The organism is Marinospirillum sp., assembly GCF_035271045.1.
GTDB lineage: Bacteria > Pseudomonadota > Gammaproteobacteria > Pseudomonadales > Halomonadaceae > Marinospirillum.
The window spans coordinates 1-49,571 of record NZ_DATESC010000022.1; the positions used below are offsets into that span (position 1 = coordinate 1).

48 protein-coding genes, 1 rRNA gene and 1 pseudogene are annotated in these 49,571 nt (G+C 42.4%); 15 read left to right on the forward strand and 35 right to left on the reverse strand.

Annotated elements, in window-relative coordinates; translation table 11 throughout:
• Positions 1-221: 221 nt before the first annotated feature.
• From recJ to ffh, 10 genes are all read right to left on the reverse strand, one after another.
• Positions 222-2,018: a single-stranded-DNA-specific exonuclease RecJ gene (gene recJ, locus VJY63_RS08765; RefSeq protein WP_324050015.1), complete on the reverse strand. Its 1,797-nt coding sequence runs from the start codon at positions 2,016-2,018 to the stop codon at positions 222-224.
• The gene (locus VJY63_RS08770; protein WP_324050016.1) at positions 2,011-4,281 is read right to left on the reverse strand and encodes a methyl-accepting chemotaxis protein; all 2,271 of its coding nucleotides are present in this window, start codon (positions 4,279-4,281) and stop codon (positions 2,011-2,013) included. Before VJY63_RS08770 ends, recJ begins: the two co-directional genes overlap by 8 nt.
• A gap of 80 nt (positions 4,282-4,361) precedes the next feature.
• Positions 4,362-5,756, reverse strand: coding sequence for a threonine synthase (gene thrC, locus VJY63_RS08775; RefSeq protein WP_324050018.1), 1,395 nt, complete (start codon positions 5,754-5,756; stop codon positions 4,362-4,364).
• Between the two features lie 24 nt (positions 5,757-5,780).
• Positions 5,781-7,085: a homoserine dehydrogenase gene (locus tag VJY63_RS08780; RefSeq protein WP_324050020.1), complete on the reverse strand. Its 1,305-nt coding sequence runs from the start codon at positions 7,083-7,085 to the stop codon at positions 5,781-5,783.
• Positions 7,086-7,139: 54 nt separating this feature from the next.
• A complete protein-coding gene (locus VJY63_RS08785; RefSeq protein WP_324050021.1) occupies positions 7,140-7,856 on the reverse strand; it encodes a DsbC family protein in 717 nt (238 codons plus the stop codon).
• A gap of 149 nt (positions 7,857-8,005) precedes the next feature.
• Positions 8,006-8,362, reverse strand: coding sequence for a 50S ribosomal protein L19 (gene rplS, locus VJY63_RS08790; RefSeq protein WP_324050023.1), 357 nt, complete (start codon positions 8,360-8,362; stop codon positions 8,006-8,008).
• 17 nt (positions 8,363-8,379) lie between these two features.
• On the reverse strand, positions 8,380-9,189 hold the full coding sequence (gene trmD / locus VJY63_RS08795) for a tRNA (guanosine(37)-N1)-methyltransferase TrmD (RefSeq protein WP_324050024.1): 810 nt from the start codon (positions 9,187-9,189) through the stop codon (positions 8,380-8,382).
• Positions 9,176-9,733 (reverse strand): ribosome maturation factor RimM, encoded by a 558-nt coding sequence (rimM, locus tag VJY63_RS08800; protein ID WP_324050026.1) that lies wholly within the window; start codon positions 9,731-9,733, stop codon positions 9,176-9,178. Before rimM ends, trmD begins: the two co-directional genes overlap by 14 nt.
• A gap of 47 nt (positions 9,734-9,780) precedes the next feature.
• Positions 9,781-10,026 (reverse strand): 30S ribosomal protein S16, encoded by a 246-nt coding sequence (rpsP, locus tag VJY63_RS08805; RefSeq protein ID WP_324050028.1) that lies wholly within the window; start codon positions 10,024-10,026, stop codon positions 9,781-9,783.
• Between the two features lie 302 nt (positions 10,027-10,328).
• A complete protein-coding gene (ffh, locus tag VJY63_RS08810) occupies positions 10,329-11,708 on the reverse strand; it encodes a signal recognition particle protein (RefSeq protein ID WP_324050030.1) in 1,380 nt (459 codons plus the stop codon).
• A gap of 126 nt (positions 11,709-11,834) precedes the next feature.
• Between ffh and VJY63_RS08815 the strand changes: the two genes are divergently transcribed.
• Together VJY63_RS08815 and VJY63_RS08820 are read left to right on the forward strand one after the other, a co-directional pair.
• Positions 11,835-12,632, forward strand: coding sequence for a cytochrome C assembly family protein (locus tag VJY63_RS08815; RefSeq protein WP_324050032.1), 798 nt, complete (start codon positions 11,835-11,837; stop codon positions 12,630-12,632).
• A gap of 12 nt (positions 12,633-12,644) precedes the next feature.
• Positions 12,645-13,952, forward strand: coding sequence for an HlyC/CorC family transporter (locus tag VJY63_RS08820; RefSeq protein ID WP_324050033.1), 1,308 nt, complete (start codon positions 12,645-12,647; stop codon positions 13,950-13,952).
• A 7-nt stretch (positions 13,953-13,959) separates the two neighbouring features.
• On the opposite strand, the gene VJY63_RS08825 is transcribed toward VJY63_RS08820, so the two are convergent.
• The 5 genes from VJY63_RS08825 to VJY63_RS08845 are packed head-to-tail and all read right to left on the reverse strand — an operon-like array spanning position 13,960 to position 18,742.
• A complete protein-coding gene (locus VJY63_RS08825) occupies positions 13,960-14,970 on the reverse strand; it encodes a tryptophan--tRNA ligase (protein WP_324050036.1) in 1,011 nt (336 codons plus the stop codon).
• A gap of 41 nt (positions 14,971-15,011) precedes the next feature.
• On the reverse strand, positions 15,012-15,659 hold the full coding sequence (locus VJY63_RS08830) for a CoA pyrophosphatase (RefSeq protein WP_324050038.1): 648 nt from the start codon (positions 15,657-15,659) through the stop codon (positions 15,012-15,014).
• Positions 15,660-15,677: 18 nt separating this feature from the next.
• Positions 15,678-16,505 carry an ion transporter gene (locus tag VJY63_RS08835; RefSeq protein WP_324050039.1) on the reverse strand — a complete coding sequence of 276 codons (828 nt, stop codon included), beginning with the start codon at positions 16,503-16,505 and terminating at the stop codon, positions 15,678-15,680.
• Positions 16,506-16,535: 30 nt separating this feature from the next.
• Positions 16,536-17,666, reverse strand: a complete 1,131-nt coding sequence (locus VJY63_RS08840; protein ID WP_324050041.1) for a GNAT family N-acetyltransferase/peptidase C39 family protein — start codon at positions 17,664-17,666, stop codon at positions 16,536-16,538.
• Positions 17,663-18,742: a DUF2817 domain-containing protein gene (locus tag VJY63_RS08845; RefSeq protein WP_324050043.1), complete on the reverse strand. Its 1,080-nt coding sequence runs from the start codon at positions 18,740-18,742 to the stop codon at positions 17,663-17,665. The genes VJY63_RS08840 and VJY63_RS08845 overlap by 4 nt, the downstream gene beginning before the upstream one ends.
• A 142-nt stretch (positions 18,743-18,884) precedes the next feature.
• On the opposite strand from VJY63_RS08845, the gene VJY63_RS08850 reads away from it, so the two are divergent.
• On the forward strand, positions 18,885-20,381 hold the full coding sequence (locus VJY63_RS08850) for a RimK family protein (protein ID WP_324050045.1): 1,497 nt from the start codon (positions 18,885-18,887) through the stop codon (positions 20,379-20,381).
• A gap of 136 nt (positions 20,382-20,517) precedes the next feature.
• Here VJY63_RS08850 and rfaD read toward each other — a convergent pair whose 3' ends face one another.
• From rfaD to VJY63_RS08895, 9 genes are all read right to left on the reverse strand, one after another.
• Positions 20,518-21,471 (reverse strand): ADP-glyceromanno-heptose 6-epimerase, encoded by a 954-nt coding sequence (rfaD, locus tag VJY63_RS08855; RefSeq protein WP_324050047.1) that lies wholly within the window; start codon positions 21,469-21,471, stop codon positions 20,518-20,520.
• An 89-nt stretch (positions 21,472-21,560) separates the two neighbouring features.
• Complete coding sequence (locus tag VJY63_RS08860; protein ID WP_324050049.1) at positions 21,561-23,369, reverse strand: DEAD/DEAH box helicase; 1,809 nt, start codon at positions 23,367-23,369, stop codon at positions 21,561-21,563.
• On the reverse strand, positions 23,344-24,159 hold the full coding sequence (locus VJY63_RS08865; protein ID WP_324050051.1) for a crotonase/enoyl-CoA hydratase family protein: 816 nt from the start codon (positions 24,157-24,159) through the stop codon (positions 23,344-23,346). Before VJY63_RS08865 ends, VJY63_RS08860 begins: the two co-directional genes overlap by 26 nt.
• A 44-nt stretch (positions 24,160-24,203) precedes the next feature.
• Entirely contained in the window at positions 24,204-25,733 is a 1,530-nt protein-coding gene (dgt, locus tag VJY63_RS08870) for a dGTPase (RefSeq protein WP_324050053.1), read from the reverse strand.
• A 5-nt stretch (positions 25,734-25,738) separates the two neighbouring features.
• Positions 25,739-26,575 carry a shikimate dehydrogenase gene (gene aroE / locus VJY63_RS08875; protein WP_324050055.1) on the reverse strand — a complete coding sequence of 279 codons (837 nt, stop codon included), beginning with the start codon at positions 26,573-26,575 and terminating at the stop codon, positions 25,739-25,741.
• A 4-nt stretch (positions 26,576-26,579) separates the two neighbouring features.
• Positions 26,580-27,500 carry an oxygen-dependent coproporphyrinogen oxidase gene (gene hemF / locus VJY63_RS08880; protein WP_324050057.1) on the reverse strand — a complete coding sequence of 307 codons (921 nt, stop codon included), beginning with the start codon at positions 27,498-27,500 and terminating at the stop codon, positions 26,580-26,582.
• Positions 27,501-27,523: 23 nt separating this feature from the next.
• Complete coding sequence (locus tag VJY63_RS08885; protein ID WP_324050059.1) at positions 27,524-28,096, reverse strand: L-threonylcarbamoyladenylate synthase; 573 nt, start codon at positions 28,094-28,096, stop codon at positions 27,524-27,526.
• Between the two features lie 103 nt (positions 28,097-28,199).
• Positions 28,200-29,408, reverse strand: coding sequence for a DNA-processing protein DprA (dprA, locus tag VJY63_RS08890; protein WP_324050061.1), 1,209 nt, complete (start codon positions 29,406-29,408; stop codon positions 28,200-28,202).
• A 13-nt stretch (positions 29,409-29,421) separates the two neighbouring features.
• The gene (locus tag VJY63_RS08895; RefSeq protein WP_324050063.1) at positions 29,422-30,432 is read right to left on the reverse strand and encodes a LysM domain-containing protein; all 1,011 of its coding nucleotides are present in this window, start codon (positions 30,430-30,432) and stop codon (positions 29,422-29,424) included.
• 92 nt (positions 30,433-30,524) lie between these two features.
• On the opposite strand from VJY63_RS08895, the gene def reads away from it, so the two are divergent.
• The 4 genes from def to fic are packed head-to-tail and all read left to right on the forward strand — an operon-like array spanning position 30,525 to position 33,923.
• Positions 30,525-31,031, forward strand: coding sequence for a peptide deformylase (gene def, locus VJY63_RS08900; protein ID WP_324050065.1), 507 nt, complete (start codon positions 30,525-30,527; stop codon positions 31,029-31,031).
• 5 nt (positions 31,032-31,036) lie between these two features.
• The gene (fmt, locus tag VJY63_RS08905) at positions 31,037-32,017 is read left to right on the forward strand and encodes a methionyl-tRNA formyltransferase (protein ID WP_324050067.1); all 981 of its coding nucleotides are present in this window, start codon (positions 31,037-31,039) and stop codon (positions 32,015-32,017) included.
• The gene (rsmB, locus tag VJY63_RS08910) at positions 32,014-33,321 is read left to right on the forward strand and encodes a 16S rRNA (cytosine(967)-C(5))-methyltransferase RsmB (protein WP_324050069.1); all 1,308 of its coding nucleotides are present in this window, start codon (positions 32,014-32,016) and stop codon (positions 33,319-33,321) included. Before fmt ends, rsmB begins: the two co-directional genes overlap by 4 nt.
• Entirely contained in the window at positions 33,318-33,923 is a 606-nt protein-coding gene (fic, locus tag VJY63_RS08915) for a protein adenylyltransferase Fic (protein WP_324050071.1), read from the forward strand. The genes rsmB and fic overlap by 4 nt, the downstream gene beginning before the upstream one ends.
• 12 nt (positions 33,924-33,935) lie before the next feature.
• On the opposite strand, the gene VJY63_RS08920 is transcribed toward fic, so the two are convergent.
• Positions 33,936-34,244: a helix-turn-helix domain-containing protein gene (locus tag VJY63_RS08920; RefSeq protein ID WP_324050073.1), complete on the reverse strand. Its 309-nt coding sequence runs from the start codon at positions 34,242-34,244 to the stop codon at positions 33,936-33,938.
• 108 nt (positions 34,245-34,352) lie between these two features.
• On the opposite strand from VJY63_RS08920, the gene VJY63_RS08925 reads away from it, so the two are divergent.
• The 3 genes and pseudogenes from VJY63_RS08925 to VJY63_RS08935 form a co-directional block, all read left to right on the forward strand.
• Positions 34,353-34,619: a type II toxin-antitoxin system RelE/ParE family toxin gene (locus tag VJY63_RS08925; RefSeq protein WP_324050105.1), complete on the forward strand. Its 267-nt coding sequence runs from the start codon at positions 34,353-34,355 to the stop codon at positions 34,617-34,619.
• Between the two features lie 53 nt (positions 34,620-34,672).
• Positions 34,673-34,960: a HigA family addiction module antitoxin gene (locus VJY63_RS08930; RefSeq protein WP_324050075.1), complete on the forward strand. Its 288-nt coding sequence runs from the start codon at positions 34,673-34,675 to the stop codon at positions 34,958-34,960.
• Positions 34,961-34,990: 30 nt separating this feature from the next.
• Positions 34,991-35,074, forward strand: a pseudogene (locus VJY63_RS08935) (cell filamentation protein Fic); the annotation flags it as partial.
• Positions 35,075-35,123: 49 nt separating this feature from the next.
• On the opposite strand, the gene VJY63_RS08940 reads toward VJY63_RS08935, so the two are convergent.
• Positions 35,124-36,872, reverse strand: coding sequence for a hypothetical protein (locus VJY63_RS08940; protein WP_324050077.1), 1,749 nt, complete (start codon positions 36,870-36,872; stop codon positions 35,124-35,126).
• Between the two features lie 85 nt (positions 36,873-36,957).
• Between VJY63_RS08940 and VJY63_RS08945 the strand changes: the two genes are divergently transcribed.
• Positions 36,958-38,226, forward strand: a complete 1,269-nt coding sequence (locus tag VJY63_RS08945) for a DNA (cytosine-5-)-methyltransferase (RefSeq protein WP_324050079.1) — start codon at positions 36,958-36,960, stop codon at positions 38,224-38,226.
• Between the two features lie 81 nt (positions 38,227-38,307).
• A complete protein-coding gene (locus VJY63_RS08950) occupies positions 38,308-39,507 on the forward strand; it encodes an ISL3 family transposase (RefSeq protein WP_324050081.1) in 1,200 nt (399 codons plus the stop codon).
• A gap of 76 nt (positions 39,508-39,583) precedes the next feature.
• Here VJY63_RS08950 and VJY63_RS08955 read toward each other — a convergent pair whose 3' ends face one another.
• The 5 genes from VJY63_RS08955 to VJY63_RS08975 form a co-directional block, all read right to left on the reverse strand.
• The gene (locus VJY63_RS08955; protein ID WP_324050083.1) at positions 39,584-40,027 is read right to left on the reverse strand and encodes a hypothetical protein; all 444 of its coding nucleotides are present in this window, start codon (positions 40,025-40,027) and stop codon (positions 39,584-39,586) included.
• 21 nt (positions 40,028-40,048) lie between these two features.
• A complete protein-coding gene (locus VJY63_RS08960; protein WP_324050085.1) occupies positions 40,049-40,384 on the reverse strand; it encodes a type II toxin-antitoxin system PemK/MazF family toxin in 336 nt (111 codons plus the stop codon).
• A complete protein-coding gene (locus VJY63_RS08965) occupies positions 40,381-40,611 on the reverse strand; it encodes an AbrB/MazE/SpoVT family DNA-binding domain-containing protein (protein WP_324050087.1) in 231 nt (76 codons plus the stop codon). Before VJY63_RS08965 ends, VJY63_RS08960 begins: the two co-directional genes overlap by 4 nt.
• A 208-nt stretch (positions 40,612-40,819) precedes the next feature.
• Complete coding sequence (locus VJY63_RS08970) at positions 40,820-41,725, reverse strand: lysophospholipid acyltransferase family protein (protein WP_324050089.1); 906 nt, start codon at positions 41,723-41,725, stop codon at positions 40,820-40,822.
• A 31-nt stretch (positions 41,726-41,756) separates the two neighbouring features.
• Complete coding sequence (locus VJY63_RS08975) at positions 41,757-42,038, reverse strand: DUF2782 domain-containing protein (RefSeq protein ID WP_324050091.1); 282 nt, start codon at positions 42,036-42,038, stop codon at positions 41,757-41,759.
• 113 nt (positions 42,039-42,151) lie between these two features.
• Between VJY63_RS08975 and polA the strand changes: the two genes are divergently transcribed.
• Positions 42,152-44,923, forward strand: a complete 2,772-nt coding sequence (gene polA, locus VJY63_RS08980; RefSeq protein WP_324050093.1) for a DNA polymerase I — start codon at positions 42,152-42,154, stop codon at positions 44,921-44,923.
• A 170-nt stretch (positions 44,924-45,093) separates the two neighbouring features.
• A complete protein-coding gene (locus tag VJY63_RS08985; RefSeq protein WP_324050095.1) occupies positions 45,094-45,819 on the forward strand; it encodes a hypothetical protein in 726 nt (241 codons plus the stop codon).
• A gap of 94 nt (positions 45,820-45,913) precedes the next feature.
• On the opposite strand, the gene fabV is transcribed toward VJY63_RS08985, so the two are convergent.
• On the reverse strand, positions 45,914-47,125 hold the full coding sequence (gene fabV, locus VJY63_RS08990; protein ID WP_324050097.1) for an enoyl-ACP reductase FabV: 1,212 nt from the start codon (positions 47,123-47,125) through the stop codon (positions 45,914-45,916).
• 186 nt (positions 47,126-47,311) lie between these two features.
• Between fabV and VJY63_RS08995 the strand changes: the two genes are divergently transcribed.
• Positions 47,312-47,752: a hypothetical protein gene (locus VJY63_RS08995; RefSeq protein WP_324050099.1), complete on the forward strand. Its 441-nt coding sequence runs from the start codon at positions 47,312-47,314 to the stop codon at positions 47,750-47,752.
• 21 nt (positions 47,753-47,773) lie between these two features.
• Here the strand turns inward: VJY63_RS08995 and VJY63_RS09000 are convergent, their stop codons facing one another.
• The 3 genes from VJY63_RS09000 to rrf all read right to left on the reverse strand — a co-directional run bounded on the left by VJY63_RS09000 (position 47,774) and on the right by rrf (position 49,568).
• Positions 47,774-48,649: an AEC family transporter gene (locus tag VJY63_RS09000; protein WP_324050101.1), complete on the reverse strand. Its 876-nt coding sequence runs from the start codon at positions 48,647-48,649 to the stop codon at positions 47,774-47,776.
• A gap of 74 nt (positions 48,650-48,723) precedes the next feature.
• The gene (locus VJY63_RS09005; protein ID WP_324050103.1) at positions 48,724-49,284 is read right to left on the reverse strand and encodes a carbonate dehydratase; all 561 of its coding nucleotides are present in this window, start codon (positions 49,282-49,284) and stop codon (positions 48,724-48,726) included.
• Positions 49,285-49,452: 168 nt separating this feature from the next.
• A 5S ribosomal RNA gene (gene rrf, locus VJY63_RS09010) occupies positions 49,453-49,568 on the reverse strand.
• Positions 49,569-49,571 lie beyond the last annotated feature (3 nt).

A 49,571-nucleotide genomic window follows, 5' to 3' on the forward strand; every position in this document is an offset into this window, starting at 1 on the left:
CTTAATTCATTAACGTAGTTCCAGACGAAATTAACATGCCTAGCCATGCTGTTAAGCAAAGCTTTATGTTTATCGCGTACTCGGACTTTTAATGTCTTGGTGTGTTTTATCATGCTGTATAAACTACCAGTGTTAATCTATACTGCAAAGACTTTAGCGACCTATTAAGGGGCTGCTTACGCAACCCTCGCTATCCATCCTCGCACTCAAAGTACGAGGTCTTACGCGATTTTGATAAGTTCTGCATAACTAACCATTAACTGTAAGCTAGTTTTCCCTCTAAACACCTGTGCTTCTAAACGGTAAACCAAACGGACTTGGTCATCTTCTTGAAAAGGTAGCTGAGCACCCGCTTGAGGTAAAGCGCGAAACCAAATGGCTTTTATACGACTAACCACATTAGGTAAGGTTAAATCTAACTGTAAATGCACAGGATCAGCACCAACAACTTTTAAACCAGCAACCTGAAACACCCCTTCAAAAACCGGCGCTTCAAATTCACGACCATAAGGCTCTAGTTTTTTTAACAGGGCAACCGTCTCTAAGCTAATTAAACTAGGCTCTAACTCACCATCGGTTAATAAATAAGGTGCTAACTTGCGTTCACCTAGCTGATAAAGAATAGCTTTTTCAAAAGCTTGCTGAAAATCAATCAAGCGCTCCTTCCACAGGGTTAAACCAGCTGCAGCTTGATGCCCACCAAATTTAACAAATAAACCTGGGTATAGTTCGTCAATTCTTTGCAAAGCAGCATGAACATTCACCCCTAGCACACTACGCGCTGAAGCAACCAAATGCTTAGCATCAGCAGCAGGCGTTAAAACCACTGTAGGGCGACCATGCTTTTCTACTAGCCGAGAAGCAACAATGCCTTGCACACCGGCATGACCTTTTTCTAAATAAGCCACCAAACTTTGCATACCAGCGGCTACCTGCTGCTCAGCACCTTGCAGTGCGGCTTGTACCATTTCTGCTTCAACCGTTCGCCGCTGCTGATTGTCGCTGTCTAATAAGGCTAAATGCTGCTCTGCTGTTGTTAAATCAGTGGCTAATAAATAGCGCAACGCATCGTAAGGGTCTGCCATACGTGAACTGGCGTTAATTCTTGGCCCTAGCTGAAAACCTAACGTTGATGCAGTAAACGTTTGTTGATGAACACCCATTAACTGGCGAAAAGCCTGCCAGCAAGCATCATTAGAAGCATTCATAATTTGCAAGCCAGCACGTACCAAAGCACGGTTAATGGCGCTACCACCTAAAGAAACGCAATCAGCCACTGTACCCAAGGCAACAAAAGGCAATAAAAAGCTTAATTTGGGTGTTTTTTCAGGAATTAGCCCTTCTGTGACCAAGCTACTACGCAAAGCCGACATCAACAGCCAAGCCACGCCAACACCCGCCAAAGCTTTATCGGGGTAATGACAATTTTGGCGTGTGGGGTTTATCACCGCATAAGCAGAAGTGGGTAAGCCAGTACTAGGAATCGTATGGTGATCGGTAACAATTACATCAATACCAGCGGCTTTTAAACGTGCAATGCGTAACTCGTCAGACGAACCACAGTCCGCAGTAATAATCACATCAGGTAACTTATCCGCAGCCAGTATACGATCTACTAAAGAATCACTCACACCATAACCATCTTCGATGCGATGCCCAATTAAGCTTTGAATTCGCGCAGCAGGCACGCCTAACAACTCGGTTAGCGTTCGATAAACAACCACATGAGAAGTAATACCATCAACGTCATAGTCGGTGAGTAAGCCAAAGGTTTCGCCTTGCAGCCAAGCTTGTTTTAGGCGTTGAAGGGCAAGTGGCAAATCGGCCAAAGAATCCGGCGCAGCCAGTTGATTTAAACTCGACTCTATTAGGGTGCTAATCAAAGGTGAAGATTGATTTAAGCGTCCAGCAAAAATGGTTGCTAAAAGCGGATGTACACCTTCGGCCAGTGCTTGCTGATAAATGACTTTATCCACTGACCGACGGCGTAACTCAAGTTTTAAAGCTAGATTAGGCACGGTCAATTTTCGCTAAAATCTCATTTAAAAGCATGATAATTTGATCTGAATAGTCACCCACTTTAAGGTACATATCTTCAGCTTCAGCCGTATGACCTTGTTGTTTAGCTTTGATAATACTATGAATTAAATCATGCATTTGTTTATGTGGCGCTACCAAAGCTTTCATCTCTGGAAAATCACCAAACTTTTTCATGCCGTCACCATCATACCAAATGCCTAAATCACATTGTGTATGGCTAACCGCTTGATCGAGACTTAGGCTAGATTGACCATCAAGAAAACTACGCACACGAACTTTCCAAGCACGGTGGGCACTTTTAGCCAAAGCTAATTCAACACGCGGTTCAATATTAACCCTAAAGCCACGTAACTGCTTCATCAATGCCGATATCTCACTGCCAATACCACTGGTTGCCGCAATAATGTTAGCCGTTTGCCCGACTGTTTCTACCGCGCCTTCACTAATAATAACTATGTGACGGTTAATATCATCGGAAACAGCCGTTTGCTCTTCTGCTGCTGAAGCAATTTGCGCGCTCATATCGCTGATGCGGCGCATGGCTTCAGTAATTTCTTCTAAAGCAAGACGAGCAGTTTCAGTTTGCTCAACAGTTTTCTCTGCTTCTTTATGGCTTCTTTCAATCACTTCAACCGACTGCTCAACACCTTGTTGCAACTGCTCAATCATGCCATGAATTTGCCCTGTCGCTTCTTGTGAACGCTGTGCTAATTGACGTACTTCATCAGCAACTACCGCAAAGCCACGGCCATGCTCACCCGCACGCGCTGCTTCAATGGCTGCGTTAAGTGCCAGCAGGTTTGTTTGTTCAGAAATACTGCTAATCACATCTAAAATACTGCCGATGTTTTCACTGTATTCATTTAACTTACGAATCACTTGGGCTGCTTGGTCTACTTCAGCCGCTAAACGTGAAATACTTTCACTGGTTAAATGCACCACTTCATTACCATGACTAGAACTTTGATCGGCCTGATCGGTTGCTATTGCTGTTTCAGCTGCATGACTAGCAATTTCAACCGCAGTCACTGACATTTCATTCATCGCAGTAGAAACTTCTTCGGTACTCATTTGCTGACGCTTCATTGAATCAGCCGTTTCACTGGTAATGCGAAAAGTGTATTCAGCTTTTGAACCCAATTCCCCCATGCGATCCAACACAGCTAAGACAGTAGATTCAACTTTAGCAACAAAATCATTAAATGATTTAGCTACTTCAGATAATTCGTTATTGCCTTCAATGGGTAAACGCTGACGTAAGTCTTGATCGCCTTGCGAAATGTTTTGTAAGGCTAAATTTAAACGCTTAATGGGTGAAATAATGCCTTTTGCTAACAACCAAGAAACCAGTAAACCACCGAACAGAATAAGTATCGCCACTAAAAAAGTAGTAGTAATTGCGTTATTAAATACTGCAACATTTGCAGAGCGATTAGCATAAATAGCCATAACGCCAATAGTATTACCGCTATAGTCTTTTAAAGGTGCTGCTAACACCGCAATATCATGACCTTTCTGCTTGGCTCTGGTTGTTAAAACCATTCCTTGCCTTACTTTATCCAAGTCATTTGTTTTAATCAGCTCTTCACCTTGCCAAGTGCTGACTAGTTTTTCAAAGCCATTACCTTTTATTTGATAAATAATTATATCGGCTTCTTGGCTAGCTTTGAAAGCATCAGCATAGGCTTGGCGCAAAGATAAGCCTAATTCTAAACTACCATAATGCTGACCTTGCCAACTTACAGGTACAACACCACGAATACCAAGACCAGCAACGCCACTTTCAATCCCTGAAACGGGTGCTTTACTGCGGTTGGTTTCAACAACAGTATGGCGAAAAGACGAAAGGTCATCCCCAAACTTAGCCGGTTGATGCAAACGTAAAAATGAAACCGCTGGCGGCAGGTGGAACTGCATTTGTTCAATGCCTGCCATTTGCTGCAAGCTATTAAAAACAGGTAGTAGCTGACGACTAAGCGCTGCTCGGTTTTGCTGTGCAAAAACCCTTTGGATATCTGGCTGATTAGCAATCGCAGTTGCTAGATGTAATGCTTGTGATTGCTGGTTTTCAATATTATCCAAAGCAGCCTGATGCAATCGAGTCAAAGCGTTTTGCTCTGCTTGCAACATTAAACGATCCATATTATGCAGCTGTAAAGGCAGCAACACACCTATACCAATAGTCAGCACCAGTGCAAAACCTAACTGAATTTTCAAGCCTATACTTAACTTATTCAACATTAAAGAATCTCCTTGAGGCTGACCTCAGCTTTTATTATTTAATAGTTAGCGTTTTTTTATAAACCTAACTAATGATTACGTTAACTTTTTTGTACGCTTGCTAGGTGTGCTTGTACCACTTTTATATCAGCAGGCAAGACTGTGTAGCGCTCTTCACGTTGCAGCAAATCACGCATATGCTCAGGCAAACTAGCACCTGCTGCAAAACCAGCTTTAATAATGGCATCTTCAAATTTTGCAGGGTGTGCTGTTGCTAGCGTTACCACTGGAACAGCCGTGTCTTTGGCACATTTTTGTGCTGCTAAATAACCTGTTGCTGTGTGCGGGTCTAAAAGTTCACCAGTGCGCTTAAAAGCATCAGCGATTACTTTTAAAATGGTTTCATCATCAACCGCCAAACTAGCAAATAAAGCCTGCGCTTTGGCCCAAGCTTTAGGGTCTAGCTGCGTGGCTTGGTTTTGGAAGTTTTCTAGTAACGCTGCAACGGCTTTGCCATCTTGATCGTAAAGATCAAACAACAAGCGTTCAAAGTTAGACGAAACCACAATATCCATTGAAGGTGCTAAAGTAGGTTCTAGCTTTTTCTTACTAAAATCATTGTCATGCAAAGTACGGTGCAAAATATCGTTGGCATTGGTTGCAACAATCAGCTGCTTAATAGGCAAACCCATTTTTCGCGCAACATAACCAGCAAACACATCACCAAAGTTAGCTGAAGGCACGCTAAAAGTTACTTCGCGGTGCGGTGCGCCCAAGGCAACAGCAGTGGTAAAGTAATACACGATTTGCGCCATAATTCGCGCCCAGTTAATCGAGTTAACGGCAATTAAACGCTGGCCGTTTAAGAAGCTTTGATCACCAAAACTGGCTTTAACCATCGCCTGACAATCATCAAAATCACCTTCAATGGCTAGGTTATGTACATTAGGCGCAAGCACACAGGTCATTTGGCGACGCTGCACTTCAGAAACACGGTTATGTGGGTGCAAAATAAAAATATCCACTTGTTCACAAGGCTTACAGCCTTCAATAGCTGCTGAACCCGTGTCGCCGGAAGTAGCACCCATAATAACGCCACGCTCACCACGTTTAACCAAAAAGTGGTCAAGTAAACGGCCTAGCAGTTGCAGTGCAATGTCTTTAAAAGCCAGTGTTGGGCCATGAAACAACTCTAATAAAAAGTGATTGGCATCTAGCTGTTTTAACGGCGCAACCGCATCATGCTTAAAACTGGCATAGGTGACTTTAAGCATTTCACGAAACGTACTTTCGTCGATGCAATCACCAATATACGGACGCATTACTCGAAACGCGACTTCGTGGTAAGGCAAACCCGCTAAATCAGCAATTTCTTGCTTGCTCATTTGTGGGTAAGCTTCAGGTACATAAAGACCACCATCAGGGGCAAGTCCAGTAAGAACTACTTCTTCAAAACTAAGTGCAGGCGCTTGCCCACGAGTGCTGATATAACGCACGGCATTATCTCGCTATAAAATGAATTATTGATCGTTTAAGTTTTCAACACGAATACGCATTACACCGCCTGCTATATCGGCTAAAGACTCTAGCTGGCGAATAACCTCATTCATATTGGCTTCTTTAGTTACATGCGTTAATAAAATAATGGGGACTAGCTCGCCTTCTGTTGAATCTTTTTGCACGATGGCTTCAATGCTGATGCCTTGTTCACTTAAAATAGTGGCAACGCGTGCTAATACACCAGGGCGATCAACCGCTAATAAGCGTAAATAATAGGCTGTTTCAATTGCTTCCATCGGCAATACAGGTAAATCATACGACTGGTCAGCAAACGCTAAATAAGGCACGCGTGATTCTTGATCCGCACCCATTGCACGCGCCACATCAACCAAGTCAGCGATTACTGAAGAAGCTGTGGGTTCAGCACCGGCACCGGCACCGTAATAAAGCGTAGGGCCAACAGCATCACCACAGACCATCACCGCATTTTTAACACCATTAACATTAGCCAATAAACGCTGCTTAGGAATAAGGGTTGGATGCACACGCAACTCTAAGCCTTCTTCAGTACGGCGAGTAATGCCTAAATGCTTAATAACATAGCCTAGTGCATCGGCTTGCTTAATGTCTTCAATTTCAATGCGGCTAATACCTTCAGTATAAACTTTGTCAAAGCTTAGCGGCACACCAAAAGCAATCGCAGAAAGAATAGTTAGCTTGTGTGCAGCATCAATACCTTCAACATCAAAGGTGGGGTCAGCTTCGGCATAACCTAGCGCCTGTGCTTCAGCTAAAGCATCTTCAAAAGTCTTACCTTCTTGCTGCATACTGCTTAAAATGTAGTTGCCTGTGCCATTAATAATGCCAGCAACCCACTGAATTTTATTGGCAGTTAAGCCTTCACGGATGGATTTAATAATGGGAATACCACCAGCCACAGCTGCTTCAAAGGCAACCACAACACCCGCTTCACGCGCAGCTTGAAAAATTTCATTACCATGTACAGCAATTAAAGCCTTGTTAGCAGTAACAACGTGCTTACCTGCTTTAATGGCTTTCATAACCAAATCATAAGCAACGTCATAACCACCGATTAGTTCAACAACAACATCAATTTCTGGATTGTTCACAACATCAAACACATCCTGCGAAACATAAACACTAGCGGTATCACAATCAAGATTAGGAGTACGCGTGGCAACCTGCTCAATAACAATCGGTCGACCTGCGCGACGCGCAATTTCACTCGCATTACGCAGCAATACGTTAAAGACACCACCACCCACTGTACCTAGTCCACATATAGCCACTTTTACAGGTTTCAAAATACTCTCCTACATTAAAAGATATCTTTATTAGTTAATAAATTCTAACTTAAATTACAAACCTAACTCACTAATTAAACGCTCAGCTGACACAAATCCAGGAATAAGTCGACCATCAGGTAAAAATATGGCTGGCGTACCCTGTACGCCCAACTTTTGCCCCAAAGCATATTGCTCAGCAATAGGGTGATCGCACTGTTTATTAGCCAAAGGCTTACCTTTTTTAGCAGCAGTCATCGCTTGTTGACGATTATCAGCACACCACACATTCACTAAATCATTAAAACCTTTACCTTGTAAACCTTGGCGAGGAAAAGCCAAATAGCGTACTTCAACGCCTTGTTTGTTTAACTCTGGTACTTGTTCATGTAAACGCGAACAGTAAGGGCAGGTTGAATCTGTGAAAACTTGCACTATAGCCTTAGTTTTACCTTTAGCAGCAAAAACAACTTGATCCGCTTCAGGTACAGCTTGAATGGCTTGAATACGCACTGCAGAGCGCGCAATTTCTGTTAAATCAACAAGACCACTATCAGTAATTTCTAACAAATTACCCGCTAAAATATGATTACTTTGCTTACTAACATAAAGTATATCGCCAGAACTAAGCTGCACTTCATAAAAATCATTAATGGGCGCATCTTTTAATGCGACAACTTCTATTCGTGCATCAATTTCTTGTAAGCGTTCTTGAATAACATCTTTGGGTGCTGCAACCAAGCTGCTAGTAAAAAACAATAAAGATAAACCTTTTATTATCTGCTTAAACATTTTTATCTCCTAGCGATTACATATCAGTAAGTATGCCTGCCAGTTAAGTAAATGGCTAACATTGCCAAATTTAAAATGCAAAAACGGGCACCCTAAGGTGCCCGTTTTTAACTGATTTACTTTTGCTGTATAAAACAAACAAAAATAACTTAAACCAGCTTCTCTTTAATACGTGCAGACTTACCTGAACGATCACGTAGGTAGTAAATCTTAGCCTGACGTACAGCACCACGGCGCTTCACTTGAATAGATTCAACTAAAGGGCTGTAAGTTTGGAAAGTACGCTCAACACCAACACCACTTGAAATTTTACGCACGGTGAAAGCTGAGTTTAAGCCACGGTTACGCTTACCTAGCACTACACCTTCGTAGGCTTGTAGACGCTCACGCGTACCTTCCTTTACTTTAACCTGAACGACAACAGTGTCACCCGGTGCAAAGCTAGGAATTTCTTTGGTCATTTGTTCGGCTTCAATAGCCTGAATAATAAGGTTTCTGCTGCTCATTGCTGCTCACTCCTGGACTAAGGCCGCTCGACTTGCGCCCTGGCAAGCGGGGCATCGTATTCGCGGATAAATTCTGTCAATAATACCTGCTGCTCCTGATCTAACTGACGTCCTTTCAGTAAATCGGGGCGCCGCAACCAGGTTCGACCTAGCGCCTGTTTAAGACGCCAACGACGGATGGCTTCATGGTTACCACTGAGTAATACCTCAGGAACCTTTTCACCGTTGATCACTTCAGGCCGTGTGTAATGCGGACAATCCAACAAACCATCAACAAAAGAATCCTCTTCTGCTGACGCCTTATGCCCAAGCACACCTGGAACAAGACGCGACACTGCATCAATCAGTGTCATAGCTGCTAACTCACCGCCACTGAGAACATAGTCACCAACAGACCACTCCTCATCAATTTCAGAGGCCACAAGGCGCTCATCAATTCCTTCATAGCGACCAGCAACAAGAATCAAGTTTTTGTTACAAGCGGCTAATTCTTCAACACCGGCTTGATCTAGCTTTCGGCCTTGTGGTGAAAGATAAATCACTTTAGCGTTAAAACCTGCCGTTGCACGCGCGGCTTGTATTGCTGCTTGCAATGGCTCTACTTTCATTAGCATACCAGGACCACCGCCGTAAGGACGATCATCAACTGTGTGATGCTTATCAGTAGTAAAATCTCGCGGGTTCCAGAATTCAAAATTCAGTATACCCTGCTTAACTGCCCTAGCTATAACGCCTTGCTGGGTAATAGCATCAAACATCGGTGGAAACAACGAGATAACACCAAACCACTTGCTACCTTGCTGTGCTGCTAACTTAGAAGTCTGCATCCCAATCCACGTCTATTTGGGCAGTTTCAAGGTTGACCTGACGAACAACATTAGGTATCAACCAAGGTATTAATCGCTCTTGTTGGTCAAAACTGCCTTGGCAAGCTTTAACCACCAGTACGTCGTTTGCGCCAGTTTCTAATAAGCTACTGACTTTACCCAATAACTGACCTTGCAGATTACTTACCTTTAAACCAATTAATTGGCTCCAGTAATAATCCCCTTCAGACAGTGTAGGTAGCTCGGTTTTATTAAGCAGAATTTCTGCACCAGAGAGTAAACGCGCATCTTCTGGTGTATCAATGCCTTCTAACTTAACAACTAAACCTTTACCGTGCTTACGACCATCTAGCTTACGGATAAACTTACTTTGCCCTTGAAGCCTAAGCTGCCAAGTAGGGTAAGCCAGTAAGTTTTCCATAGGATCGGTATAAGAATAAACCTTTACCCAACCTTTTATACCAAAAACACTGGTTATTTTACCCAGTACAATTAGTTCAGCTTGACTTTCTTGCGCTGTTTGCTGACTTTCAGTTCCGCTCATGCATACCTCGCTCATGTGCGAAAGATCAACTAGCGCTACAGCAGTAATTACTGCTTAGCAGCTTCTTTAACTAAACTTGCAACACGCTCAGATAACTGTGCGCCTTGAGCAACCCAGTGCTGCAGACGTTCAGAATCAATGCGAATACGCTCTGCATTACCTTGTGCGATAGGGTTAAAGAAACCTAAACGCTCAATATAACGACCGTCACGCGCATTGCGTGAATCAGTTACGTGTACGTGATAAAAGGGACGCTTCTTTGCGCCGCCACGAGCTAGACGAATGGTTACCATTACAAGTCTTTCCTTTAAAATATCCGGAAAACACAACGTAGAAAGTATTCCTACTGTTGCAATAAAATTTGCGACTGGGTTGTCACCCTAATTCGGGCAGCCAACCCAGCACTAAAATCTGCTCAAAAGGCAAGCCACCTGAAAGGCGAAGTATTCTAATAGATAACACCTGCCTTTGGAAGCTTTGACTTAGATTTAGCCTAGATTTAAGCCAATAGCTTCAGAGTTGTGCCATTGTAAAGACCTAATCAACAAACGCAAGTCTGAAGCGAAATTTTCTTAAAGCCCTTGTTCAAAACGACTTAAAAACGAGGAAAACCACCACCGCCACCCATACCTGGCGGCAATTGACCTTGCATACCACGCATCATATTAGCAACAGCACCTTTATTGGTCATTTTTTTCATCATTTTTTGCATTTGTTTGTGTTGCTTAATTAATCGGTTCAAATCTTGTAGCTGTGTACCTGAACCTTCACAAATACGACGCTTGCGTGATCCATTTAGCAATTCAGGCTTTTGCCTTTCCCAAATAGTCATTGAATTAATAATGGCTTCCATTTTGCCAAATTCTTTCATTGGACCTTCTTGTTCTGCAACTTTAGCCAAACCACCCATACCGGGTAATTTTTCTAACATACTGGACATACCGCCCATTTTTTTCATTTGCAATAACTGCTCACGAAAATCTTCTAAGTCAAAACCTTTACCCTTACTTACTTTCTTAGCAAGTTTAGCGGCTTTGTCTTTATCCATAGTGCGCTCTGCTTCTTCAATTAGCGAGAGCAAATCACCCATACCAAGAATACGCGAAGCAATACGGTCAGGGTGGAAAGGTTCTAAAGCATCAGTTTTTTCACCCATCCCCATAAACTTAATGGGTTTACCTGTAATTTCACGCACCGATAATGCTGCACCACCACGCGCATCACCATCAGCTTTAGTCAACACAACGCCCGTTAACGGCAGCGCTTCATTAAACGCTTTAGCCGTGTTAGCAGCATCCTGACCTGTCATGGCATCAACCACAAACAAAGTTTCACAAGGATTAAGCTGAGCATGAATGGCTTTTATTTCTGCCATCAGCTTTTCATCAACGTGCAATCGACCCGCTGTATCCACCAACATCACGTCATAAAACTGAATTTTAGCGTGACGCAGTGCAGCGTCTATAATAGTGGCAGGCTTTTGATCTGGCGTAGAAGGAAAGTAATCAACACCCACTTCAACAGCTAAAGTTTTTAGCTGATCCATTGCCGCAGGGCGATAAACATCCACTGATACCACTAAAACTTTTTTCTTTTCTCTTTCGCGTAGATGGCGTGCTAATTTAGCAACAGTGGTTGTTTTACCTGCCCCTTGCAAACCTGCCATCAATATAACCGCAGGCTCACCTTTTAACGCTAAACCAGCATGAGAAGAGCCCATCGTGTCGGTCAGTGTTTCATTAACAATTTTTAAAAACTGCTGGCCCGGTTTTAAAGCCTTAGAAACTTCTTGCCCAACAGCACGTTCACGCACTTGGTCGATAAACGTTTTAACAACAGGTAAAGCAACATCAGCTTCAAGCAACGCCATCCGTACTTCACGCAGCGTTTCTTTAATATTATCTTCTGTTAATTTAGCGTTACCAGTTATACTGCGTAATGTGTGCGATAGGCGATCACTTAAATTTTCAAACATGTCTTACCCTCTGTGCTTAAACTTTTGTGATGATTATAGACCAATAAGCTTTGGGAATGGATGCCAAAGCCAAAGGAATCCGCTAGGATAGTAAGATAATTTTTTATGGAGTTTCACAACCTAAGTATGGCCGCATCCCTTCCATTCACCCTACTCGCTATTGCCTTTTATATTGCAGGCGCTTCATGGGTTATACTGCATTTAGCCCGTAAAGTACCGGCTAAGCCAGCACTTGTTCGATTCGTAGGTTTAAGTGCTTTACTAACACATGGCTTAGCACTTTATAGCCACATGGGTTTACCAAATGAACTTAACCTAGGTTTTATTGAAGCCACTTCGCTAGCTAATTGGCTAATCTGTGCCTTTATTTTAATCGCTAGCCTGCGGCATCCCACACTAAACTTAGCCGCTCTACTCTTTCCTTTAGCAGCAATTACTTTACTTTTTTCACAGTTTTATGCGAGCAGCAGTCTACCAGTTACCGGCCATAACAGTTTATTTTTCCACATAGTGGCTTCTTTGTCGGCTTACAGTTTGTTTGCGCTAGCCAGTGTACAGGCACTGCTGCTAGCACTACAAAACCATCAATTAAAGCATCGTCAAGTCAGCGGCTTACTGTCTGTTTTACCGCCGCTACAAACAATGGAACGCTTATTATTTGAATTGTTATTAGCAGGTCAACTCTTGCTTAGCCTAGGCATTTTAAGTGGCTTTATTTTCTTAGATACTATGTTTGTGGCTGGAATGCTGCACAAAACTTTGCTTTCTTTAGCAGCGTGGTTAACTTTTGGTTTATTATTGCTAGGCCGTTGGCGTTTTGGCTGGCGGGGTTTAACAGCTGTACGCTGGACGCTTGGCGGCAGTTTATTATTACTCTTAGCTTACTTTGGTAGTAAGTTTATACTTCAATTTATCTTGGCATGAGGCCTAAACGGTTTGAACACTGAACTGCCACTTGGATTGCTGCTAGGACTTTTAGTATTATTAGTCATCTGCTCTGCATTCTTTTCAGGCTCTGAAACGGGCATGATGTCTATTAATCGTTATCGCCTTAGCCATAAAGCTAAACAAGGTGATAAATCAGCGATTAGAATTAGCAAATTACTTGAGCGCCCAGACCGTTTGCTGGGTGTGATTTTAATAGGAAATAATTTTGTTAACAACTTTGCTGCGGCCATCGCCACAGTGATTGCCATTCACTTTTTAGGTGAAAGTTTAGGGCCTGTTGTTGCAACGTTTGCACTCACTTTAGTTGTGCTTATTTTTGGTGAAGTAACACCTAAAACCTTAGCTGCTTTACACCCAGAACACTTTGCTAAACCGGCTTCCTATGCCTTAGCACCGCTACTTAAACTGCTTTATCCTTTAGTTTGGATAGTCAATTTAATTGGCAACTTCTTTCTTAGGCTTATGGGCGTACGACCCGATCAACATAAACAAGATAACTTAACATCAGAAGAGCTACGTACCGTTGTTAACGAAGCAGGCAACTTAATTCCTAGTCGCCACCAAGCCATGCTGCTGTCCATCCTTGATTTAGAAAAAATAACCGTTGATGACATTATGATTCCGCGTCAAGAGGTTGTAGGCATTGATCTTGAGCAAGACATAGAGCAAATTTTAACACTGCTGCGTCACTCACAGCACACGCGCATTCCCGTTTATAAAGGCGATATCAACGATGTTATCGGTATTTTGCATTTACGTGGCGCATTGCGTTTAATTGCAGCAGACAAGCCCACCAAGGGTATGTTAATTCAGGAAAGCCGTGAGCCTTACTTTATTCCTGAATCTACCCCTCTACAGACTCAACTGCTTAACTTCCAAAAAGAAAAGCGCCGTATTGGTATGGTGGTTGATGAATACGGTGATGTGCAGGGCCTAGTAACCCTAGAAGATATTTTAGAAGAAATAGTCGGCGAGTTTACTACCGATACCCTGCATCACCAAGATGACCTACAGCTACAACAGGACGGTACTTGGTTAATTGACGCTAGTGCAAACATTCGAGAAATCAATAAACAGCTAGGCTGGAACTTATCAACTTTAGGACCAAAAACACTGAATGGCGTTATTCTTGAATACTTAGAATCGATTCCAGATGGCAACGTCTGTGTAGTTTTTGGCAAATACCGTTTTGAAACTTTAGAAGTAAAAGAAAACCTAATTAAAGCAGTTAGGGGTTGGGAAGACACTGGCAAGAAGCGAAAAAAATCAGCAACTGCCAGTGCATACAAAAATTAAGTACTAATTAAATAAAGCGCCCCAAGCCAACAGCTGCTTTCAAACGCTCTAAGGTTGGGGTTGCTATAGCACGTGCTTTCTCTGCACCTTTTTGCAACACACCCTCAACATAGGCTGGGTCTGCTAATAAGCGCTGATATTCTTCGCGAGGCTGCTTAAGCTGCTCATTCAAGCGCTCAAACAATTCACCCTTCATTTCACCCCAACCAATGCCTGCTGCGTAGCGTTCACGCATAGTCGCAATGTCTGAATCGTCAGCAAAGGCGCTGTAAATTTGAAAAAGCGTACAACCTTCCGTTTCTTTAGGTTCACCAGGCTCTAAGGAGTTGGTTTTAATCTTATTAATTAGCTTTTTGAACTTCTTTTCAGGCTCGAACAACGGAATGGTGTTGTTGTAGCTTTTACTCATCTTGCGACCATCTAAGCCTGCTAACACAGAAACGCGCTCATCAACCACCGCCTCTGGCATCACAAAAAATTCCTCACCAAAAATATGGTTAAAGCGTTGACCTATATCTCTGGCCATTTCAATATGCTGCGTTTGATCGCGCCCTACTGGTACTTTTTTGGCATTGAACATTAGAATATCCGCCGCCATTAAAATAGGATAGCTGTACAAACCCATATTAATACCAGCATCAATGTCTTCATTAGCATCAAGGTTTTCTTGTGTCGCAGCCTTATAAGCATGAGCACGGTTCATTAAGCCTTTAGCAGCCACACAAGTCAGCAACCAAGTCAACTCTGGAATTTCTGGAATATCACTTTGGCGATAAAAAACAGCATTATTGGTATCTAAACCCAGCGCCAGCCAAGTAGCAGCAATTTCGCGGCGCGATTCTGCTACCCGCTGCGGTTCATGGCACTTAATTAAGGCATGAAAATCTGCTAGAAAATAATAAGATTGCACCTGTGGATCGCGGCTAGCTTCAATAGCCGGTCGAATGGCACCGACATAATTGCCAAGGTGTGGCGTACCTGTCGTGGTTATGCCGGTTAGAACGCGTGTTTTAGTCATAAAAACTCTTATATTATTGATTATTGATTATTGATTATTGATTATTGATTGTTGCTAAAATTAAAAACGGGCAAAGGCCGTAACGGACGCTGTAATAATTTGCCCTTGGGCTGCTGATAAAGATTAATGGGCATATTAAAGCCAACTTGCAAAAACTCAACTAGCATAATCGCAGATAAACCCCAAATGGTGAACTCGTTAAACGAATAACTAGGTACATACAGTTTAGTATCAGCAATTTGAATCACATCGGTGTGACTACGTGGGTCTTCTAACAGCCAGCTAATGGGCACTTGGAAAACGGCATCTAACTCATCCTCGCACAAGCAGAAATTTAGCTTTTCAGGCACTAAGGCAACAAAAGGTGTTACTTTAATGCCATGTAAAGAAATCACATCACTTAGCGCCCCTAAAGGCTGTACTTTTTGTGGATTTAAGCCAATTTCTTCTTCAGCTTCACGCAAAGCCGTGGCATACAAACTTGAATCATCGGGGTCACGTTTACCGCCTGGAAAAGCTACCTGCCCTGGGTGACTTTTAAGGTGTGATGCGCGACGGGTTAAAATAATTTCTGGGTGTTTATCACCAGTAATCGCCAGTAACACTGCTGCTTCTGGCATATCGCTCGCCAGTTGCTGCGGCTGATAGCTTTGCATTTTTCTAGTCAGATCATCCAATAACAATGACATTTTAAGCCTTATTTAACATTAGTTTTCTTTGTCTAACTTAGCTTCAATACGATCCATCTGTTCGCGCAAAGTTTGCATATTTTCACGCATCCAATGAATTTCAGCTGCGCCACCTTCGCCTGTTTCAATCTCATAAAGCGCACTTTCTTTTTGCATAACATCCAACACAATACCAATCATCATATTCAAAAAGACAAACGAATTAAGAAAAATAAACGTTAAAAAATAAATCCAACTGTAGGGATAATGTTCCATTGTTGGATAAAGCACTGCCGTCGCCCAACTTTCAAAAGTAGCCACCTGAAAAAGCGTTAGCATTGATAAGGAAATATTGCCCCACAATTTGGCATTCACTTCTTCAAATAAGAAACTACCTATCGCACCATAAATGTAAAAAATAATAAACATCAGCAATGCAACATAACCCATCCGTGGTAAAGATTTAACCAAAGCAGAAATTAAAAGTCTTAACTCTGGCACCAACGAAACCAAACGCAAGACTCTAAACACTCTCAATAAACGTGCTAAAAGTATCATTTCTGAGTAATTCATTGGTACTAGGCTAGCTAGCACGATTATAAAATCAAAAACATTCCAGCCTTTCTTAAAAAAATTAAGTGCCTTTTTTTCTGCGGCTAAACGAATCAAAATTTCCATTAAGAAAAAGACAGTAACCAACCAATCTAGCCAATAAATGACTTGTTCAAACCGACTCGACTCATCATAAGTCGTAACGCCAATTAACAAAGCAGACATGACAATAATACTAATAACGGCTATTTCGAAAAATTTATTTGAATGTAGTTTTTCTAACTGCTCACGCCAATAAGCTGCGTTGTGTTTCATTACAATCTTTCCTTTAACACGGTTAGCGCTCTATTTTTTAGGGTAAATGGCTACAGCGGTGCGTAATTTTTCTTGCCCAAAACACGCCATACGCGAAAAATCAGCGCGTGAAATAGGTACTTGCTGGGTATCGACTTGTGACTTTTGGTCGTCTTCATCTACATCAGGGTCATGTAAATAAATAAACTGCTCATCCATCGCAGTAATAACCACCCAATGCGGACTTTTTTCACGACTAAAGCGCCATGCACTAATTAACACTAACGGCACACCACCGGCATCTAAAATTTCTTTTAAGTCTTGCTGAGTTACTTCGGCAAAGTGTTCAATAACGTCAGTCTTGGCTAACTGCGCCTTAAAATCTTCATGCACTAAAGACAGCACACTTTTTTTAACAGGGTTACGCACGCCTTTAATAAACAACGAACCTTCTACATTCAACCACAGGGCTACTTTAAAACCACGTCGCCAAGCCGCTAAAGCCAAACCTCTTGGCCCACAACCGCCATGCCCAGTGGTCATAAAAATAGTCGTTGCTTCACGCCACAGCTGCAATTCATGTTCACGCGTCAACAAGGTACTGTTATCTTGCGCTTTCATTGCCATTAACAAACACGACGGGCCACAAGTAAACGGCAAAGTTTGTTGATAATAAGGAATGTTTCTAACCAAACCATTAGGCACTTTATGCAAGCGTTTTTGAAAGCGCAGCGCATCCGTATGGTCTTCATAATAATCGGCATAATGCCCAAACTGGCGATAACCTAAATGCTCGTATAAACCGATAGCAGCGGTATTGTCGGTACGCACTTCTAAACGCAACGCTGTGCAACCGGCTTCTAACGCCAAATTTTCAGCCTGCTGCATTAGGTATGCACCCAAGCCTTGCCCTTGAAAATCAGGATCAACAGCAATGGAATAAATTCTTGCCAGTGCTGTACCTCGGTGAAACAAAATCAACAAATAAGCCGCCAACACCTTACCTTCTGCGGCAGGCATTTCTAACAACTGCACTGCTGCATGGCCTTTTTGGATTAACCAGCGAAACTGCCTACGACTTAAACGATCACCTGTAAAACAGCGAGCCTCTAGCGCCAGCAGGCTAGCTAGGTCTTCTATTGAAGCCTCACGCATGACATTACTTTCTACTAATGAATTCATACTTGCTGTAAGCCTTCTAATGCTTGGTTAATACGCACTAAACCTTGCTCAATAACTGCCTGCTGCCAAGCTTTGTCGGCTGGGTAAAAATGCGTTAATAAATCTTGCTGAATTTTTTGTTGCAATGTTTTATCTAAACCTTCAGTGGCTTGACCTGCTAACCAATGATCGGCACGTAGCACATTAAATAAATTTTCTGTGCTGCCAGTACCAAATTCTAACGTAATAAAACAACAAGCATTAGGCAGTAGTTGCTGCCAAAAATAGTCTATTAAACCAAGCTTTGGTACGGATGAAGAAGTACCTAAAAATGGTTCGGTCACTGCTGCGCCATACCAGCGTTTAGCCCAGTTCACGCCAAGGCTAGCCGGTGGATGGTCACAAATCACTTCGCCCACTGCGTAATCGCCCAAACCCGTATGCACATCAATAATGGCTACGGCTTTGCGCTTAGCCAGCTGTAAATCTTTGGCGATCTGCGCTAGTGTTAAGCGTGACCAGCTAGGTGTTGTGCCACCATAAAATAAGCCTTGTGGGTGCGTGTATTGCCCACTACTGACGGCTTCTTCATATAACCTTTCACCCCAAGCATCACGGTAATCCGCTAAAGTTTTATCGGCTTTAGTTAAAGCGTCTGGCTGCCAACTCAACGGAATCAATGCCTTGCTTAACACGCTATAACCTTTGGCTTTTGGCAACACTTTAAAATCCACAAAATTACGATTCAAGTCGATACCGGCTTCATCAACACGGCGTAAATGAGCAAATCCCCAAGGGTTCATGGCATGCAACAATAAAATGGCAGTATCTTCTGATAACAAAGCAGCTTTATCTAACCAAGCCGATTGAATTGCTGAACCGGCAAAGCCTTCAATGCCATGCGTTGCTGATTGAACCACTAGCAATTTAGAGGCATTTAAGTCACCAAACCAAACGGCATCTAAAACCAACGCTTCACCTTGAGCACTCAATAAAGGGTGTTTAAAACTGGCTTGCCAACTTGGTGCAGCGGCTTGAACTTTACTTAAAAATACGGCGCGGGCAGTTTTATAACAAGTCGAAAAATAGGCAGACATTTTTACAACCTCTAAGTAGTCATTGGCTAAGATTACGCCTAGCTAGAGTGCTGCGCTAGCGGATTAAAAAAATGCTATTTAACGCTTGATTAGTCAGGCATTCAGACCGATAGTGCTGCTATTGATTACCCTGAGGTTTACCATGACTCGCTTGAAAATTATTGTCGACAAAACCACCGACTGGTTAGCTTATCACCCCACTGAAGACCTGCTAACAGCACACGATTATCTTGCTCAAAGCAGCGCTACTGAAAGTTCGGCGATGCAAATCATTAACTTATGCAACAGCTACCGTTACCTAAGTTATGGCTATTACACCTCACTACTGGCAGAAGCCCGTGGGCACAAGGTTATTCCATCCATTCGTACCATTAATGACCTTGGCAAAAAATCCATCTACGGACTTAACCTTGAAAATCTTAATACGCTACTGAATAAACTGGTTAGCCGTGATGCCCTTTTAAAAGCTGAACTAGAAGAAAATCAACGCCTAGAAGTCACCCTCTGTTTTGGGCAAACGCGCTTCACCCCTTTAGCCGACCTAGCTAGGCAAATATTTGAGCAATTCCCCTGCCCAGTATTAAGCATCACTTTTCGCAAAAACCAAGACTGGCAAATAGAAGCCATTCGCCCTGAAGGTTTAAAGCATTTAACCGGTGAAGATGAAGACCTGTTTGCTAAGGCGCTAGATAGTTACAGCCGTAAAATTTGGCGCAAACCCAGCACTAAAAAGAAATACCGCTACGACCTAGCCATTTTGGTTGATCCACAAGAAAAATTACCACCTTCAGACCCTGATGCACTTAAAGCCTTTATTAAGGCCGGTAACAAACTAGGTATCGATGTTGAGCTGATTGAGAAGAAAGACTTTAGCCACTTGGCTGAATACGATGCGCTGTTTATTCGTGAAACCACCTCGATTAGCAACCACACCTACCGTTTTGCTAAAAAAGCCGAAGTTGAAGGTTTGGTGGTGTTTGATGACCCCACCTCCATTTTGCGCTGCTGCAACAAGGTTTACTTGGCTGACCTACTGGCAAGCAAAGGCATTCCTATGCCGCAAACTACCTTTCTTTATAAAGACCATATTAAAGAGCTACGCCAAGTTGCTAAAGACATGATCTACCCTGCTGTATTAAAAGTGCCGGATGGTGCTTTTTCTAAGGGCGTGGTTAAGGTGAATGACCAAAAAGAGCTATTAGAACAAGCCGCGCATTACTTTAAACAGTCAGCCATTTTGCTAGTGCAAGAGTTTATGTACACCGACTATGACTGGCGTATTGGTGTACTGAATAATAAGGCAATTTTTGCTTGCCAATATTTTATGACTGAAGGGCATTGGCAAATTTATAACCATTCTAGCGGCGAGGCGGAATCGGGTGGTTTTGCTACCCTGCCAATTCACCAAGTACCGGCACAGGTTTTAAAAACTGCGCTTAAAGCCACCAAATTAATTGGTGATGGGCTCTATGGCGTAGACTTAAAACAAAGTGGCGATAGAGTGGTGGTTATCGAAGTGAACGACAACCCTAACATTGATTCTGACGTGGAAGACCTGTATTCCAAAGAGGACCTTTACCTGCAAGTGATGGGCGAGTTCTTACGCCGTATGGAACTAAGAAGCAGTGGTCACGGCTGAGAGCTAAAACTAAGAGTTAACCACTATTAACCACTAAACACTCAGCTAAAAAAAGGTCACTAAGATTATTTCTAGTGACCCTTTTTTGCATTGCACTATTGCTATTAAAAGCTGTATTGCTATTAAAAGTTCTCGCCTAACGATTCAACCAAGCCATGTATTCACTGACGCCTTCGGCTACGGTTTTAAACTCATGCGGATAACCGGCGGCACGTAACTTGGTTAAATCAGCTTGAGTAAAGCTTTGGTAGCGGCCTTTTAACTGTTCGGGGAAGGGAATGTAAATAATCTCACCCTTTTGGTGGTGTTTAATCACTGCTTCTGCTACCTGCTGAAAGGGTTCCGCACGACCTGTACCGCAGTTAAAAATACCGCTAACTTGCGGATTTTTCCAAAACCACAGGTTAACCTTACAAACGTCTTCAACATAAATAAAATCACGCTTCTGACCACCATTAGGAAAGCCATCACAGCCTTCAAATAGCTTAGGGTTTTCGCCATTCAATAATTGGGTATTTAGGTGAAACGCCACACTCGACATCCCGCCTTTATGCTGTTCTCGTGGGCCATACACATTGAAGTATTTTAAGCCTATCACTTGAGATTTAAGCGTTGGCAATAATTGGCGCACATACTGGTCAAATAGCTGTTTAGAATAGCCATAAACATTCAGCGGCTGTTCGTATTGTGCTTCTTCAATAAAGTTATCGTTACGACCGCCATAAGTCGCCGCAGAAGAGGCATAAATAAAGGGGATTTTTAAATCGAGGCAAAAGTGCAGTAGGTCTTTGGAATACTGATAGTTGTTATCCATCATGTATTTACCATCCCACTCGGTGGTTGCTGAACAAGCACCTTCGTGGAAAATAACGTCAATACCGCCCAAGTCTTCAAACTCATCACCGGCTAAAATACGCTGACGAAAATCATCTTTATCCATGTAATCAGCAAGGGTTAAATCAGCGATATTAACGAATTTTGTACCATCGGTTAAATCATCAACCACCAGAATATCTGTGCGTCCTTGCTCATTTAATTGCTTTACAATATTGCTGCCAATAAAACCAGCACCGCCTGTGACTACTATCATGTTTATGCCTCTTGCTGACTGGTAAAAATCCAGTTTAGGAATTCAATTACTGAAAAGTTTGCTGAAGTATGATTGAAAGTTTAGCAGGTTTAACCGGCTGCTACAGCTTTACGATAACTGCCTTGGTAATCAAATAAACGCTGCTGAATACGCCAATATTTTTTATTGATTTTACGGGCAATGACAAAGTCTGGATAGCGTAATTTATCTGCGCCAGCAACGGCTTCTTCGGCACTTTTAGGCAACCAGCCACTGGCTGGGGCTTTTAAATGTTCTCGCAGAAATACCCACTCAAATGCTTTACGTTGAGCGGGTGTTTCTAGCGCATACCAATCGCTTAACTCGCTAGCATCTTCATCATAGTAGGTCACTTTTAAACGTTCTAACCCCTTGCCATTTAAGGAAACTTCTAAAGTCATGCCACTGACTCTTAAGACCTTGGCATCTTTAAGTTGCAGGGCTTCTTTTAACTTTTTATCGGCATCCACCAGCGTGGCATCACAATGCGGGCAAACTCTGGCAGCAATATCGGCTTCGCCACCACAGGCATCACACACCCTAAAGCGAAAACGAAAATCACACTGTTCGCCTTTTTTGTCAGCTCCTTCCCCGTCATCCTCGGCTAACCAACCTTGGCAACGCCTGCCAAAGTGTTCCAATAGTTCACCTTCGGCAGTTGTTACGCCCCAAAAGCTATTGGCAAAACCACAACCTGGGCAAAGTACCTGCACTAATTCCGTGTTGGAATTAGGTCTGGGTGTATTTACTTCTGGCGCCCATATATCCCAAGGGTTACCAGCATAATCTAAAATTAAGCAGTCGGTTTTATCTGTAGCAGGTGAAAGGCGCAGACCTCGACCGACAATTTGCTGATACAAACTAACCGATTCGGTGGGCCTTAAAATGGCAATTAAATCGACATGGGGCGCATCAAAACCCGTGGTTAAAACTGAGACATTCACTAGGTATTTTATTTTCTGGGCTTTAAAGGCTTGAATAATTTGCTGGCGTTCTTGGCTGGGAAGCTTGCCAGTAATTAAAGCGGTTTGTTCAGCCGGTAATAAACCCGCTACTTCTTCTGCATGGCGCACACTGGCACAAAAAACCATCACGCCTTGGCGTTGAGCTGCTCGCTGTTGAATATCCGCAACTATACTGGGTGTCACTCGGTTATCTTTAACTACCTTGTCTAATTCAGCTTCTGGGTAATAACCCATATTGGTAGGCACTAGGCTAGAAAAGTCATAGGCTAAAATCGCCATATCCAAGCGTTCAGGTTTAACTAAAAAGTTGTTTTTAACCATCCAACGTAAAGGCAATTCATAAATACAGGCTTTAAAAAAGCTGTCTTCATCACCTCTAACGGCTTGTTGTTGTAAATGGCGGTGATAAATAAAACCCTGCCCTAAACGAAAAGGCGTTGCCGTTAAACCAAGAATTTTTAAATTAGGATTCAGCTTTAATAGGTGCTGGATAATTTGCTGGTAGGAAGTAGTTTCACCCAAGCTAACGCGGTGGCATTCATCTATCACTAGCAACGTGAAAGCGGCATCATTGAATTGCTCAAGATTACGCACGACCGATTGCACTGAACCAAATACCACTTGGCTAGCGGCTTTTTTAGAGCCTAAACCGGCACTAAAAATATCCGCCGCTTGCCAATAAGTTTCGTATTTAGCATGGTTTTGTTCAACCAGCTCACTAACGTGCGCCAGCACCAGCACCCGTCCTCTAGCTAAGCGGGCAAGTTCAGCTATCACCAAGCTTTTGCCTGCGCCAGTCGGCAGGCATAACACAGCTGGGTCACTGGTGGCACAAAACCATTCCAGCACCCGCTGCACTGCTGTTTGCTGATAAGGGCGTAGTTGAAACTTAATCAGTGGTAAATACCGGATCACGCTTTTGTATATTAGCCATGACTGCTTCCATTTGATTGGCTGTCCCTAATAAACGGCGCTGTAGTTTTTCTTCTAAAGCCAAACGCTCTTCATCAGTTTCGGTATAAGAATCACGCAACAGGTGTTTAGCTGCTTTAACCATATCCGGTGAGCGATTACAAATGATTGCGGCCAAAGATTCCGCTCTGGCTAATGGGTCATCCGCCAATTCAGTCACCATACCCGCTGTTAAAGCAGCCTCGCCATCAACAACTTCAGCCGTAATCGTCATACGCATTAAAACGTCTTCTTTCACACAACCGCGAGCCGTGACACTAATACCCATATCAGGAATAATACCCCAACGGCCTTCCATTACCGATAAACGTGCCGTTGGGTGAGCAATGCGTAAATCAGCACCCAGTGCCATTTGTAAACCGCCGCCAAAGCAATAACCTTCAATCGCTGCGATAACCGGAACGTGTAACGAACGCCAGCCTAAAGCTAAATGCTGAATTTTATTATGTGGATAACCATCGCAGCCACTTAACAACCATTGAATATTTTTAGGATCAGTCATAACACCAGCCACGTCTAAACCACTACAAAAATTGTGATTGCTGCCAGAAAGAATCACCACACGTAAATCACGACTAGAATTTAAGGTCGACAGCACGTCCAACAATCCAGTAACTAAATCAATGTTTAAACTGTTATGTTGCGCTGGGCGGTTTAATACGACACGAGCAATGCCATTTTCAAGAGAAAGCTTTACTGAAGGTTCTTCAAGTTGATTAGCTGTTGTTGTCATTTTAGTTAACCTTGTTGTTTTTAATGGTTTGATATTAGTGGATATTAACGAATTGCCGACAAAATACGGTACTCATCCAAAGCGTATTGGTCGGTCATACCGCTAATCATGTCTTGTAACAAGCGGCAACGGCAATACAATTCCCAAGTATCAGCATCCAACTTGCCGGCACCTAACGCTGCGGCAGAATCACACAGTCGCTGATAGGCTTTTAGGTGTTTTCTTGGCATCCGATCCAACAGTAATACTTCAAAAAAAAGTGGCTTTCCTGCAACCGTTTGCTTTTTAGTTAAGCGACTAAAATCGGCTCTAGGCAATTGCAATAGCGGTAAATAAAAATCCAGTAAACTTGTAATAATGCGATGCCCTTGCAGCATTAATGTGGTTACTTCGCTCACATTAAACACATTTTTAAATGCTACTTGTTTAAGTGTATTAATCAAAGCATGGCAAGGTGAATCATCTTCTAACAGCGCCGCATTAAAACTGCCATCGGCAATGGGCTGTAAATTATCCACAAAAGCTTGGGCAGCGTGTTCTACCAAAGGGTGGATTAGCTTGACTCTAAGCCTTAAAAAAAATGCATGGTCTTTATTGTAACTTTCTTGCCTTGCAGCTTCTAAAGCTTCATCCACCAACTGGTTAAAAGACTTGCCTTTAAAATGTGTACCCTCTGAATCTTGTGCGTACTGCTGAAGAAACTCTTCTTTTAACAGGCTAGCTAACACTTTATAACTTAAAATACCTTTATCAACGCTGTCTTCAATATCGGCTAAGCAATAAGAAATATCATCGGCTGCTTCCATTAAATAACTTAAAGCGAATCTGTGCCCAGGCTGTAAATCCAAATGCTGCCAAAGCTCTTCAATAAATCTTTTTTCTGAAAAGTAAAAACCTGGCTTTTTTTGTAGGTAACTTAGCGGATGGCTACTGTCTGGTTTCGGCTGGGTCGCGCAACGGGTGTATTTAAGTACGCAAGCAGACTGTAAATACGTGAGATTAAGTTTTTGTAAACTAAATAGCAGGCGAATGGCTTGGGCGTTACCTTCAAACTGTTGCAGTTCTAACAATAGTTGTTGCCGCAACACTTGCTGATCGAACGCAGTTAATTCACGCTTAAAAATGCTTAGTTCAGGCAAACACTCAGCAAACCAGCGCGAAATAATTTCTTCACCAAAATGCCCAAACGGTGGGTTGCCTATGTCATGCATTAAACAACCCATTTCAACAAGGCTTTCGGTAGCTCGTTCTAAAGCCAGTATTTCTGGTGAAGTGGCTTGCTGCTCCCTTAAAAGTTTGAAAACGGTACGAGTAATAAAGCGTCCTGTTTGCTGCACTTCTAAAGAGTGTGTTAAACGACTTCTAACCGCAGCGTTGCGCTCTAGTGGAAACACTTGCGTTTTTTGCTGTAAACGCCGCACGGCTGCGGAGTTAATAATCCGCCCACGGTCACTTTCTAACTTATTTTCTAAAGCATTTAATTCAAGCTGCGGCAATTTATAAGCAGCGGGGTCAACGCTTGTACCATTCAAGTAAGGTCGTAAAACCGTGTAGCGATTTAAGATGCGCTGCATTAAATTTATGCCTTTTCTAGCGACTTTAAATGCTGCAATACTGGCTGAGTTTCTGGTCTAACCTGTCGCCACAAAAAAAATGCTTCAGCGGCTTGTTCAACTAACATTCCCAAACCATCAGCAACCTGTGCTGCACCCTGCTGCTTGGCCCAAAGCATAAAAGGCGTAGGTTGTTTGCTATACATTAAATCGTAAGCCAGCGATTTTTGTGTCAATAAACCATCGGGCAGCGGCGGTAAATCACCCGACAAACTCGACGAAGTGGCATTGATAATTAAATCGTATTGCTCATCTTCTAAAGAAGCCCAATTGCCTGAAGTTAATGTAATACCTGTTTCTAAAACATGAAAAACCTGCACCAGTTGCTGCGCTTTTTCAGGCGTTCGGTTAGCGATTTTCAGCTGGGCAATGCCTGCATTTAATAGCGGTTCTATTACACCACGCGCTGCACCACCTGCACCCAACAACAGCACTTTTTTATCCATTAAACTAAAACCTAAGTTGTTGGTTAAATCGCTAACTAAGCCAACACCGTCGGTATTATCACCATAAATTTCACCATTTTTACCTTTTTGCAAGGTATTCACCGCACCAGCACGCCGCGCACGGGGCGACAGTTTATCGGCAAAAACCAGCGCATCTAACTTAAAAGGCACGGTGACATTAGCGCCCACCCCTCCTTTAGCAAAAAAAATTCTAGCACTGGCTTCAAAATCATCTTCAGGCGCTAAAATAGCCGTATATTGCAAGCGCTGATGGGTTTGCTTGGCAAACCAAGTGTGTATTTGTGGCGATTGGCTGTGCGCGATGGGATTACCAAAAACAGCGTACTGATCGAGCATGGTTTTATTCCTTAGCTTCTGCTAACCAGTCTTTGGGTTTTAAAAACTCAGTATAAAGCTTTTCTTCTACTGAACCGGCTTCTGGCTTCCAGTCATAACCCCAGCGAACGTGTGGCGGTAACGACATGAGAATGGATTCTGTACGGCCACCGCTTTGTAAACCAAACAAAGTACCTCGGTCCCAGACCAAGTTAAATTCCACATAACGCCCACGGCGATAAGCTTGAAACTCACGTTCACGCTCACCATAAGCCGTGGCTTTACGGCGCTCAACAATGGGTGCGTAAGCCTGCATATAGCTATCGCCCACGGCGCGCATAAAAGCAAAACACTGCTCAAAGTTTGGTTCATTTAAATCATCAAAAAATAAGCCGCCTACGCCACGCGCTTCGTCACGGTGCTTCAGATGAAAATATTCATCACACCATTGTTTATATTCAGGGTAAACATTTGCACCAAAAGGTTTACAAGCATTTTTAGCCACTTGGTGCCATTCAATCACGTCTTCTTTAAACGGATAAAAAGGCGTTAAATCATAACCACCACCAAACCACCAAACGGGGTCTTCACCCGCTTTTTCGGCAATAAAAAAACGCACATTGGCGTGAGAAGTAGGCACATAAGGATTGCGTGGATGAATCACCAAAGACACGCCCATTGCCTGAAAGCTACGACCCGCTAATTCGGGCCTTGCAGCCGTTGCAGAAGGTGGCAACTGATCGCCAAATACATGCGAAAAATTTACGCCACCTTTTTCAATTAAATGACCTTCTTGCATAACACGAGTACGACCACCGCCACCCGCTGAGCGCTCCCAGCTATCTTGAGTAAAAGAATGCCCATCTAAGGCTTCTAGCTGGCTACAAATGGAATCTTGTAACTTTAATAAATAATCTTTAACAACAGCAATATCAATGTGTGACACAAAACCTCTCCTAATTTAAGGCGTTAAGCACGTAAAACTTCACCCGTTGCTAAGTCAGTAATGCGTGTTGGGCGATCTAAACCACCCAAAGTACCTCTTAAAACCATATCAACATCACCACCAAAGGTACGCTCTATTTCAGTATAAGTTTGCAAAGGCGGTTGCCCAGCAGTGTTAGCTGACGTAGAAACCAACGGGCCATCAAAGGCTTCACACAAGGCAACCACCCAAGGATGATTACTCACTCTAAGCGCTACTTTAGCGTGCTTACCGCGAATTAATTCAGGTGTATAGCCATTATCTTTAACTAACCACGTTTGTGGGCCTGGCCAACTTTGCTTTAAAACAGCTTGTTGAGCAGGCGTAATGTCTGTTAGCCAAGGTTTAAATTGATCAATATTAGCAGCAATCAAAATAACGCCTTTAGTTGGATCACGCTGTTTCAACAAAAGTAATCGCTGCACCGCACGGCTATTAAAAGGATCGCAACCCAAACCCCAAACGGCTTCTGTTGGATAGGCTAGCACACCTCCTTGCCTTAGTAGCGCAGCAGCTTCTTGCATTGCTTTATAATCAATCGAGGTTTTTACAGGCATTTTTATACTCAAATAAACAGAAAAATCAGGTCAAGGTATTAACAGTGGGGCAAGTTAACCTAGCAGTTCAAGTAACTCAAGTTGTTCTGTTGGTTATTCAGCTTTAAGCGCTTTTACACCAGCCGCCGGTTTTTTGTACCGCCAATCCTTCTAACTCCAGTTCTAGTAACAACACCGAACCTTGTTCAGCGGTTAGTTTTAATGTGGCTAACAAAGCATCCGTAGGCTGAGGCAAGTCATTAAGCAGCGCATAAAGCGAATGCAAATGCTCTGGCACGTCCACCACTTTAAGGGTTCTTTTTAAAGGTTTAGAGGTATTAGCAGATAAATTAGAGGTATTAGCAGAAATGGACGGCGCAGCAACGGCTAAAAAATTATTCAAAGGCACGCTTAACTCGCTTAACACATCCTCTGGGCAAGTGACTAATGCCGCACCTTGGCGAATCAGCTGATGGCAACCCTCGCTTTGCTTGTACCGAATAGAGCCAGGAATCGCCATCACTTCACGTCCTTGCTCCATTGCATGACGAGCGCTAACCAAAGAGCCACTTTGTAAAGCAGCTTCGACCACTAAAATGCCCAACGACATACCCGTAACAAGGCGATTTCTAGCCGGAAAATAACGCGCGATGGGTGGTGTGCCTAGTGGGTATTCACTGATTAAAGCACCCGTTTGGCTGATATTGGCTGCCATAGCGCGATGTTCGGGTGGATAAATACGATCTAAACCGTGTGCTAACACCGCACAAGTCGTACCAAAAGCACCTTCAGCAACAGCACGCAACGCGCCTTGATGTGCATAACCATCAACGCCTCGCGCCAAACCACTGACAATATTTAAACCCTGCCAAGCCAAGTGGTAAGACCAATTTGCTGCATGGTGCTCGCCTTCAGAACTTAGTTTTCGACTGCCAACAACGGCTAATGAAGGTGCCTCAATTTGTGCAGGCTGCCCTGCCACACAAAGCAATAAAGGTGGATCGGCTAACTGCTGTAATAAACTGGGTAAATCGGCTAAAAAAATTAAATGATGATTAGCTTGTTCAGCCCAAATCAAATGCGCTTCTATGCGATCTGCGAAGGGAAGTTGCCAAGGATCGTGTAAAGCAAGCCGCGCTAAATCACGCGTTTTATCAGAAAAGACCGTATTTCTAGCCATCAAATCTAACAAGCTTTCAGCCGTTGCCAAGGATGCATCGGGTAAACCTGTGGTGGCTAAGTAAGATTTCACGACACGCCGCTGATTACTGCCAGGTATTAACCAAAGCGCTAACGCTTGAGTGAGTTGCTCAACGGTTTTATCTAATGGCATACCCACTCCTTAATTAATGCATCTCCGCTCGCCGAAAAATATCACCCGACAGCATAGGCTCTTTAGAACTCATCACTAAAGCAAAGCTGGTGTTTTCAAAAACGCGATACACCATCACAACACCCTTACGGTTTTCTGCGGCAAAAATGACTTCACCCGTGGCGTGATTACGTAAACGGCGACCCGGTGCAATAATTTCAAGCAAAGCACCCGGCTTTAGTTTGTCACTGCCCATATTCAACATAACGGCTTGATTACGTGAAATCAGCTCTTGACCCGACAAGCCTTGTAATAAAGTGCCATGCAAAGGCTGTTCAGGTACTTTAGGCTGAAAACCATCACCAAAGGGCGAGTCGATAAAAGGTAGCAAACGATCCCCCACTTTGATTTCTTCAAAGCTTTCAGTAATTTCTAACTGAGGTAAACGATTAGTGCTGTTAATCAATCGCGCACTGCCTAAAGCACGCGCACGAAAACCCAAGTGCTGACGGGTTAACGGATCACGCACCTCTTCAAGTTCACGGTAAATAGCATAACGAGTGACATCTGGCGTTAAATCACCCAAAACTTCTAACTGATCGCCTTGCACGGCTAAACGACGATCACCCGCAATGTGTACCGTATATAAAGCATCTTCAAATTCAGGGCGATCAATCATTACGTCACGGTTTAAAAAAACGTCAACCTGCTCAAGCGGCATAAAAGGAATGGGTTGTTGCAGCGCTAAAATTCTTAACCTAGGTTGTAAACGAATACCCGCCCGCCCATCTAATAATTCAATAACATCACCCGGATAAAGCAGGTGTGGATTACCCACTTGCTTATTAGCCTGCCAAAGCTGGGGCCACATCCAAGGGTCGTTTAAAAACTGTGTTGCAATAAACCAAAGTGAATCACCGCGCTTAACCTCGTAGCGTTTCGGCGCATCAGCCTTTAAACTAACCACTTGCGCGATAGCTGTTGTCGATAACAAAGCGGCTATAAGTAAAGTAACTAACCCAGTACGAAAAAGCATATGCAACATAGATACGTCCGTATATAAACAAAAACTGGTGGATCAACACTTTGCCTTAAAGCCCCAAATGCGGCAAGTATAAAATAGATAGAGATAAAAACATGAGCCTGTTAGCCATTCTTGAATACCCAGATTCGCGTCTACGAATTAAAGCAACGCCTTTAACACCCGCCGACTTTACACCGGCTCTGCAGCAAAAAATAGATGATATGTTTGAAACCATGTATGAAGCACCAGGCATTGGGCTAGCGGCTACTCAAGTCGACTTTCACAAGCAATTAATTGTGATTGATGTGTCTGAAGAAAAAAACCAGCCACGCGTGTTGATTAATCCTGAATACACACCCTTAGAGCCAACTTGCGAGCTAATGCAAGAAGGCTGCCTTTCAGTGCCAGAATACACCGCAGATATCGAACGTTACTTGCGTATAAAAGTCACTTCTTTAGACCGTCATGGTAATCCACAAGCATTTGAATGCAGCGGTCTCCTAGCACATTGCGTGCAGCACGAATGCGACCATTTAAAAGGCATTGTCTTTGTTGATTACCTTTCGCGCCTTAAACAAGAACGCCTGCGTAAGAAATACCTAAAACTTCAAAAGGCTTAATTTTAATGCGGATTATTTTTGCTGGAACACCTGATTTTGCTGCGACTAACCTTCAAACCCTGTTAGAAAACATGGGCAATGAGCATGAAGTTATTGCCGTTTATACCCAGCCAGACCGCCCTGCGGGTCGAGGTCGTAAATTAAAGCCCAGCGCCGTTAAAGCACTGGCGCTTAAACATGGCATTCCAGTATTCCAGCCTGAAAACCTAAAAGATGCCCAAGACCAGCAAATTTTAAACGACCTCAAGGCTGATTTAATGATAGTCGTCGCCTATGGCTTGCTGCTACCGCAAGTGGTTTTAGATATGCCCCGCTTAGGCTGCATTAATGTACACGCTTCCTTACTACCCCGTTGGCGTGGTGCTGCGCCCATTCAACGAGCACTTTTAGCAGGCGATGCAGCCACCGGCGTTACTCTAATGCAAATGGATGCTGGCCTAGATACTGGCGCTATGCTGCTTAAAACCCATTGCCCGATTACTAGCAGCGACACCAGCGCCAGCCTGCACGACAAGCTAGCCGAACAAGGTGGTGCAGCGTTATTAGAATTATTGCCACTGCTAGCAAAAGGTGAAATTACTGCTGAAACACAAAATGAAGCCGAAGCCACCTATGCCGCCAAACTAACTAAAGAAGAAGCCCAGCTGAACTGGCAGTTATCTGCGGTTGAATTAGACCGTGCTGTGCGTGGTTATAACCCAAGGCCAGTGGCTTGGTTTAAAGAAGGCGAAGAAATTATTCGTGTTTGGCAGGCTGAAGCAGTTACAGAAGCAGAATTGCAAGAACAAACCAGCACAGCAACCCCTGGCACCCTTGTTGAAGTAACCAAAGGTGCGTTAATTATTGCTTGTGGCCAAGGCTATTTAAAAATCACCCGCTTACAACTGGCAGGTCGCCCACAAATGCAGGTCAGCGATTTATTAAACGGCAACCCCGACCGCTTCACCGCTAATCCCCTTGCAGACCAACAACAGGTATTTCAATGAACGAAGGTGTCGCCGCACGCTTAAAAGCAGTGCAGGCTTTATTGCCAGTAGTGCAGCAAAAAACCTCGCTAACCAGCAGCCTGCCTAAAGCCCAGCAAAAGCTCAGCAGTGAAGAAGCATCCCTCACCCAAGCCCTAGCCTTTGGCGTGTGCCGCTTTTATCCACGGCTTAATTATTGGGCAGAACAACTATTACAACGCCCTTTTAAAAGCCAAGATTTAGACGTACATCTTTTGTTGCTGATTGGTTTATATCAATTACAAGAAGAAAGGGTCGCCGACTATGCCGCCATAGACACCTGCGTAGAAGCCAGCAAACATTTGAACAAACCTTGGGCAAGCAACTTAATTAATGCCTGCCTAAGGCGTTTTCAGCGTGAAAAAGTAGAACTAACTGCCTTAGCTGAAGGTAAAGAACTAGCCGCTACAGCTCACCCACCTTGGTTATTGAAGAAAATCAAAAAAGCTTACCGCCAAGACTGGCAAGCCATTTGTGCCGCTAACAATTTACAACCACCCATGACGCTAAGAGTGAACCAGCGCCAAATTAGCCGTGATGCCTACCTTCAACAGCTAGAAGAACAAGGCGTTGAAGCCAGCATTACACCCTTTAGTCCTTGGGGCATTACCCTTGCCCAGCCAACGCATCCAGCTAATTTACCTAACTTTGTGGAAGGCTTTTTCAGTGTGCAAGATGAAGCCGCCCAGCTAGTGCCTTTGGTTATTGACCTTAAAGATGGTCATAAAGTGCTAGATGCCTGCTGCGCCCCCGGTGGCAAAACTGCCCACCTAGCAGAAACTGCCGACATCAACCTAGTAGCTTTAGACATAGATGCACAACGCCTTAACCGTGTTCACGAAAACCTAGAACGCCTAGAAGTTAAAGCCGAAGTAAAATGTGCTGATGCTGGCAATATAGCCAACTGGTGGGACGGCGAACAATTTGACCGAATTTTATTAGATGCGCCCTGCTCCGCCACAGGCGTAATACGCCGCCACCCAGACATTAAATTATTAAGACGTGAAACAGATATACCCAAACTGGCTAAATTGCAGTTAGAACTTTTAAATAAGCTATGGCCGCTACTCAAAGCAGGCGGCAAACTGCTTTATGCCACCTGCTCTATTCTGCCCGAAGAAAACCAACACCCCCTAGCCAGCTTTTTGCACCATACCCCCGATGCTAAAGAAGTAATTATTGAAGCAGACTGGGGAACAAAACAACGCCTAGGCAGACAACTTTTTCCACAAGCAGAAGGGCATGATGGGTTCTTTTATTGTTTGTTAGAAAAGATGGAATCATGATTTTAGAAAACAAACTCAATATCACCCACCAAGTTGAACTGGCAAAAGCCGAAGAAAAAATCAGCAAGCAAAAAGCCAAGCAGCTTTTTGATACAAGCGATATTGAAAAAGCTGAAACCGGCACTTTTACCGGCTTATCTTATATTCATACTTATTTGTTTGAAGAAATTTATGAATTTGCTGGCAAACTACGTGAAGTAAATATTGCCAAAGGTGACTTTCGTTTTGCACCGGTTATTTACCTTGCACAAGCCTTAAAGCAAATCGACAAAATGCCGCAAAGTAGCTTTGAACAAATTATTGAAAAGTACGTTGAAATGAATGTTGCCCATCCCTTTCGTGAAGGTAGTGGTCGTGCTACTCGCATTTGGCTAGACCTTATCTTAAAAAAAGAACTGCAACAGGTCATTGACTGGAACTTGGTTAATAAAGAAACCTACCTTAACGCCATGCAACGCAGCCCAGTCGATGATGCGGATATTAAAAAGCTACTCAAAAACGCTTTAACCAACCAAGTTAATGACCGCGAACTTTTTATGAAAGGCATAGACGTTAGCTACTTCTACGAAGGCTATAGTGAATTTAAAACAAGTGATCTCTAGGCATGGGTAACATTAATTAACCAGCTCATTCGTTAAATAAGGATGTTTAACCAGTAAACGCAACACACCACCAGGCGGAGTAAATCTGCCTTGCTCCCAATCACGAAGAGTCGCAACTGGAGTTGAAATACGACGTGCAAAAAGAGCCTGAGTTAACCCTGTACGCTCCCTAGCTTGGCGAACTAAAATCTGCTCTGGTGTTGTGATGCGCCCCTGCATAGTTTGCGCTTCAGCTAAAGCTTGACGCAGCTCAGGAATAGTCTCACCAGCATCTAATTCAATAGCGTTAGCAATGGCTTCTAAATCAATTTCTTTATTCATGGCTTAGTACCTCGTGTATTTCATTAGCTGTAATATTCGTTTTAACTTTTTTAGCATAGAGAGTAACTAAAAGCACAACTCCCGCCTTTGTTATATTAAAATAAATGGCTGGAAGCTTTTTATGAAGAAAATAAAAGCCATAAAAAAATACCCAAAACAATTGAAAGTGCACTGTTTAGAAAACTTCAGATTTTAGATGCTGCTACTGAGGAGTATGATCTCAGAATCCCACCAGGAAATCGCTTTGAGTACCTTGTTGGTAATTTACATGGGTGGTGTTCAATTCGTGTTAACAAGCAGTATCGTTTAATTTTCTGTTGGAAAAATAGCATTGCAGAAGATACCTATTTAGACCCTCATACCTACAAAAATTAGTGGAGGTACAGCTAATGAGAAACACAAAACGTCGCCCAGTTACTGTTGGATAAATGTTGGCTATAGAGTTCTTAGAGCCTATGGCTATTGAAATTGCTGAGTTGGCAAATGCTATGGGGGTGCATCGCAACACCTTAAGCCGCATTGTGAATGATAAAGGCACACTTACTGCACCTATGGCTATTAAGTTAGCTGCAGCATTAGGTAACACACCTGAGTTTTGGTTAAATATTCAACACGCGGTTGAAATTTGGGACGTGCGCCACAGTGCTTACAAACAAGAAGCTAAAAATGTACGTTTAGTGAAACCTGACTTTAAGCAGAATGAAGTAACCTGTTAAGTTATATTTAAAGATTTTATTAATTTAATCGAGTTTATTGAAAAATACGTTGAAATGAATGTCGCCCACTCCTTTCGTGAAGGTAATGGTCGAGCTACACGCATTTGGCTAGACCAGTACACTGTACAGACTGACAGCGATAAGTCATAGATTTTCTAATCTACTAACCTTGAATTAAAGAAAAGTTATGTGAACATGCTAATTTCAATGAAGACCACCCTCTTTTTTTTCCACCAGAGAATTTAACTCTTAAACTAACTTGTTCTTTTCCATCGAGCCAAACTAAAGTATTTTGAATATTACTTGGTGTGTTTATTTGTACGAGTAGATTTTTAATTGCATTTTCGTCATGCTCTAGAATCACGTGTTTATTTTGTTTGTAAAAAATAATAACCACGACAGCTCTTCCCAGTACGGCTTGTATTCCCTTAATTAAATTTTTCTGATCAGCATTAACCAGTTGCAGCCCTATGTTACTAGAGACTTGCTCCATAACATATCTTCGATTGTCATCATTATTGATAAAGCTAGATTTCAACTGATCAACAAGAACCGATAAACTCGTTTGGTCGAGGTCGAAATATGTTGACCCCATGATCTGACCAACACCAGGGTTTTTGCAAGTAATGGATCCAGTATTTTCTCGAGTAGCTTTCAGTGAGACTGGCTCTGTAGCGTACTTACCATTTGATTTTAAGACGAGCTCAAGATCTGCGGTATCTAATCTATTCTTTAGATAATTGTCGGGTACTAGCTCTATTGATTCAATTGAGTATCCATCATATTTTTTATCAAGAAATTTAATTAGAGATTTCGCCGTATCCACTGTCGATTTCACTATATCTTTTATATCTTTATTTGGAACTTTATCTGAATAATTATTAAACATAACAATAAAGTTCTGACTATCAATTTGTTTTACATCACCCATCATCTCAAGTAATTGTGAATAAAAAATTGACTCTGAACATTTACCGATTGCATTTTGATCCTTAACATTTAACGATTTTTTTAATCTTTTTGATATTGCATTCTTAAAAAACAATAACGAGCTTTTGTTTTCATCAGCAACTGCATCAATTGGTTTTTTCTCTGTAAAGCTAGTTGCTAACTTTATAGAAGAAGCTGGGCCACTTTCAAATTTAAAACGCATCATCAGTATGATGTTATCAATTGAGAACCCGACTGTATTTGCGCCGATCTTCAATATACTAACTTCATCTATTTCAGGAACAACAACTTTAAACTCCTCAACACTTATAAACTTATTATCCCTATAACGACTTATTACATTAAATGAGTTAGTCATAAAAAGTTCATTGAATGCATTTTCCATACCTTTACTTTTTTCGTTATATTGCTTGAGGAACAATGAAAAGCATTTCTCTCTCAGCTCATATAGTAAGCGGGACTTTATTTCTTTTGAATCATCATTAAACTTAACACCACTTTCTCTAAGTACTTTTCGGTAATTTTGCAGGGTGTCTACTTCATCTGAAGCATCTCTTATTGTTCCAACCATATCTCTTAAATAATCGTTGTACACAAGGTCAAAAAAGCCATTAAAATCGTACTGAAGCTCAGGCGCTTTAAAGTATTTCTTAATAAAGCTCTTAGCCCCTAGGTTTTTAGGCTGTATAGTCTGGCTATTTTTTATCTTATATAAATTAACAGGGGTAACAGACCCATCTACTGTGAATAGTAAAAGGTCAGGATGCGTATTTGTATTCTCTGCTTCAAACTTTCCGATAACTTGAGTCGTCTCTTTTTGGTGCTCCAAAATGAATTTCGCGGTGGCAGTGACAACTGAACAATTATTTAAGTAGGTGCCAGTAGATAGATAGTGCTTGACTTCCGCTGTCACGTCTTTTACATGCTGGTCACCAATTTCCCTCGGGTTAAGTGTTCTCATACGCTTTCCTTAAAAATTACTCTTAAAAACTGGCCTTTTAGTTTTAATACTGATAAATTAGAATCATAACGAATTGAGGCATCATATGAAAATCGAAGAAAGAGGCAGAGCTAGGTTTAGACCACAGAGAGATGTGAATATAGAAGATATTACTAAACTACTTCTTGAAAAAATCCAATCTGAGCAAGAACAAGCTGCAAACCTTAATACATCAGTTAGTTACGAGTCAGTATATCACAAAAGTGATAAATTAAATTTGGTCAGCCTTTTTTCTGGTTGTGGCGGGCTTGATTTAGGTGTTGAGCTTGCGGGATTAGAAGCTGTGCTGGGAAAGGATCTCGTAAATTCATCTTTAAAAAGTCGAACAGATTTTGAGAGCATCAGAGAGAAAAGCATTTTTAACACGGTAGCGTCACTAGATAATTTCACTGAGGCGAACCAGAGTTACCGAGCCAACTTCCCTGATCATATTCTGCAAATTAAAGATGACATAAAGAAAATAAATAGATTCCCTATGGCTGATATGGTATTGGGAGGGTTCCCTTGCCCAGGGTTTAGCGAAGGAGGTCCTCGATTAATTGATGATAAAAGAAACTTTTTATATATACACTTTATTCGTTGTTTAATGCAGTCGCGCCCTTTGTTTTTCGTTGCTGAAAACGTAAAAGGTATGCTAACTCTGGGCAAAGGCGCGGTGGCGAAGCAGATTAAAGAAGATTTTGAATCTGCTGGGTACAACGTTAATATGAAACTCATCAACGCTAGGGACTATGGAGTTCCACAATTACGTGAAAGAGTGTTTCTTGTAGGCGTTCGACAGGATATAGAGTTTGATTATAACTTCCCTGACCCAACTCATGGTGAAGTTGACGGACTACACCGATTTGTGACTTTAGAAGACTCAATTAAGAGCTTAGAAAGCAATCCCGGTCAATATTTTACTGGTAGTTACTCGCCAATATACCTATCTCGGAATCGAAAGAAGCGTTGGGATGAACAAAGTTTTACCATTCAAGCATCTGGGCGCCAAGCTCCATTGCATCCATCTGGTGCAAGTATGCAAAAAATCAACAAGGATGAATGGATATTACCAAGCAATACAGAGCATCGCAGATTGTCAGTGAAAGAAATTGCAAGAATTCAAACATTTCCAGATTGGTTTGAGTTTTCAAAAGGTGACGAGTTAAAAAGTTCATTGAATAATCAATTAAACAAGCAATACAAGCAGATTGGCAATGCTGTTCCTGTTCAATTAGCGAAAAGTATAATACTGCCAATTGCTAACTGGTTTGTTTTTAACAATCGAAGTATCGAAAAGTACCGTATTAAGGGCTCTTCGCATTTAAGGGTGTAGAAAAGATCTGACTCACTAGAAAAGGAGTCGGGGTTCTAAGAGAATGTAAGTTCCAACACAAACAAATCTAAGCCCCCCAACGTGAATAATCATACCTTTTCTACCCCTGACCTTTCCACCTTTTGCCAATTAAATAAACTCGGTCTTGTTGCCACTGGCCAGCATACTAATGAAAAACACGCTGTTATCGAGTGCCGCTTTACTCAATCGCCAAAGCCTTGCCCACAGTGCGCAGCTTCGGGTATTTCTCGTGGTACGGTTGATAGGCGTCTTTCCCACGTGCTTTATGGTCAGCGACCCACCACGTTACTGCTGCGTATTCGCCGTTTTAGTTGTGCTTGCGGCTGTTTTTGGCATGAAGATACCAGCAGCGCTGCGCCATCACGCTCAAAACTCTCTTATGGTGCGATACGTTGGGCATTGGCTGCTATCGTGATTGATCATCTATCGGTGTCACGTGTTGCTGCTCATCTGGGTGTAGCTTGGCATACCGCTAATAACGCCATTATCCAAGAAGGCCAGCGCCTATTATTTAATGATCCCGTGCGCAACAAAACTGGACCAGCCCGTTTACTGGATGTGCTGGAAGGTCGTTCTAAACAAGCTTTTAAGCAATGGTTAGAGAGTCGCCCTAAGCCATGGCGCGATCAAATAGAAAGTATTGCCATGGATGACTTCTCAGGGTTTAAATCAGCGGCACAAGAAGTGATTCCTAAGGCCCAAACCGTACTGGATCCTTTCCATGTCGTACGCTGGGCAAGCAATATGCTAGATGACTGCCACAGGCGCATTCAACAAGAAACACTAGGCCGTATAGGGCATAAAAATGACCCCCTCTATAAGCACCGAAGAACGATGCTTACTCGCATTAGCTACCTGTCTGAAGCAAATAAAGTGCAGCTTAATTGGTTGTTTTCAGATGAGCGCTACCTTGAAGTGGATTGCAGTTGGAGCATGTATCAGCGGGTAGTGACAGCCTACAACGAACCAGACCGCAGACGAGGCAAAAAGCTTATGCAAGCACTCATAAAATTAATTACAGAACCCGACTTACCGGTAGAGCTGATTGAAGTTAAACGCTTAGGAACAACGTTGAAAAAACACGCCCAGAGTATCCTTGCCTACTTTGATCGCTCAGGCACTAGTAATGGGCCAACCGAAGCGATTAACGGCAGGCTGGAGAACTTACGAGGCATAGCACTGGGATTTAGAAATTTAACTAACTACATAGCAAGGTGCTTGTTAGAATCGGGTGGGTTTAAAAAACAGCTACACCCTTAAATGCGAAGAGCCATTAATGGACAGCTCCCAATTAATTAGCACCCAGCCCTATCCATATAAAGGTGGGGTCTTTAATTTATTTATAACCCTGCTTTACGGTATCACCCGCCAACTGCTTCTTAATTTTAACTTCAGTTTCTTCTTTTATTTTCTGGGCAATAATTGCTTCAATTTTCTCGCGTTCATCGTATTCCATACTCTTTAAATCTTCTTCAGTCAGCCCCATGCTTTTCAGAATACGATCACGTACTTTTTCAGCATCAGACATTTGCATCCAAGCTAAAAACTCATCAATAGCGTTGGTGCTGCTTTCATCAAGCTGTTTCAAGGCATCAGTATTCACATCAGCAGTCGTAGTGCTTACAGTTTCTGTTGCCGCTTTAGCTTGTATTTGCTGTACCTGCTGCAAGGTTTTAGAAAAAGCGTCGGCGTTATTGGATTTATCCACAAGTGCAGTTTTACCTACAAGCGTGCCGATCTGCTGCTGCAAGTATTGAGTATCTGTAATATGAATAGTCATAAGGCTACCTCTAATTTCCAGCTAAATACTTAAAATGGTTGCTGCCAACTCTTTAACATTTTTTAAACAGCTAGTATTAACTGAATCAACAGTGCGTAAGTTTCTTGCCTTCCAATCTAACGATTTTAATTGATCAACTAAAATTACTCCTGTTGTTTTTTTGCTGCCGTCTACAGCAACTTCAAAAGGGTAACCTTTAGCCTGATTAGTGATAGGGCAAAGCCATGCAAACCCAGTTTTTTGATTAAACAACCGATTAGTTAAAACTAATGCTGGGCGTTTGCCTGCCTGTTCATGCCCTGCTTGTGGATTAAAGTCTAGTAAAACAATATCGCCCACATCAGGTGCAACGCTCATAACAGCTCATTCCCTACCGAGTCAGTAATTAATTCAACATGGCTATTGTCAGTGGTTATCTTGCCTAGCAATTCTTCTAAAGAAGGTTTAGCTGCTTCTATTACCAGCGTATTCTCTTTTAAAGTAAGGTTTACTTGGTCGCCAACTTGCAGCGACAAAGCATCTAAAATATTTTTAGGTAGCCTAAGTGCAGCACTATTGCCCCACTTAGAAATTGAAACAGACATAAGCACCTCCACAAAACCAAAGTAGACACATTGTAGCTACATGGGTAAATAGATGCAATTTCTCACCAATGCTATTGGCTAGTTAAATTTAGATTAAATAAATAGCGGCTACTAGACTCTGCAGCAGATTTTCTCTGCCCCATGATGCAGTTAACTGCCTTAATCTAATCACAGGTTGATCTGAATACACCAACCTTTCATTACTCCATTATTTATAAACATCTTTCCCAGGCGTATTTTTAAAGCGTTTATACGCCCATTGGTATTGCTCAGGCGCATAAGCAATAATTTGTTCTACGCTGGCATTTACGCCTGCTACGGCGGTTACTTCATCGTCTGAATAAACCTGTTCATCGGCGGGTATTAGAATCAGCTCAAAACCTTTTCCTTTGGGCAGGCGTTTAGCTAGGGCGGTAAATACTTTCGCCCCAGTTTTTTGTACCAGCTTAGGTAGAAGTGTTGCGGTTAAAGCAGCTTGACCATAAAAAGGCACGAGTTCGCCACCTTGGCCTTTGTCAGGTACTTGGTCTGGCAAAATACCAACCATTTCGCCACGCTTTAGCGCTTTTAAAAGCCCAGCCACGCCTTTGATATTGGCAGGAACCAAGTTGCCACCCATGCGGCAACGCCCTTTGCGAATGGTTGCATCTAACTCCGCAAGTTTGGGTTCAGAATACATAAAGGTGAAGTTGGTTTTATGGGACATAAGCTGGGCAATCAGTTCCCATTGACCAATATGCGGGCCTAATAAAATAATTGGCTGTTTGTTTTTATTGGCTTCTTCAACCGCTTCAATGCCCTGCAAAGAAACAAAATCTGCCAGCACCTTGTCTTTAGGTGCCATCCACATACGACCCATTTCTAGCATGGTGCGGGTAATTTCAATAATGGACTGTTTACCTAAAGCATCGCGTTCAGCAAGGGGCATATCAGGAAAACAAAGCGCCATGTTTACCTTGGTTATGTTTCTTTCACGCTTTACAAAGCGCCATACCAAGTTTCCTATGGGTACAGCTAAAGCTTGTAACCAAGCTAAAGGCAAGAGCGACAACAACCTCCAACCTTTACTTATAACACCCGCTTTTAAACGGTTTGATAATTTACTTTTTTTCACGTTTTAATTTACTTTTAAAAAGGATTCACTTTTACCACTTAAATAAAATCCAACTAGGAATAGATAAACGCCCACGATCTTGACGTTTATCCAACTGACCATCACCTTCTGAATCGACTAGGTAATAAGGCTCGCCTACGCTGGGGATAACTTTAATAGCATAAAGCTGACCATTAACTCGATACTCTTCAATGGTTCGGTCAGCTTCCTGACGAATCGTGATTTCCGGCTCTGGCGTATTTGCCATAGCAAAACCTGCCAGTAGCAGGGCAAATAATATTGCTGGCAAACTAAGCAAGCGTATTTTTTTCATAAGAATTCCTTCAAGGGATGCGTTGTCAGGCAGAGTTCAGTATGCTTTCTATAACGTCTAATTCTTATATTCTAACGCAAACAAACTTTTAACCCTACATTTGGAACAACTCCATGCAATCAGCTTCTGCCCAACTGCCACTTATTCTGGTTGACGGTTCTTCTTATTTGTACCGTGCTTTTCATGCTTTGCCGCCTTTAATAACCTCTAAAGGCCAGCCAACGGGTGCGATAAAAGGTGTTCTAAATATGCTTAGAAGCCTTATTAAAACTTACCCTAATAGCCCTATTGCGGTGGTATTTGATGCCAAAGGTGGCACCTTTCGTGATGAGCTGTTTGCCGAATACAAAGCACAACGCCCACCCATGCCCGATGATTTACGCAGCCAAATTGAACCCTTACATGCCAGCGTAAAAGCTTTGGGTTTACCGCTACTGTGCATTGAAGGCGTAGAAGCCGATGATGTAATTGGTACGCTAGCCAGACAAGCCGCCGCACAAGGCCACGCTGTGATTATTTCCACCGGCGATAAAGACATGGCGCAGTTGGTTTGCCCTAACGTTTCTTTAGTCAACACCATGACCAACACCTTTATGGATGAAGCCGGCGTTAAAGAAAAATACGGCATTGGCCCAGAATTAATAATCGACTTTTTAGCCTTAATGGGCGACAAATCAGACAATATTCCCGGCGTACCCGGCATTGGTGAAAAAACGGCTTTGGCTTTATTACAAGGTATCGGCAGTATGGATGACCTTTACGCCAACCTCGATAAAATTGCTGACCTTAGTTTTCGTGGCGCAAAAACCACAGCTAAAAAGCTTGAAGAAAACCGCGAAATGGCCTACCTCTCTTACCAACTAGCCACCATTAAACTAGATTGCGAACTGCCTTTAGAGTGGAATGAACTTCACCTTAATAAACCTGATACCGCCGCTTTAACCAAGCTTTATACCGAACTAGAATTTAAAGCTTGGCTACGTGACTTGCTGGATAAACCTGCTAGCTCAACAACAGAACAAGCTTCGGCAGCGAAACAGCCAGAAGCGACAGAAGCTGCATTGCCTGAAGCCGTTGCTGCTAACTATGAAATCATTTTCAAGCAAGACGACTTAGATAAGTGGGTTAAAAAGCTACAGGCCGCAGGCAGTTTTGCCTTAGACACAGAAACCACCAGCCTTAACTATATGAAAGCTGAAATTGTGGGCATTTCTTTTGCAGTAACTGCGGGTGAAGCAGCCTATGTGCCACTTATGCACAACTACCCAGGTGTGCCTGAACAATTAGATAGAGATACAGTTTTAGCCCAGTTAAAACCGCTTTTAGAAAACCCTCAGCTAGGCAAAATTGGTCAAAATTTAAAATATGATATGAGTGTGCTAGCCAACTACGGCATTCACTTGCAGGGTATTACAGCCGACACCATGCTGGAATCTTATGTGCTTAATTCCACCGCAACGCGTCACGACATGGATTCCCTAGCACTTAAATACCTTGGCCGTACGACAGTCAGTTTTGAAGAATTAGCGGGTAAAGGCGCTAAACAATTAACTTTTGATCAACTTGAGATTGAAGCAGCCGGCTTTTATGCCGCTGAAGATGCTGATATTACTTTGCAGCTACACCAAACACTTAGCCCGCAAGTAAAAAACACTGGGCGCTTGCAAGCCTTAATAGATGATTTAGAAGTACCCTTAATTAGCCTTTTATCTAAAATTGAACGTCAGGGTGTAAAAATAGATGTACCTCACCTGCAACTTCATTCACAAGAAATGGCACGGCGCATTCTAGAAATAGAAGAAGAAGCTCACGCACTGGCTGGCCGTGCTTTTAATTTAAATTCGCCTAAGCAATTGGCTGAAATCCTCTTTACTGAGCAAGGTTTACCCGTAATCAAAAAAACACCTAAAGGCGCACCTTCAACAGCTGAAGCAATTTTAGAAGAATTAGCACTCGACTTTCCCTTACCAAAATTAATTATGGAACATCGAGGCCTTGCTAAATTACGCAATACTTACACCGACAAGTTACCTCAATTAATTGAACCTCGTACGGGGCGCGTCCACACTAGTTACCATCAAGCAGTCACTGCCACAGGGCGCTTATCCAGCTCCGATCCTAACTTACAAAATATCCCCGTACGAAACGAAGAAGGCCGCCGTATTCGCCAAGCCTTTATTGCTGAACCCGGTTATTTGCTGGTTGCTGCCGACTATTCACAAATTGAGCTGCGAATTATGGCGCACCTTTCTGGCGACCAAGGGCTATTAACCGCCTTTGCTGAAGGTAAAGATATTCACCGTGCTACAGCGGCTGAAGTTTTTGGCTTACCGCTGGATGAAGTCACCAATGACCAACGCCGCAGCGCAAAAGCGATTAACTTTGGCTTAATTTATGGCATGAGCGCTTATGGCTTATCACGCCAACTACACATTGATCCGGGTCAGGCAAAGCTGTATATCGAAAAATATTTTGAGCGCTACCCAGGTGTGCGTCGTTATATGGACGAAACCCGCAGCAGCGCAGCCGAATTAGGTTATGTAGAAACCCTGTTCGGGCGTAGGCTTTATTTGCCAGAAATTAATTCACGTAACTTTAACCAGCGCCAAGGCGTAGAACGCACCGCCATTAACGCGCCTATGCAGGGTACAGCCGCAGATATAATGAAGCTAGCCATGCTAGAAGTTGATAAATGGTTGAGCGCATCTAAACTCGATGCACGCATTATTATGCAAGTGCATGATGAGTTGGTTTTTGAAGTGAAAGAAGATCAAGTCGATGAACTGATAGCAGGCGTTACACCCTGTATGGAAAAGGCTGCTACCTTAGATATACCGCTTGTGGTTGAAGCCGCCAGTGGTAAAAACTGGGATGAAGCGCATTAAGCTTAAACTTTTTTAAGCTGGGTGCAGACCCCAATTTAGGCTTTTTAAATTGGCTCTGGCCCCAGCTTACTATCCTTTACTACTATTTACATATTTACAATATAGACTGTCAGCGTCAGACTTAAAAATATTTATATGCAATATCAAATAAAATTTAAAAGGAGTTAAATATGAAAACGATTGCTTCAACATTTATGCCTACACCCATTACAGCAAACTCGTCATCACAGGCGAGTTATATTAATAATATGCAAGCAAGCCTATCAAAAGCACACGGCAACACCTCTACGTCCAAAAATACGGTAGCGACATCATCACAGCAGAACACGGCAACTATTAAAGTAGTAACAAATCAACTGTCTGCAGATGAACAGCTAGACTTAGAAAAAGATCTTCAAGACAGGCATGATTTTCATAAAAAACAAGAAACCTCTGCTGCAGACATGGTCTCTGAAACTCAACGTATTTTAGCAGAAGTAGCAAAAGAGCAACCCAGCCTACTAAATAAAAAATTTGATTTCACTAACACTGGCGATGAAATAGACATTATTAAACATGATTTATCTGAAAGAGAATATAATTACTTAAAAGCCAAACTTAACGCTAGTGATAAACTAGTTGAAGCGACAGATTTTTTAAATGTTGCTGCCGCTAGAAATAAAAGCTCAACATCAATAAGTAACACAAAATACACCAAAGAAGACCTTGTCGGCCGAATTCACGTCAGGGATATTATTGAACAAGCAAAAGAAAGATCTGCTGAAAGAATTAGAATTTCTGAGCAGAATATTGTTACAAGTACTAATAACACAAGCTCAATGTTTAGGAAAGAAGTCCACTTAAATGCACTTGATCTAGTGCTGAGTAACAGCGTAGGCTTAAACGCTAAAGCTTAATTCTCTAAAATCACCCTTTTTTTATAATAAAAAAAGGGTAGCCATTAAAGCTACCCTTTTTATTTATTGTTTAACTTGCTAGTTAGTCGCTATTTTAAGCGTCAGCTTCTAGCACAGTAAAATCAACCAGTGGCGAAATCTCTGCTTCGTAGTCTACGTCTTCACGCTCAAAACCAAATAGTTTCAGAAATTCGTGTTTGTAGTTAGCGTAGTCGGTGGTTGCAAACAGGTTATCGTCACTCACTTCTGCCCAAAGCTTTTGGCAAGCTTCTTGAACATCGTCACGTAATTCCCAATCGTCCATACGCAGGCGACCGACCTCGTCTAGCTCTGTAGGCTGGCCATCATCACGGTATAATTGGCTACGGAATAAACGGTTAAGCTGTTCAATGGTGCCTTCATGAAGGTTTTTGTCTTTCATGATTTTGTAAACTAAAGCGATATACAAAGGCATAACAGGAATAGCCGCAGAGGCTTGAGTCACCACCGATTTAAGCACAGCAACATTAGCTGTACCGGAATACTTTTCGGCTAGCATTTTGTTTAGCTCAGTAGCAGCGCGGTCTAAGTCTTCTTTAGCCTTACCCAAAGCACCGTGCCAATAAATTGGCCAGGTAATTTCGGTGCCGATATAACTAAAGGCGGCTGTTTTAACGCCTTTTGCTAAAACACCTGCTTCATCTAAAGCCTTAATCCATAGTTCCCAATCTTCACCGCCCATCACTTGAATAGTGTCTGCAATTTCTTGCTCAGTAGCGGGTTCAATTTCAGCTTCAATAATAACGTCTTTATTGGTATCGATAGCACTAGAGCGGTAAACTTCACCAATTGGCTTTAGCACTGAACGCTTAACTTCACCTGTGTCAGGCAGTTTACGAACAGGTGAGGCGAGTGAGTAGATAACTAAATCTATTTCACCCATATCCGCTTTAATGGTTTCTATGGTTTTAGCACGCACTTCATCAGAAAAAGCATCGCCATTAATGGATTTAGCATAAAGACCCGCTTCTTTAGCTTGTTCTTCAAACGCCCAAGAGTTATACCACCCAGCAGTACCAGGTTTGCGCTCAGTCGCTGGCTTTTCAAAGAAAACTCCTAAGGTATCTGCTTGGTAACCAAAAGCAGCAGTAATGCGTGCTGCCAAGCCATAACCACTGGAAGAACCAATGACTAAAACTTTTTTAGGGCCGTCTTTTTTAACGCCCTGCTGCTTGGTAACTGCAACCTGGTCTGCAACGTTATTAAAACAACCTTTAGGATGGGTTGTTGTACAAATAAAACCACGGTACTTGGGCTTGATAATCATGCATTTACCTCAGTTAAACTTTTATCTTCTAGGATGAGTAATTCAGCTAAGGCGTATTATAAACACCTTAACTGCAAACACCTAGGCAACAAGCTTCGCTATAAGGTTACAATGACTTTTGGCCGTTAATTTTGGCTAACAAGCTTAAAAATGTCAGTTTTTAAATTTAAAAAGTAAGGATTTATTATGCTGCAACGTCATTTTTGGTTACCTTTTCTGTTCTTAATTACCTTGGCAGTTCCCTTACAAGCCAAGTCTTTACCAGACAATTTCATTAAATTAAAGCCCGGCACTAGCTATGAAGGACAACTCAACCCCAAAGAAGTGATGCGCTTTTATTTTGTGCTTGAACGGGGTATGGACGTTGTCATTGAAAGTCACACTTCATTAAAAAGAAGCAATACTGTTTACCCAGGAGCAGTGCTGTTTCATGCCGATGGTAGCGTCATTGCCAGAGACTGGAATGGCGGGCAAGGGCGTAACTTTCGTATAAATGAGAGCTTAGATGCAGGCACTTATGTACTTAGAGTCGAAGATGGGCGTGGTTGTGGTTCATTACATGGCTGCCCAGAAATCATTAAAAACTTCACCCTAACTTTTGAAGTACAAGAAACATCGCTTTTTTAAAACTAAGAACGAATAGCTAGCCTAAAATAAAGCCAGCCAAAGTGCCAAAGGAATAAATACTAGGCTAGCAAAATTACCAGCAAGAACAATTGAAGCAACGCGCTGTGGTTCTTGCTGATATTGTTCAGCCAACATAAAGTTTAAAACTGCCGGTGGTAAAGCAGCAACCACTAACAAAATACCCCACTGTTGATCAGGCAAAGTTAAAAAAGGTGCAATTAAATAAGCCAGCAGCATACCTGAAACAGGGCAGGCAATTGCACCAACTATGCCTAATTTCATGTCTTTAAAATTCACATCCAACAACCTAACGCCTAAAGCAAATAGCATTAATGGAATAGAAATTTGCCCAAGCATTTCAACCGGCATAGCTAAGGCGCTGGGTAGCTGTAAATTAAAATGACTTATCAACAAGCCGACGACAGAAGCCACCAAAATAGGTATTTTGAACAACGAACTAAACTTGGTATTACTATTTAAAATGTATAAACCCAACGTAAAATGCAGCAGTGTTACGGTAATAAAAACAGTAATCGCAGCCGGCAAAGCGGTTTCACCAAATGCCAGTAATAACAGTGGAATACCCATATTACCAGTGTTGTTAAACATCATGGGCGGCAAAAAGGTTTTAGCACTTACCTTTAAAGGCTTTACAAGTGGCCAAAGCATTAACCCAGAACCCACTACCACTACTGAAGTCCCAATGACTAAATGCCAATAATTAACTAGCTGAAAATCACTACTCGACAGCACTGAAAAAATTAATGCGGGAATAAAAACATCCATATTAAGTTTATTTATCCAGCTAATATCAGGTTTAAAACGTTTAGCATAAAGCGCCCCCACTGCAATAATTAAAAAGACAGGTAGTACTATATTGGCAAGGGTCAAAAACATAAAACCTCCTCAAAAAATTAGACATAAAAAAAGCGCTGATTAAAAACCAGCGCCTTTTTATTACCACAAGATGATTAGAATTCGTTACTCAATGCTTTATAGCCTTTTACTAATCCATTATTAGTCGTTACTACTTGCTCTGAAAACTCAGATTCAGAACGCTGTACACGCGGTACATCATCTAAACAAGAACCTTTGCTTAACTGCATAGTAGAAGGCACATAAAAACCAGCAGGTAAGTCACAACCATCAATAACAGCGTTATGGCGCACAGCACAACCATCACCAATTTCGCAGTTAAAAATTACACTATTAAAACCAATGAAAACGCGTGTACCTATCTTACAAGGGCCATGAATGATTGATCGGTGAGCAATTGAAGTGTATTCACCAATATCAACAGCACCACCATCTTTTGAGTGAATAACTACACCATCTTGAATATTAGAATGCGCCCTAATTATAATCGGTTCCATTTCACCATTTTCATCTGTTTCATCGGCACGAATCACGGCATAAGGTCCAACAAACACGTTATCTTCAATAATAACTTTACCGCAAATAATGGCAGTGTTGTCTACATAGGCACCTGGGTGTATTTGTGGCATATCACCATTCGGATTGCGTCGAATCATCTTGGACCCCTTATTATTTATTTTTACGAGTTAGACTAAAGTTAAACTAAAGCGATTTTAATCTTAACAGATGGAAGAATTTCAAGCTCCATTATTTTAATAAAAGAGCATCAAAAATAAGGCATAAAAAAACCCCCAGCTGATTGAGCTGAGGGTTATTTTATAAGTGCCTGACGATGACCTACTTTCACATGGGGAGACCCCACACTATCATCGGCGCTAAGCGGTTTCACTTCTGAGTTCGGTAAGGGATCAGGTGGTACCCACTTGCTATGGTCGTCAGGCGT

Coding starts and splice junctions, on each gene's coding strand:
- rplS (WP_324050023.1), bottom strand. CDS start 8,362: ATGAGCAGCAGAAACCTTATTATTCAGGCTATTGAAGCCGAACAAATG.
- VJY63_RS08840 (WP_324050041.1), bottom strand. CDS start 17,666: ATGAATTCATTAGTAGAAAGTAATGTCATGCGTGAGGCTTCAATAGAA.
- trmD (WP_324050024.1), bottom strand. CDS start 9,189: ATGCAGACTTCTAAGTTAGCAGCACAGCAAGGTAGCAAGTGGTTTGGT.
- VJY63_RS08945 (WP_324050079.1), top strand. CDS start 36,958: ATGAAAATCGAAGAAAGAGGCAGAGCTAGGTTTAGACCACAGAGAGAT.
- VJY63_RS08895 (WP_324050063.1), bottom strand. CDS start 30,432: ATGTTGCATATGCTTTTTCGTACTGGGTTAGTTACTTTACTTATAGCC.
- VJY63_RS08785 (WP_324050021.1), bottom strand. CDS start 7,856: ATGTTTAAGCAGATAATAAAAGGTTTATCTTTATTGTTTTTTACTAGC.
- ffh (WP_324050030.1), bottom strand. CDS start 11,708: ATGTTTGAAAATTTAAGTGATCGCCTATCGCACACATTACGCAGTATA.
- fabV (WP_324050097.1), bottom strand. CDS start 47,125: ATGATTATCAAGCCCAAGTACCGTGGTTTTATTTGTACAACAACCCAT.
- polA (WP_324050093.1), top strand. CDS start 42,152: ATGCAATCAGCTTCTGCCCAACTGCCACTTATTCTGGTTGACGGTTCT.
- fic (WP_324050071.1), top strand. CDS start 33,318: ATGATTTTAGAAAACAAACTCAATATCACCCACCAAGTTGAACTGGCA.
- VJY63_RS08885 (WP_324050059.1), bottom strand. CDS start 28,096: ATGCCTGTAAAAACCTCGATTGATTATAAAGCAATGCAAGAAGCTGCT.
- rpsP (WP_324050028.1), bottom strand. CDS start 10,026: ATGGTAACCATTCGTCTAGCTCGTGGCGGCGCAAAGAAGCGTCCCTTT.
- VJY63_RS08770 (WP_324050016.1), bottom strand. CDS start 4,281: ATGTTGAATAAGTTAAGTATAGGCTTGAAAATTCAGTTAGGTTTTGCA.
- dprA (WP_324050061.1), bottom strand. CDS start 29,408: ATGCCATTAGATAAAACCGTTGAGCAACTCACTCAAGCGTTAGCGCTT.
- VJY63_RS08985 (WP_324050095.1), top strand. CDS start 45,094: ATGAAAACGATTGCTTCAACATTTATGCCTACACCCATTACAGCAAAC.
- VJY63_RS08940 (WP_324050077.1), bottom strand. CDS start 36,872: ATGAGAACACTTAACCCGAGGGAAATTGGTGACCAGCATGTAAAAGAC.
- VJY63_RS08825 (WP_324050036.1), bottom strand. CDS start 14,970: ATGACTAAAACACGCGTTCTAACCGGCATAACCACGACAGGTACGCCA.
- fmt (WP_324050067.1), top strand. CDS start 31,037: ATGCGGATTATTTTTGCTGGAACACCTGATTTTGCTGCGACTAACCTT.
- VJY63_RS08850 (WP_324050045.1), top strand. CDS start 18,885: ATGACTCGCTTGAAAATTATTGTCGACAAAACCACCGACTGGTTAGCT.
- dgt (WP_324050053.1), bottom strand. CDS start 25,733: ATGCAGCGCATCTTAAATCGCTACACGGTTTTACGACCTTACTTGAAT.
- def (WP_324050065.1), top strand. CDS start 30,525: ATGAGCCTGTTAGCCATTCTTGAATACCCAGATTCGCGTCTACGAATT.
- VJY63_RS09005 (WP_324050103.1), bottom strand. CDS start 49,284: ATGATTCGACGCAATCCGAATGGTGATATGCCACAAATACACCCAGGT.
- rfaD (WP_324050047.1), bottom strand. CDS start 21,471: ATGATAGTAGTCACAGGCGGTGCTGGTTTTATTGGCAGCAATATTGTA.
- aroE (WP_324050055.1), bottom strand. CDS start 26,575: ATGCTCGATCAGTACGCTGTTTTTGGTAATCCCATCGCGCACAGCCAA.
- VJY63_RS08920 (WP_324050073.1), bottom strand. CDS start 34,244: ATGAATAAAGAAATTGATTTAGAAGCCATTGCTAACGCTATTGAATTA.
- VJY63_RS08865 (WP_324050051.1), bottom strand. CDS start 24,159: ATGACAACAACAGCTAATCAACTTGAAGAACCTTCAGTAAAGCTTTCT.
- VJY63_RS08930 (WP_324050075.1), top strand. CDS start 34,673: ATGTTGGCTATAGAGTTCTTAGAGCCTATGGCTATTGAAATTGCTGAG.
- VJY63_RS08835 (WP_324050039.1), bottom strand. CDS start 16,505: ATGAAACACAACGCAGCTTATTGGCGTGAGCAGTTAGAAAAACTACAT.
- rsmB (WP_324050069.1), top strand. CDS start 32,014: ATGAACGAAGGTGTCGCCGCACGCTTAAAAGCAGTGCAGGCTTTATTG.
- VJY63_RS09000 (WP_324050101.1), bottom strand. CDS start 48,649: ATGTTTTTGACCCTTGCCAATATAGTACTACCTGTCTTTTTAATTATT.
- VJY63_RS08995 (WP_324050099.1), top strand. CDS start 47,312: ATGCTGCAACGTCATTTTTGGTTACCTTTTCTGTTCTTAATTACCTTG.
- VJY63_RS08815 (WP_324050032.1), top strand. CDS start 11,835: ATGGCCGCATCCCTTCCATTCACCCTACTCGCTATTGCCTTTTATATT.
- VJY63_RS08845 (WP_324050043.1), bottom strand. CDS start 18,742: ATGTCTGCCTATTTTTCGACTTGTTATAAAACTGCCCGCGCCGTATTT.
- VJY63_RS08965 (WP_324050087.1), bottom strand. CDS start 40,611: ATGTCTGTTTCAATTTCTAAGTGGGGCAATAGTGCTGCACTTAGGCTA.
- VJY63_RS08955 (WP_324050083.1), bottom strand. CDS start 40,027: ATGACTATTCATATTACAGATACTCAATACTTGCAGCAGCAGATCGGC.
- VJY63_RS08830 (WP_324050038.1), bottom strand. CDS start 15,659: ATGTCATTGTTATTGGATGATCTGACTAGAAAAATGCAAAGCTATCAG.
- rimM (WP_324050026.1), bottom strand. CDS start 9,733: ATGAGCGGAACTGAAAGTCAGCAAACAGCGCAAGAAAGTCAAGCTGAA.
- VJY63_RS08975 (WP_324050091.1), bottom strand. CDS start 42,038: ATGAAAAAAATACGCTTGCTTAGTTTGCCAGCAATATTATTTGCCCTG.
- VJY63_RS08960 (WP_324050085.1), bottom strand. CDS start 40,384: ATGAGCGTTGCACCTGATGTGGGCGATATTGTTTTACTAGACTTTAAT.